The 56,498-nt window shown below is 71.0% G+C and carries 53 protein-coding genes and 2 pseudogenes (1 of these 55 running past the window's edge); 38 read left to right on the top strand and 17 right to left on the bottom strand.

What is annotated here, in order from left to right:
- Positions 1-465: 465 nt before the first annotated feature.
- Both ABZY11_RS11650 and ABZY11_RS11655 read right to left on the bottom strand, forming a co-directional pair.
- Entirely contained in the window at positions 466-1,164 is a 699-nt protein-coding gene (locus tag ABZY11_RS11650; RefSeq protein ID WP_356478956.1) for a DUF402 domain-containing protein, read from the bottom strand.
- Between the two features lie 247 nt (positions 1,165-1,411).
- Positions 1,412-2,836 (bottom strand): class II fumarate hydratase, encoded by a 1,425-nt coding sequence (locus ABZY11_RS11655; protein WP_356478957.1) that lies wholly within the window; start codon positions 2,834-2,836, stop codon positions 1,412-1,414.
- A gap of 106 nt (positions 2,837-2,942) precedes the next feature.
- On the opposite strand from ABZY11_RS11655, the gene ABZY11_RS11660 reads away from it, so the two are divergent.
- Positions 2,943-4,472: a ricin-type beta-trefoil lectin domain protein gene (locus ABZY11_RS11660; RefSeq protein ID WP_356478958.1), complete on the top strand. Its 1,530-nt coding sequence runs from the start codon at positions 2,943-2,945 to the stop codon at positions 4,470-4,472.
- A 60-nt stretch (positions 4,473-4,532) separates the two neighbouring features.
- Here ABZY11_RS11660 and ABZY11_RS11665 read toward each other — a convergent pair whose 3' ends face one another.
- A complete protein-coding gene (locus tag ABZY11_RS11665; RefSeq protein ID WP_356478959.1) occupies positions 4,533-5,834 on the bottom strand; it encodes a M18 family aminopeptidase in 1,302 nt (433 codons plus the stop codon).
- Positions 5,835-6,174: 340 nt separating this feature from the next.
- The gene (locus ABZY11_RS11670; RefSeq protein WP_356478960.1) at positions 6,175-7,548 is read right to left on the bottom strand and encodes an MFS transporter; all 1,374 of its coding nucleotides are present in this window, start codon (positions 7,546-7,548) and stop codon (positions 6,175-6,177) included.
- Between the two features lie 70 nt (positions 7,549-7,618).
- On the opposite strand from ABZY11_RS11670, the gene ABZY11_RS11675 reads away from it, so the two are divergent.
- Positions 7,619-8,605 carry a LuxR C-terminal-related transcriptional regulator gene (locus ABZY11_RS11675; RefSeq protein WP_356478961.1) on the top strand — a complete coding sequence of 329 codons (987 nt, stop codon included), beginning with the start codon at positions 7,619-7,621 and terminating at the stop codon, positions 8,603-8,605.
- 65 nt (positions 8,606-8,670) lie between these two features.
- On the opposite strand, the gene ABZY11_RS11680 is transcribed toward ABZY11_RS11675, so the two are convergent.
- On the bottom strand, positions 8,671-10,338 hold the full coding sequence (locus ABZY11_RS11680) for a fumarate hydratase (RefSeq protein WP_356478962.1): 1,668 nt from the start codon (positions 10,336-10,338) through the stop codon (positions 8,671-8,673).
- Positions 10,339-10,529: 191 nt separating this feature from the next.
- Here ABZY11_RS11680 and ABZY11_RS11685 point away from each other — a divergent pair, with 191 nt between their 5' ends.
- Both ABZY11_RS11685 and ABZY11_RS11690 read left to right on the top strand, forming a co-directional pair.
- A complete protein-coding gene (locus ABZY11_RS11685; protein WP_356478963.1) occupies positions 10,530-11,192 on the top strand; it encodes a DUF1707 domain-containing protein in 663 nt (220 codons plus the stop codon).
- Positions 11,193-11,446: 254 nt separating this feature from the next.
- On the top strand, positions 11,447-11,830 hold the full coding sequence (locus tag ABZY11_RS11690; RefSeq protein WP_356478964.1) for a WhiB family transcriptional regulator: 384 nt from the start codon (positions 11,447-11,449) through the stop codon (positions 11,828-11,830).
- A gap of 193 nt (positions 11,831-12,023) precedes the next feature.
- Here the strand turns inward: ABZY11_RS11690 and glpX are convergent, their stop codons facing one another.
- Positions 12,024-13,055, bottom strand: coding sequence for a class II fructose-bisphosphatase (gene glpX / locus ABZY11_RS11695; RefSeq protein WP_124716631.1), 1,032 nt, complete (start codon positions 13,053-13,055; stop codon positions 12,024-12,026).
- Between the two features lie 141 nt (positions 13,056-13,196).
- Between glpX and ABZY11_RS11700 the strand changes: the two genes are divergently transcribed.
- Positions 13,197-13,715, top strand: coding sequence for a DUF4245 domain-containing protein (locus ABZY11_RS11700; protein WP_356478965.1), 519 nt, complete (start codon positions 13,197-13,199; stop codon positions 13,713-13,715).
- Between the two features lie 108 nt (positions 13,716-13,823).
- Here ABZY11_RS11700 and ABZY11_RS11705 read toward each other — a convergent pair whose 3' ends face one another.
- From ABZY11_RS11705 to ABZY11_RS11720, 4 genes are all read right to left on the bottom strand, one after another.
- Positions 13,824-14,414: a malonic semialdehyde reductase gene (locus ABZY11_RS11705; protein WP_356478966.1), complete on the bottom strand. Its 591-nt coding sequence runs from the start codon at positions 14,412-14,414 to the stop codon at positions 13,824-13,826.
- A gap of 168 nt (positions 14,415-14,582) precedes the next feature.
- Entirely contained in the window at positions 14,583-14,843 is a 261-nt protein-coding gene (locus tag ABZY11_RS11710) for an exodeoxyribonuclease VII small subunit (protein WP_356478967.1), read from the bottom strand.
- 124 nt (positions 14,844-14,967) lie between these two features.
- Positions 14,968-16,179 (bottom strand): exodeoxyribonuclease VII large subunit, encoded by a 1,212-nt coding sequence (gene xseA, locus ABZY11_RS11715; RefSeq protein ID WP_356478968.1) that lies wholly within the window; start codon positions 16,177-16,179, stop codon positions 14,968-14,970.
- A gap of 73 nt (positions 16,180-16,252) precedes the next feature.
- Complete coding sequence (locus ABZY11_RS11720; RefSeq protein WP_356478969.1) at positions 16,253-17,638, bottom strand: APC family permease; 1,386 nt, start codon at positions 17,636-17,638, stop codon at positions 16,253-16,255.
- Positions 17,639-17,712: 74 nt separating this feature from the next.
- Here ABZY11_RS11720 and ABZY11_RS11725 point away from each other — a divergent pair, with 74 nt between their 5' ends.
- Together ABZY11_RS11725 and ppgK are read left to right on the top strand one after the other, a co-directional pair.
- Positions 17,713-18,702 (top strand): 4-hydroxy-3-methylbut-2-enyl diphosphate reductase, encoded by a 990-nt coding sequence (locus ABZY11_RS11725; protein ID WP_266414826.1) that lies wholly within the window; start codon positions 17,713-17,715, stop codon positions 18,700-18,702.
- 62 nt (positions 18,703-18,764) lie between these two features.
- Positions 18,765-19,502, top strand: a complete 738-nt coding sequence (gene ppgK, locus ABZY11_RS11730; protein ID WP_356478970.1) for a polyphosphate--glucose phosphotransferase — start codon at positions 18,765-18,767, stop codon at positions 19,500-19,502.
- A 17-nt stretch (positions 19,503-19,519) separates the two neighbouring features.
- On the opposite strand, the gene ABZY11_RS11735 is transcribed toward ppgK, so the two are convergent.
- The gene (locus ABZY11_RS11735; RefSeq protein WP_356479006.1) at positions 19,520-20,065 is read right to left on the bottom strand and encodes a DUF6542 domain-containing protein; all 546 of its coding nucleotides are present in this window, start codon (positions 20,063-20,065) and stop codon (positions 19,520-19,522) included.
- A gap of 274 nt (positions 20,066-20,339) precedes the next feature.
- On the opposite strand from ABZY11_RS11735, the gene ychF reads away from it, so the two are divergent.
- The 3 genes from ychF (at position 20,340) to ABZY11_RS11750 (ending at position 24,143) form a co-directional block, all read left to right on the top strand.
- Positions 20,340-21,428 carry a redox-regulated ATPase YchF gene (gene ychF / locus ABZY11_RS11740; RefSeq protein WP_356478971.1) on the top strand — a complete coding sequence of 363 codons (1,089 nt, stop codon included), beginning with the start codon at positions 20,340-20,342 and terminating at the stop codon, positions 21,426-21,428.
- A 259-nt stretch (positions 21,429-21,687) separates the two neighbouring features.
- Positions 21,688-22,512 carry a sugar nucleotide-binding protein gene (locus ABZY11_RS11745; RefSeq protein WP_356478972.1) on the top strand — a complete coding sequence of 275 codons (825 nt, stop codon included), beginning with the start codon at positions 21,688-21,690 and terminating at the stop codon, positions 22,510-22,512.
- A gap of 212 nt (positions 22,513-22,724) precedes the next feature.
- Complete coding sequence (locus tag ABZY11_RS11750; protein WP_356478973.1) at positions 22,725-24,143, top strand: DUF234 domain-containing protein; 1,419 nt, start codon at positions 22,725-22,727, stop codon at positions 24,141-24,143.
- Positions 24,144-24,183: 40 nt separating this feature from the next.
- Here the strand turns inward: ABZY11_RS11750 and ABZY11_RS11755 are convergent.
- Positions 24,184-24,258: pseudogene (locus ABZY11_RS11755) on the bottom strand (type II toxin-antitoxin system RelE/ParE family toxin); the annotation flags it as partial.
- Between the two features lie 189 nt (positions 24,259-24,447).
- Here ABZY11_RS11755 and ABZY11_RS11760 point away from each other — a divergent pair.
- Positions 24,448-25,185, top strand: a pseudogene (locus ABZY11_RS11760) (SpoIIE family protein phosphatase); the annotation flags it as partial.
- Positions 25,186-25,291: 106 nt separating this feature from the next.
- Here ABZY11_RS11760 and ABZY11_RS11765 read toward each other — a convergent pair.
- A complete protein-coding gene (locus ABZY11_RS11765; RefSeq protein ID WP_356479007.1) occupies positions 25,292-26,839 on the bottom strand; it encodes an SDR family oxidoreductase in 1,548 nt (515 codons plus the stop codon).
- Between the two features lie 386 nt (positions 26,840-27,225).
- Here ABZY11_RS11765 and ABZY11_RS11770 point away from each other — a divergent pair, with 386 nt between their 5' ends.
- Positions 27,226-28,074, top strand: coding sequence for a peptidoglycan recognition protein (locus ABZY11_RS11770; RefSeq protein ID WP_356478974.1), 849 nt, complete (start codon positions 27,226-27,228; stop codon positions 28,072-28,074).
- A gap of 119 nt (positions 28,075-28,193) precedes the next feature.
- Positions 28,194-28,694: a levansucrase gene (locus tag ABZY11_RS11775; RefSeq protein ID WP_326767561.1), complete on the top strand. Its 501-nt coding sequence runs from the start codon at positions 28,194-28,196 to the stop codon at positions 28,692-28,694.
- A gap of 79 nt (positions 28,695-28,773) precedes the next feature.
- On the opposite strand, the gene ABZY11_RS11780 is transcribed toward ABZY11_RS11775, so the two are convergent.
- Both ABZY11_RS11780 and ABZY11_RS11785 read right to left on the bottom strand, forming a co-directional pair.
- Positions 28,774-31,404: a glycosyl hydrolase family 65 protein gene (locus tag ABZY11_RS11780; protein ID WP_356478975.1), complete on the bottom strand. Its 2,631-nt coding sequence runs from the start codon at positions 31,402-31,404 to the stop codon at positions 28,774-28,776.
- 92 nt (positions 31,405-31,496) lie between these two features.
- A complete protein-coding gene (locus tag ABZY11_RS11785; RefSeq protein ID WP_356478976.1) occupies positions 31,497-32,594 on the bottom strand; it encodes a threonine synthase in 1,098 nt (365 codons plus the stop codon).
- A gap of 229 nt (positions 32,595-32,823) precedes the next feature.
- Between ABZY11_RS11785 and ABZY11_RS11790 the strand changes: the two genes are divergently transcribed.
- From ABZY11_RS11790 to ABZY11_RS11805, 4 genes are all read left to right on the top strand, one after another.
- A complete protein-coding gene (locus ABZY11_RS11790; RefSeq protein ID WP_356478977.1) occupies positions 32,824-34,407 on the top strand; it encodes a S8 family peptidase in 1,584 nt (527 codons plus the stop codon).
- A 285-nt stretch (positions 34,408-34,692) separates the two neighbouring features.
- Positions 34,693-35,445 (top strand): GntR family transcriptional regulator, encoded by a 753-nt coding sequence (locus ABZY11_RS11795; RefSeq protein ID WP_356478978.1) that lies wholly within the window; start codon positions 34,693-34,695, stop codon positions 35,443-35,445.
- A gap of 415 nt (positions 35,446-35,860) precedes the next feature.
- Positions 35,861-36,061 carry an SPOR domain-containing protein gene (locus ABZY11_RS11800; protein ID WP_356478979.1) on the top strand — a complete coding sequence of 67 codons (201 nt, stop codon included), beginning with the start codon at positions 35,861-35,863 and terminating at the stop codon, positions 36,059-36,061.
- Positions 36,062-36,452: 391 nt separating this feature from the next.
- On the top strand, positions 36,453-36,854 hold the full coding sequence (locus tag ABZY11_RS11805; RefSeq protein WP_356479008.1) for an NUDIX domain-containing protein: 402 nt from the start codon (positions 36,453-36,455) through the stop codon (positions 36,852-36,854).
- Positions 36,855-37,154: 300 nt separating this feature from the next.
- On the opposite strand, the gene ABZY11_RS11810 is transcribed toward ABZY11_RS11805, so the two are convergent.
- Positions 37,155-37,934 carry a 4'-phosphopantetheinyl transferase superfamily protein gene (locus ABZY11_RS11810; protein WP_356478980.1) on the bottom strand — a complete coding sequence of 260 codons (780 nt, stop codon included), beginning with the start codon at positions 37,932-37,934 and terminating at the stop codon, positions 37,155-37,157.
- Between the two features lie 425 nt (positions 37,935-38,359).
- Between ABZY11_RS11810 and ABZY11_RS11815 the strand changes: the two genes are divergently transcribed.
- The 5 genes from ABZY11_RS11815 to ABZY11_RS11835 all read left to right on the top strand — a co-directional run bounded on the left by ABZY11_RS11815 (position 38,360) and on the right by ABZY11_RS11835 (position 43,636).
- Positions 38,360-39,151, top strand: a complete 792-nt coding sequence (locus tag ABZY11_RS11815) for a hypothetical protein (RefSeq protein ID WP_356478981.1) — start codon at positions 38,360-38,362, stop codon at positions 39,149-39,151.
- Positions 39,152-39,206: 55 nt separating this feature from the next.
- The gene (locus tag ABZY11_RS11820; RefSeq protein WP_356478982.1) at positions 39,207-40,106 is read left to right on the top strand and encodes a LuxR family transcriptional regulator; all 900 of its coding nucleotides are present in this window, start codon (positions 39,207-39,209) and stop codon (positions 40,104-40,106) included.
- 160 nt (positions 40,107-40,266) lie between these two features.
- Complete coding sequence (locus tag ABZY11_RS11825) at positions 40,267-41,016, top strand: alpha/beta fold hydrolase (protein ID WP_356478983.1); 750 nt, start codon at positions 40,267-40,269, stop codon at positions 41,014-41,016.
- Between the two features lie 2 nt (positions 41,017-41,018).
- On the top strand, positions 41,019-41,786 hold the full coding sequence (locus ABZY11_RS11830; RefSeq protein WP_356479009.1) for an IclR family transcriptional regulator C-terminal domain-containing protein: 768 nt from the start codon (positions 41,019-41,021) through the stop codon (positions 41,784-41,786).
- 35 nt (positions 41,787-41,821) lie between these two features.
- Complete coding sequence (locus tag ABZY11_RS11835; protein WP_356478984.1) at positions 41,822-43,636, top strand: BTAD domain-containing putative transcriptional regulator; 1,815 nt, start codon at positions 41,822-41,824, stop codon at positions 43,634-43,636.
- A gap of 53 nt (positions 43,637-43,689) precedes the next feature.
- On the opposite strand, the gene ABZY11_RS11840 is transcribed toward ABZY11_RS11835, so the two are convergent.
- The gene (locus ABZY11_RS11840; RefSeq protein WP_356478985.1) at positions 43,690-43,974 is read right to left on the bottom strand and encodes a hypothetical protein; all 285 of its coding nucleotides are present in this window, start codon (positions 43,972-43,974) and stop codon (positions 43,690-43,692) included.
- 379 nt (positions 43,975-44,353) lie between these two features.
- Between ABZY11_RS11840 and ABZY11_RS11845 the strand changes: the two genes are divergently transcribed.
- The 16 genes from ABZY11_RS11845 to ABZY11_RS11920 form a co-directional block, all read left to right on the top strand.
- Positions 44,354-45,061, top strand: a complete 708-nt coding sequence (locus tag ABZY11_RS11845) for an IclR family transcriptional regulator C-terminal domain-containing protein (RefSeq protein ID WP_356479010.1) — start codon at positions 44,354-44,356, stop codon at positions 45,059-45,061.
- A gap of 328 nt (positions 45,062-45,389) precedes the next feature.
- Positions 45,390-46,349: a helix-turn-helix domain-containing protein gene (locus tag ABZY11_RS11850; protein WP_356478986.1), complete on the top strand. Its 960-nt coding sequence runs from the start codon at positions 45,390-45,392 to the stop codon at positions 46,347-46,349.
- A 178-nt stretch (positions 46,350-46,527) separates the two neighbouring features.
- Positions 46,528-47,526 (top strand): TauD/TfdA family dioxygenase, encoded by a 999-nt coding sequence (locus ABZY11_RS11855; protein ID WP_356478987.1) that lies wholly within the window; start codon positions 46,528-46,530, stop codon positions 47,524-47,526.
- A 128-nt stretch (positions 47,527-47,654) separates the two neighbouring features.
- Positions 47,655-47,906 carry an acyl carrier protein gene (locus ABZY11_RS11860; RefSeq protein ID WP_356478988.1) on the top strand — a complete coding sequence of 84 codons (252 nt, stop codon included), beginning with the start codon at positions 47,655-47,657 and terminating at the stop codon, positions 47,904-47,906.
- Between the two features lie 46 nt (positions 47,907-47,952).
- The gene (locus tag ABZY11_RS11865; RefSeq protein ID WP_356478989.1) at positions 47,953-49,200 is read left to right on the top strand and encodes a beta-ketoacyl-[acyl-carrier-protein] synthase family protein; all 1,248 of its coding nucleotides are present in this window, start codon (positions 47,953-47,955) and stop codon (positions 49,198-49,200) included.
- Complete coding sequence (locus ABZY11_RS11870; RefSeq protein ID WP_356478990.1) at positions 49,197-50,336, top strand: beta-ketoacyl synthase N-terminal-like domain-containing protein; 1,140 nt, start codon at positions 49,197-49,199, stop codon at positions 50,334-50,336. Before ABZY11_RS11865 ends, ABZY11_RS11870 begins: the two co-directional genes overlap by 4 nt.
- On the top strand, positions 50,333-51,286 hold the full coding sequence (locus ABZY11_RS11875; protein ID WP_356478991.1) for a beta-ketoacyl synthase N-terminal-like domain-containing protein: 954 nt from the start codon (positions 50,333-50,335) through the stop codon (positions 51,284-51,286). The genes ABZY11_RS11870 and ABZY11_RS11875 overlap by 4 nt, the downstream gene beginning before the upstream one ends.
- A complete protein-coding gene (locus ABZY11_RS11880) occupies positions 51,283-52,194 on the top strand; it encodes an alpha/beta hydrolase (RefSeq protein ID WP_356478992.1) in 912 nt (303 codons plus the stop codon). Before ABZY11_RS11875 ends, ABZY11_RS11880 begins: the two co-directional genes overlap by 4 nt.
- A complete protein-coding gene (locus ABZY11_RS11885) occupies positions 52,191-53,195 on the top strand; it encodes a hypothetical protein (RefSeq protein ID WP_356478993.1) in 1,005 nt (334 codons plus the stop codon). Before ABZY11_RS11880 ends, ABZY11_RS11885 begins: the two co-directional genes overlap by 4 nt.
- Complete coding sequence (locus ABZY11_RS11890) at positions 53,192-53,518, top strand: hypothetical protein (protein ID WP_356478994.1); 327 nt, start codon at positions 53,192-53,194, stop codon at positions 53,516-53,518. The genes ABZY11_RS11885 and ABZY11_RS11890 overlap by 4 nt, the downstream gene beginning before the upstream one ends.
- A 1-nt stretch (position 53,519) precedes the next feature.
- Positions 53,520-53,927 (top strand): hypothetical protein, encoded by a 408-nt coding sequence (locus ABZY11_RS11895; RefSeq protein WP_356478995.1) that lies wholly within the window; start codon positions 53,520-53,522, stop codon positions 53,925-53,927.
- A 2-nt stretch (positions 53,928-53,929) separates the two neighbouring features.
- On the top strand, positions 53,930-54,352 hold the full coding sequence (locus ABZY11_RS11900; RefSeq protein WP_356478996.1) for a hypothetical protein: 423 nt from the start codon (positions 53,930-53,932) through the stop codon (positions 54,350-54,352).
- 79 nt (positions 54,353-54,431) lie between these two features.
- Complete coding sequence (locus tag ABZY11_RS11905; RefSeq protein ID WP_356478997.1) at positions 54,432-55,505, top strand: beta-ketoacyl synthase N-terminal-like domain-containing protein; 1,074 nt, start codon at positions 54,432-54,434, stop codon at positions 55,503-55,505.
- 81 nt (positions 55,506-55,586) lie between these two features.
- Positions 55,587-55,847 carry an acyl carrier protein gene (locus ABZY11_RS11910; RefSeq protein ID WP_356478998.1) on the top strand — a complete coding sequence of 87 codons (261 nt, stop codon included), beginning with the start codon at positions 55,587-55,589 and terminating at the stop codon, positions 55,845-55,847.
- The gene (locus ABZY11_RS11915) at positions 55,844-56,308 is read left to right on the top strand and encodes a hypothetical protein (protein ID WP_356478999.1); all 465 of its coding nucleotides are present in this window, start codon (positions 55,844-55,846) and stop codon (positions 56,306-56,308) included. Before ABZY11_RS11910 ends, ABZY11_RS11915 begins: the two co-directional genes overlap by 4 nt.
- A protein-coding gene (locus ABZY11_RS11920; protein ID WP_356479000.1) for a beta-hydroxyacyl-ACP dehydratase crosses the window boundary here: on the top strand, positions 56,305-56,498 show its 5' portion. Its footprint extends 289 nt past the window's final position; the window shows 194 of its 483 coding nt (coding positions 1-194); the start codon lies at positions 56,305-56,307; the stop codon falls past the right edge of the window. Before ABZY11_RS11915 ends, ABZY11_RS11920 begins: the two co-directional genes overlap by 4 nt.

Raw genomic sequence — 56,498 nt, forward strand, 5'->3', positions numbered from 1 at the left:
GCCGGCGCGGCGTCCTGCTGCCGCGGCCGGGTGCGTTCCTGCGACCGGGCGGCGAGAGGCTGCCGGCCTTCGTGGGAGGTGGGGTGCTCCGTCACGCGTGGGGTTCCGTCCGTCCGGGCCGGTTGTATGAGGCAATCACCTCGTGGGGCGTTACTGTGCCCCGGCAAGAGCGGCGATAACAACGGCTGTCACCGGATGCCCCGGAATGAGGGGCTGAAACCGGATGCCTGCGGGGTGGGTCGGTGACAACGTTTCCGGCGACGGGGCGGCCAACAGCGAGCACGTCTCCACCCCCTCGTAGTGGTTCATACGATTCATACGACTGATGCGGCTCATACAGCTCATGCAGTGCGCGGTGCTCGTGCGGTGACTTGTGGTCAGGTCGGGTGCCGCGCCTCCTGGTTGGAGCGGAGCGGCACCCGGAGGACGATCCTACGTTTGTCCCCCTGGGGTGCATCAAGGGTCTCACGACGGCATATGCGAGGGGGTGCGGTCCCAGTCATCCGGAAGCGCGGGAACGCGCCATTGTGGATCGGGCCGCCAGTTCTCCCAGCCGTCCCGGAACGGAGCGCCCCACTCCTGGATCAGATCGACGGCCGCACGGCCCGCCTCCCGGACCCGTTGCGCGGTCCGCGGGGCCATCAGACCGGCCCGTTGCGCCATGGCGAATTCGTCCTCGTCGCGCCAGACCCAGCTGCGGTCCGGGTAGACGGAGATGTCGAGAAAGTGATCCTCGGAATCGACGCCGCCCTGCCAGCGGGTGTGCGGTTCCTCCAGATTCACGTACCAGCTGCGGAACTGCCAGACCGGCTCCCAGAACAGCCAGACCGACCACGGGTCGCCGGGCCGGGCGAGCTTCAGCACGCCGTTTCCCAGCCAGGGGGAGCGGGCGGTGGTGCGCGGGGCGGTGTAGCGGGTGGCGAGCGGTTCGGCGTGCACGTCCTTGCCGTTCGCCAGTACCGGCTTCACGCACTCGGTGCCGGGCGCCACCCACACCGCGAGCAGCTCGTCGGTGTCCTGGACGACGGTGACGGGGCGGCAGATGTGGAACGGGTCCGCGGCGCGCTCCGGCGCCCCTGACCCGGCCGGCGCGCCGTTGCGGCGGTAGCGCCACAGGATCTGATCACCCGGCGCCCAGTGCTCGATGTCTCCGGTACCTGCCATGGACGGATCTTAGAGCGTCCGGCAGTAGGCCTCGCGGCGTCGCGGGGCTGGGGCACGCGCCTCGCGGCGTTGTCGTCAATCACCATGTTCCCCGAGCTCTCGGCTTCGCTCGAGCAGGGGAGGCCCCATTCGCCATGCCTCAGTCCTCCGCCTTGCGATGCACGCACCCCAGCCCCGCTCCTTCACCCGCGCTGCCTACTGCCGGACGTTCTTGGAGGCGGTTGGGGCGCCGGGGCAGCGGCGCTGGTCACGGGCGGGTCATGCGCAACACGTCGAGCGCCTCGTCGAGCTGTTCCAGGGTGAGGTCGCCGCGCTCGACGTACCCCGAGTCCAGCACCACCTCGCGAATGGTCCGGCGTTGCGCGAGGGACTTCTTGGCGACCTTCGCCGCCTCCTCGTAGCCGATGTACTTGTTCAGCGGGGTGACGACGGACGGCGAGGACTCGGCGTACTCCCTGGCCCGCTCGACGTCGGCCGTGATCCCGTCGACCGTGCGGTCCGCGAGCAGCCGGGAGACGTTCGCCAGCAGCCGTACCGACTCCAGCAGATTCTTCGCGATGACCGGAAGCATCACATTCAGCTCGAAGTTGCCCGCGGCGCCCGCCGTCGCGACCGTCGCGTCGTTCCCCGTCACCTGGGCGGCGACCATCAGCACCGCCTCGGGAATGACCGGGTTCACCTTGCCCGGCATGATCGACGAGCCCGGCTGAAGGTCGGGGAGGCTGATCTCGGCCAGCCCGGTGCGCGGCCCGGACGCCATCCAGCGCAGGTCGTTGGAGATCTTGGTGAGCGAGACGGCGATGGTGCGGAGCTGGCCCGAGGTCTCCACGAGCCCGTCCCGCGCGCCCTGCGCCTCGAAGTGGTCCCGGGCCTCCGTCAGCGGCAGCCCGGTGGCGCGGGCGACCTCGGCGATGACGGCGGCGGAGAAGCCGGGCGGGGTGTTGATGCCGGTGCCGACGGCCGTGCCGCCCAGAGGCAGCTCGGCGAGGCGGGGGAGGGAGGCGCGCAGCCGCTCGATGCCGTACCTGATCTGGGCCGCGTAGCCGCCGAACTCCTGGCCGAGGGTGACGGGTGTGGCGTCCATCAGATGCGTACGCCCCGACTTCACGACCGTCGCGAACTCGGCGGACTTGCGCTCCAGGGCGGTCGCCAGATGATCCAGCGCCGGGATCAGGTCGCCGGTGACGGCCGCCGTCGCGGCGATGTGGATGGAGGACGGGAAGACGTCGTTGGACGACTGCGAGGCGTTGACATGGTCGTTGGGATGGACCTCGCGGCCGAGGCGCTCGGTGGCGAGGGTGGCCACCACCTCGTTGGTGTTCATGTTGGACGAGGTGCCCGACCCGGTCTGGAAGACGTCGACCGGGAAGTGCTCGTCCCAGCGCCCCTCGGCGACCTCGGCGGCGGCCTCCTCGATGGCCGCGGCGATGTCCGGGTCGAGCACCTTCAGCTCGGCGTTCACCTTGGCGGCGGCGGCCTTGATCCTGGCCAGGGCCTCGATGTGGGCCCGCTCCAGGCGCTGCCCGGAGACCGGGAAGTTCTCCACCGCGCGCTGCGTCTGGGCCCGCCACTTGGCGGCCGCGGGCACCCTCACCTCGCCCATCGAATCGTGCTCGACGCGGAAATCCGTACCACCCGCGGGGGCCTGTGCACCGGCCTGTGAGTCGTTCATCTCGTTCAACCTCCTGAAAAAGTTGAGCACTTGTCTCGTTCTGTCTATTCCCAAGTTGCCTACCGACCAGTAAATACCGGGGGTAACCACAACCCGGGGAGGCGCAATGAGGCGCACCAGGCACAGACTTCGCTGTACGGTCGCGGCCGCCGCGGCCTTGGCGGCGGCATTCGGCGGCATGGCCGCGGCTGCCGGACCGGCGGGCGCGGCAGACCGGTCCGGTTCCAGCACTACCGCATCCACCCCCCTGTCACCCGAACTGGAGGCCGTCCGCGCCGCCGAAGCCACCCGGCTGTACGGCGACCCGGCCGAGCGCCCGCTCGCCGAGCGCAAGACCGGGCTGATCTCGCTCGGCGACAGCGAGATCTCCGGCGAGGGCGTCGGCACGTACGAGGCCGGCACCAACGGCCCCGACAACTGGTGCCACCGCTCGCCCGAATCCGCCATCCACCGCACCGGCATCCCGGCGGACGTCACGTACAACGTCTCCTGCTCCGGCGCGTACACCGGCAACATCGTGATCGGCGGCTCGAAGCAGTACGCCGACGAACTCGTGCAGAGCGACAACCTCGCCATCAAGGCCCGCAACACCCGCATCAAGATGATCGTGCTGGTCGCCGGCGCCAATGACGACCTCCAGTTCGGCCCGGTCATGACGGACTGCGTCACCCGCTGGGTGCTCTCCCAGGGCACCTGCCAGCCGAAGTACGAGGGCGGCTGGCAGGCCCGCGTCGACGGACTCGTCCCCAAGGTCGAGAAGACGGTGCGCGACCTGAAGACCGTCATGTCCGACGCCGGGTACGGCAACGGCGACTACAAGCTCGTGGTCATGGGCTATCCGAGCCCCATCGGCCCGGACTTCTACGACAACCCGAACTTCCCCGGGAAGCTTCCCGGCGGCTGCGCCGGATACGACTCCGACGCGGCCTGGGGCCGCAACGTCGCCGTTCCCGCCTTCGAACGCGGCATGCGCAAGGTCGCCGCGGACACCGGGGCCGTCTACCTCGACAACTCCCGGCTCTTCCACGGCCACGAGGTCTGCAGCGAGTCCACCTGGGCCCGCGGTCTCTACATCGACCTCTCGCACTTCCCGCCGGACTCCAACTCCCTCCGGCAGTCCTACCACCCGAACGCGAGCGGCCACGGGGCCTTCGCGTCCTGCCTGACCCAGATCTACAACTCGAACCTGCGCGAGGCGAGCTGCGCCGACCCGGCGAGCACCGGAAAGCCGGTCCTGCAGGCCGGGGCGTGGGACGACGCCTTCAAGCCCCTGAAGAACGAGGCGACGGGCACCTGTGTGGACGCCCCCGGCTCGGTGACCCGCAATGACACGAAGGTCGGCGGCTGGGACTGCCACGGCGGCCGCAACCAGGGCTGGTGGTACGACGCCGGCACCAGGACCCTCCGCACGGAGCTGAGCCACGACCGGTGCCTGGACGTGCCGGGCGCCGACTACAAGGCGGGCGCCACGGTCATCCTGTACAACTGCTCGGGCGCGGCCAACCAGCAGTTCGTGAAGCAGTCGGGCACCCTGCGCCCGGCGGCCTCGACCGGGCTGTGCCTGACGCTGGCGGCGGCGAAGGACCCGCTGAAACTGCAGAGCTGCGACGGCGGCGCGCAGCAGCGGTTCGCGTAGCAGTGCGCGGAGGGGTGGGGCGACCCTGGCCGCCCCACCCCTCCGGGCTGTTCGGCGCGGTCAGCCGGACGTCATGAACGCGCCCAGCGCGGCGGCCAGATGACCGGGGTCCTCGGCCCCGCACAGCTCGCGCGACGAGTGCATGGAAAGCCCCGGCACCCCCACGTCGACCGTCGGCACACCCAGCCGGGCCGCGGTGAGCGGGCCGATCGACGTACCGCACGGCATCGCGTTGTTGGAGACGAACGGCTGCCACGGCACGCCCGCCCGCTCGCACGCCGCCGCGAACACCGCCATACCGGTGCTGTCGGTGGCGTACCGCTGGTTGACGTTGACCTTGAGGGTCGGGCCGTCGTTCGGCAGCGGACGGTGCTCCGGGTCGTGCCGCTCCGCGTAGTTGGGGTGCACCGCGTGGGCCATGTCGGCGGAGACGCAGAAGGCACCGGACAGGGCACGCGACCAGTCCTCCGGACTGCCGCCGCGCGCGGTGACCGAGCGGCTCAGGACCCGTTCCAGCAGCGGACCCTGCGCACCCGTCTCCGAACCGCTGCCGACCTCCTCGTGGTCGAAGGCGGCCAGGACGGGGATGTACGCGGGCTCGTCGGCCGCGGTCGCCGCACCCGTCAGGGCCGTGACGCCCGCGTGCACGGACACCAGGTTGTCCAGCCGCGCCGACACCACGAACTCCTGGTCCGCGCCCAGGTATCCGGGCGGCTGGACGTCATGGAGCATCAGGTCCCAGCCGAGCACCTCGTCCGGCTCCACCTCGGCGGCCGCCGCGACCCGGCGCAGCAGCGCACCCTCCTCGCGCGCTCCGAGCGCCCAGACCGGGGCGAGATGGCGCTGCCGGTCGAGCGCGAGCGCCTCGTTGACCGTACGGTCCAGATGGATGGCCAACTGGGGCACCCGCAACAGGGGTTCGTCGATCCGGACGAGCCGGGACCCGACTCCGCCGCCCGGGGCGCGCAGCGCGAGCCGCCCGGAGATGCCCAGATCGCGGTCGAGCCAGGTGTTCAGCGGAACGCCGCCGTAGATCTCCACACCGATCTGTCGCCAGCCCGCGGAGGCGGTGTCGGGAGCGGGCTTGATCCGAAGATTCGGGGAGTCGGTGTGCGCGCCGACGATCCGGAAGGGGGTGTGCGCCGGGGCCCCCTCGGGGACGTACCAGGCGATCAGCGCACCACCGCGGGCGACGAAGCTGCCGCCGGTCGTGCCCGTCCAGTCGTCCGTGCCCCGCAGTTCACGGAAGCCGGCCTTCTCCAGGCGCTCGGCGGCACTGGCCACCGCGTGGTACGGGGAAGGGCTGGAGCTGATGAAGGACAGCAGGTCGTCGGTGTGGCTGCGGTGGGGAAGCGGCGTCATTCGGCGTCCGCCTTTCCAATGTTCGACGGTGAGGGTGGAGGAACCCGCGCCCGGCCGCTGGGTGCGGTGCGGTGCGGGCGGTGTTCGAGGCGGGGGGTGGCGTCTGGCCTCCGGTCACCCGGGCGATCCAGGAACGTGCGACAACCCACCAAAGCGGCCCGGTACGGCGCAAGTCCGTGGCGCGGCCCGCTGCGTGAAAGCGGCGGTGCCGGACCGGCCGCACCGGTCGCGGGCCCCGGGGTGGGCGGGGGCGGGCCGGGAATGTGCGGGACGGCGCGGACGGCCTCCGGCCCCTCGCCGGTCGTCCCAAGATTGGCTGAATAACGTCGTACGGGTTTGGTCACCGCACCGGCCCGACGCGATCGGTGCCGGAGTGCGGAGCGGGCACACCGGCCCGCCCGCGTGTCCCGGACACCCTGATCAGGAACACCACGGCGACCACGACGGCCGCCCCGTGCGACCAGGCGACGACGGTCAGCGGGCTGTATCGGTCGAGTGCCGCCGCGACCAGGATCATGCCGACGCCGAACCCGAGGTTCTCCAGGGTCGCGGAGAGCCCGAAGGCATGACCGCGCAGACCGGCGGGGAGCGTCTGCAGATGGGAGGTGTACGAGACCTCCGTGAGCCCGTCGGCCGCCCCGGCCGCCAGCGCGATCACGGCGGTCGCCGCCGAGGGGAACCCGGCGAACGCCAGGATGAACGCCCCGGACATCAGACAGGTGCCGTACCCGAAGCCCGGCGCCCCCACCGTCCGCCCGGTGTGTTTGACGTACCGCTGGATCACCTGTTGCGCGGCGACGTTCCCCAGCGCCCACAGACACCAGAACGCGCTGACGAACACGGCAGGGTGCGAGGCGTCGAGTCCGGCGGAGTGGACCGGCAGCGCGGCGTTGTGGGAGGACGAACCGAAGGCGTCCACACTCCGCAGCACCACCATCAGACCGAGACCCGGCGCGGCGGCCGACGCGAGGAACGCGCCCGGCCGCCGCCACCGCCCCGGCTTCCCCCGGCCGCCGGCCCTCCCCTTCCCCGTGCCCCCGCCGGAATGCCCCTCCGATTCCGGCCGGGCGTCCTTTCCCCTGCCGCCGCCCGGGATCGGCAGCAGCGCCACCGTCACGGCACAGACCACGAAGGTGGCCATGTCCACCACGAAAGCGGCGGTGTAACCGACGAGTGAGACCACCACGCCCGCAGACGCGAAACCGGCCACCATCGCCAGTGAACGCCCTGTGATGGAGAGGGAGTTCGCCCAGGACCGCCGGTCGTCGCCGACCATCTCGGGAATGGAACTCCGCAGCGCCACCATGAAAAGCGTTCCGCAGCCGCCGACCACCACGGAAACGGCCATCAACGCGGCGAATCGCAGCCCCTCGGGCGCGAAGACCAGCAGCAGCATCACCGCCGCCTGCGCCACATTCGTCCACAGCATGAGGCTCTTGGCGGTGAACCGGACGAGGAGACCACCGGCGGTCAGTCCGGCGACAAAGCCGGACCCCAGGCGCACGGCCATGAACAGGCCCATCGCGAGCGCCCTGCCCGTCGTCTCGTAGACGAACAGATTGAGCGCCACCATGTTCAGGAAGGTGCCGTACGAGGACAGGGCGTATCCGGCGACGAGGAATCGATAACGGCGCTCCCCGTGCGCCGGGCCGTCCGGACCGCCGTCCGGTGTGCGGTCCGGCCGGTCGTCCGTCTCATCGATGTCGTGCGTCACCGGCCCATACTCACCGAGCCTTCGCGCTCGCCCATGACCGCGCGAACGCACGAATGTAATCTGCATGCTTGTGAAGGACGATCATTCCGGCCCACAGGCGTGCGATTGCCGCGAATCGTCACCGGACCGCGTCTGCGATCCGGCCCTCGCGGCCTATCGGCGCGCGCTCACGGACGGAAGCCTTCCGGCGGACGAGGTGCCCGGCTGCCTGACCGCCCTGCATCTGATGGTGGAGGACCGCGCCGCACCGGGCCGCCTCATCCCGGTACCGCCCGAGACCGCATCGTTCGACGTGCTCGGGCCCATCGAGGCGGCGATCGCCCGGCAGCGCCGCACACTGCGTTCGGCCCGCGCCGCCCTGACCGTGTTCGAGGGCCTGTACGCCGACGCGCACCGGCTCGAACCGCCCGCCCTCACCCGGCTCTCCGGCGAGGCCGTCATCGGCAAGGCGCTCGAAGCGGGCGTCGCGGGCTGTCGCGCGGAGGTCCGCACCGCCCACCCGGGCGGCGGCCGTCCCGTCCATGCGCTGGAGGAGTCGCTGCCCAGGGACGTGCGCAACCTGCGGCGGGGCATCCGGCAACGGACCATCTACCAGCACACGGTCCGCTCGGACCGTACGACGCTCGCCTACATAGAGCGGGTGACGACCGAGGGCGCCGAGGTCAGAACGCTCGCCGAGGTCGCCGACCGGATCATCGTCTTCGACCGGAGCCTCGCGTTCATCCCGTTCTCCGACGAACCGCACAGCGCCCTGCGCATCCAGCACCCGTCCCTGGTCCGCTTCCTGGCCCGGCACTTCGACGAGGCCTGGGCCCGCTCGGTCCCGGTCCGCCCGGAACGGGTGCCGCTGCGCACCCCGGTCGTCGTCTCCGATCTGCAACGGACCATCCTGCAGGCGGTCGTGGGCGGCGAGACGGACGAGTCGATCGCCCGGCGGCTCGGCATGAGCCGCCGCAGTGTCGCGGAGCACGTGCGCAGGGTCTCCGGGCAGCTGGGCAGCAACAGCCGGGCCCAACTCGGCTATCTGATCGCGACATCGGGCCTGCTGGAGGCGTGAGAAAGGCCCCGCGGGGACGTGACGGCCGATGAGATGCGGCCGGGACGCCCCCGCGGGGCGGCGCGTCAGGCGAGACCCGGACCCCGCACCGGAATGCTGGTGAACGTCGGTGCCGGGGCGGGCTCGGTGAAGAAGTCGTTGCCCTTGTCGTCGACGACGATGAACGCGGGGAAGTCCTCGACCTCGATCTTCCAGACCGCTTCCATGCCGAGCTCCTCGTACTCGACGACCTCGACCTTCTTGATGCAGTCCTGCGCGAGCCGGGCCGCCGGGCCGCCGATCGAGCCGAGGTAGAAACCGCCGTGCGCGTCGCACGCGTCGGTGACCTGCTTGGACCGGTTGCCCTTGGCGAGCATCACCTTGGAGCCGCCCGCCGCCTGGAACTGCGCGACATAGCTGTCCATGCGGCCGGCCGTCGTCGGGCCGAAGGAGCCGGAGGCGTACCCCTCGGGCGTCTTCGCCGGGCCCGCGTAGTAGACCGGGTGGTCCTTCAGGTACTGCGGCATCTCCTCACCCGCGTCCAGCCGCTCCTTGATCTTGGCGTGCGCGATGTCGCGGGCCACTACCAGGGGGCCGGTCAGCGAGAGCCGGGTCTTGACCGGGTACTTGGTCAGCTCGGCGAGGACGTCGTCCATCGGCCGGTTGAGGTCGATCTTCACGACGTCCCCCGCCTCGTCGAGGTGCTCGTCCGTGGTGTCCGGCAGGAAGCGGGCCGGGTCCTTCTCCAGCTGCTCCAGGAAGACACCCTCGGCAGTGATCTTCGCGGTGGCCTGGCGGTCCGCCGAGCAGGACACGGCGATCGCCACGGGCAGCGAGGCGCCGTGCCGGGGGAGGCGCACCACGCGCACGTCGTGGCAGAAGTACTTGCCGCCGAACTGGGCGCCGATGCCGATCTTCTGCGTCAGCTCGAAGACCTTCTCCTCCAGCTCCTTGTCCCGGAAGCCGTGGCCGGTGGGGGAGCCCTCGGCGGGCAGCTCGTCCAGGTAGTGCGCGGAGGCGTACTTGGCGGTCTTGAGCGCGAACTCGGCCGACGTGCCGCCGACGACGATCGCCAGGTGGTACGGCGGGCAGGCGGCCGTGCCCAGCGAACGGATCTTCTCCTCCAGGAACTTCATCATGGAGGCCTCGTTCAGTACGGCCTTCGTCTCCTGGAAGAGGAACGACTTGTTGGCCGAGCCGCCGCCCTTCGCCATGAAGAGGAACTTGTACGCGCCGCCGTCGGTGGCGTACAGCTCGATCTGGGCGGGGAGGTTCGAGCCGGTGTTCTTCTCCTCCCACATGGTGAGCGGAGCCATCTGCGAATAGCGGAGGTTGAGCTTGGTGTAGGCGTCGAAGATGCCGTGCGACAGCGCCTCCTCGTCACCGCCCTCGGTGAGGACGTTCTGCCCGCGCTTGCCCATCACGATCGCGGTGCCGGTGTCCTGACACATCGGCAGCACGCCCGCCGCGGCGATGTTCGCGTTCTTCAGCAGGTCGAGCGCGACGAACTTGTCGTTGGACGACGCCTCGGGGTCGTCCACGATCCGCCGCAGCTGCGCCAGGTGGGTGGGGCGCAGATAGTGCGAGATGTCGTGCATGGCCTCGGCGGCCAGGGTGCGCAGCGCCTCCGGAGCGATCTTGAGGAACGTACGACCGTCGGCCTCGAAGGTGGAGACACCCTCGGAGGTCACCAGACGGTACGGCGTGGTGTCCTCTCCCAGCGGGAGCAGATCGGAGTACGCAAACTCTGGCATTACGGCCATTCCTCACTCGGCAGACAGCGGCTGACCTCCCTTGGGCAGCGCATCCACCAGGGTAGAACGCCGCACCGGGGCCGAAGCTGTGAGGTAAGGCTCAGTTCGGCGCCCCGGGGGCCGGGGGTGCGACACGTCGGAGGCGCGGCAAGGGGTAGTCGCGATCTATCGCGTTTGGGTACGCTGGGCCGGTGGACCTCGAAAAGCAGCCCCAGCAGCCAGTGGCCCCGGTGGAGCCGGCCGGTATCCGCGCCTCCGACGCGGACCGCGACCGGATCGCGGACATCCTGCGGGAAGCCATGGCCGAGGGCCGGCTCACTGCCGATGAGCACGCCGAGCGGGTAGACGCGGTCTACCGCGCCAAGACCGTCGGTGAGCTGGAACCACTGGTACGGGACCTGCCCGCCCCGGCGGGTGCCGCCCGCCCGGCCGCCGCACCCGGCGCCCACGGTCACGAGAGCCCCACGGGCCCCGCCGACAACCTGGTGGCGATCTTCAGCAGCTCGACCCGCAAGGGCCGCTGGCGGGTCAGCAGCCGTACGAACGCCTTCGCGCTCTTCGGCAGCGTGGAGGTCGATCTGACCGAGGCGCTTTTCGGTCAGAGACTCACGGTCATCAACGCGACTTCCATCTTCGGGAGTGTGGACGTCAGGGTCCCCGAGAACATCTCGCTGCGCGGCAGCGGCACGGGTGTCTTCGGTAATTTCGAAGTCGCCACACTGGAATCCGCTGACCCCGAAGCACCGGTGGTCGTCGTCAATGGCTATTCCGTGTTCGGCAGCGTCGAGGCGAAGCCCAAGCGCGGCAAGTTCATCGCGGATCTCCAGGACCGGCTGCGCAAATACCTCGGATAGGACCCGGAAAGGGCCCGGAAAGGGCATGGACGGGGCTCGGGCGGGGCGTGCTCCGTCGTCATGTCCCGGGCTCCGGTGAACTCCTCCGAAAGTCCTCCGAACTCCTTCGAACTCCTTCGAAAACAAGCCAAATTCCTGGTCGACCGCTGTTTCGCAGCCCGGAACCGAGTGCCACTCAGTGCATAGGCGCGCGCACAGCGGGTAGGGAGTGCTGCATCGTCTCTCGCTCGCGAAGCCGTCGTCAGGAGTAGACCGTGCTGCAACTGCCGCATCAGCCCCTGCAGGTCGCCGCCGTCCCTCCCCAGCGCACTCCCGCGCGGGAGGACCAGGCCGGTCCCTGGCATTCGGAGGCGGTGTGCCGCCGGGACGAAGCCGGGCTGTTCTTCGCCCCGTCGAAGGAGCCGACTGCTGCCAGACTCGCGCGCGAGGAGTCCGCGAAGCGGGTCTGCGCGCGCTGCCCCGTGATGATCGAGTGCCAGGAGCACGCGCTCATACAACCGGAGCCGTACGGAGTGTGGGGCGGTCTCACCGCCGCGGAACGCCGTGTGGTGCTCGCCCGTCGCAGACGGCGCGAGATGGAACGCAAGGCCTCGTCCGCTTCCTCCGGGGCGACGGGCCGCATCGCCGCGGCGGGCTGACCGGCCACCGGTCGGCCCGGCCCGGTCCGGCCCGGTCCGGCCCGCGCCCGTACGGCCCCGCATACGCGAAGAGGCGCCCCCACCGCACATGGGGGGCGCCTCTTCGCGTTCTGCTTCCGGAGGACACGCCGGGGCCCGGCTTCCGGGCTTGCGGGCTCCGGGATTTTGGGTTCCGGAGGCTCCGGGGCGGGACCTACTTCGCGCGGTCGAAGTCGATCGCGCTGTACGCCCGCAGCTTCGAGAGCCGGTGCGTGGAGTCGATCTTCCGGATGGTGCCGGACTTGGAGCGCATGACGATCGACTCGGTGGTCGCGGTCTCCGCGCGGTACCGCACGCCGCGCATCAGCTCACCGTCCGTGATGCCGGTCGCGACGAAGAACACGTTGTCGCCGCTGACCAGGTCGTCGGTGGACAGCACCCGGTCCAGGTCGTGCCCGGCGTCCAGGGCGCGCTGCCGTTCGGCCTCGTCCTTGGGCCAGAGCTTGCCCTGGATGACACCGCCGAGGCACTTTATGGCGCAGGCCGAGATGATGCCTTCGGGGGTGCCGCCGATGCCCATCAGCAGGTCGACGCCGGTCCCTTCGCGGGCGGCCATGATGGAGCCGGCCACGTCGCCGTCGGAGATGAACTTGATCCGGGCACCGGTCTCGCGGATCTCCTTGACGATGCCCTCGTGGCGCGGGCGGTCGAGGACGACGACGGTGACGTCCTCGGGGGCGGAGTTCTTCGCCTTCGCGACACGGCGGATGTTCACCGAAACGGGGGCGTTGATGTCGACGAAGTCGGCGGCTTCGGGGCCGGTGACCAGCTTGTCCATGTAGAAGACGGCCGACGGGTCGAACATGGCGCCGCGGTCCGCGGCGGCCAGTACGGCGATCGCGTTCGGCATGCCCTTGGCGTTCAGGGTCGTGCCGTCGATCGGGTCCACGGCGATGTCGACCTCGGGGCCGGTGCCGTCGCCGACGCGCTCGCCGTTGAACAGCATGGGGGCTTCGTCCTTCTCGCCCTCACCGATGACGACGACGCCGTTCATCGAGACGGTGGAGACGAGGGTCCGCATGGCCTTCACGGCGGCACCGTCGGCGCCGATCTTGTCGCCGCGGCCCACCCAGCGCCCCGCCGCCATGGCGGCGGCCTCGGTGACCCGGACCAGCTCCAGGGCGAGGTTGCGGTCGGGGGCCTCGGGGGAGACCTCGAGCTGAGACGGCAGATGATGCTCGGACATCGGAGCGCACCTTTCTGTACGGCGACGACCGGAAGAGGGTGCTGCGACTCTATCGTCAGGTCGACAAAATGAGCAGACCGGGTCACTTATGAGCGGCTGCCCCCGGTTCGGGCCCATCGGGCCTAATGCGACCATGGACCCGTGGCTAGCAAGCGAGGCAAGCAGACGGTGCGGGACATGTTCCTGTCGATGGCGGTCGTCTCCGCTGCGGCAGGGGTTGTTTACATCTTCGTTCCGCACGACGAGAACGCCAACCCGGTCAAGGCGGTCGACTACCGGGTGGAGCTCCTGACGGCCCGGCGCGCGGCGCCGTACCCCGTGGCCGCCCCGGACGGGCTGACCGAGAAGTGGAAGCCGACCTCGGTCAGCTACGACCGCGAGGCGGGCGACAGCTGGCACCTGGGCTTCCTCGACCCGGAGGGCAAGTACGTCGCGGTGGAGCAGTCCACGTCCCCGGCGAAGAAGTACGTCACCGAGGTCAGCCGGGACGCCAGGAACACCGGGCGTACGCAGCAGGTCGCGGGCGAGGCGTGGCAGCACTGGGAGGGCCCGAAGTACGACGCCCTCGTGCGCCACGACAAGGGCTCGACCACGGTGGTCACGGGTTCCGCCTCGACGGAGCGGCTGGCGGAGATGGCCGCCGCACTCAAGTCGTCCTGACACCGCCCGCCGGGACGCACCGGCGATTCCGGCCGGGCTCCGCAGCCATACGGAAAGGGCCCTGGAGCACTCGGTGCTCCAGGGCCTTCCTCGTATGCGCGGCGACGGTCAGACGGTCGTGACGACCTCGTCGTAGGCGAGGCGCGGCAGACGCGGGAACCAGGCGTCCTCGCCCGGCTTGCCGATGTTGACGACCATCAGCACGTTGTGGTCGCCGTCCAGGAACTCCTTCTCGATGCCCGCGGCGTCATAGCCGGTCATCGGGCCCGCGGCCAGGCCGGCGGCGCGGACGCCGATGATGAAGTACGCGGCCTGCAGCGCGCCGTTCAGCGCGGCGGTCGACTCGCGGACCGGGCGCTCGGAGAAGAACGTGTCCTTGGCCTGCGGGAAGTGCGGCATCAGGGCCGGGAGCTCCTCGTGGAACTCGTTGTCGGTGGCCAGGATCGCGACCAGCGGGGCGGTCGTGGTCTTCGGCCGGTTGCCCTCGGCCATGTGCTTGACGAGGCGCGCGCGGGCGTCGTCGGAGCGGACCAGGATGACGCGCAGCGGCGACTGGTTGAACGCGGTGGGTCCGTACTTGACCAGGTCGTAGATTGCCTGGACCTGCTCCTCGGTCACCGGCTCATCGGTGAAGGTGTTGGCGGTGCGGGCCTCACGGAAGAGGAGGTCCTGGGCGGCGGGGTCAAGAGCGAGGGACATCGTGCGTAATACCTTCCGGACGTGCGCGTGGATCGAGCAACGCGGACCACGGTAACGGAGAGGTAGGTTAATCTTCAACTAAAAGTGACCGGGGTGATCCGTTCCACAACGGCCTCGGCCGCAGCGGTCTCAGTCGCAGCGGTCTCAGCTACAACAGCCTCAGCGGTCTCAGCCGTTGTCGGCTGTCGTGCCGCCGCTCTCCTGGTCGCCCGGTCCCGCCAGAGCCGCGTCCAGCCGGGCTCGCGCGCCCTCCAGCCAGTGCCGGCACACCTTCGCCAGCTCCTCGCCCCGCTCCCAGAGCGCGAGGGACTCCTCCAGCGTCGTACCGCCCGCCTCCAGGCGGCGTACCACCTCGATCAGCTCGTCGCGGGCCTGCTCGTAGCCGAGCGTGCCCGTGGCACCGGCCGCCGTAGTCGCGTCGTCCGTCATGCGCCCCACCCTACGTTCCGGCCCACCTGGGGCCTGTGATCTCGTCCGTCCCTGCCGTGACCTCGGCGACCTCGACCGGCCATGCCTTCGCCCGGCCCGTCCGCCCCGCCGCCGCCGGGGGCGGTCACTCGCTCACCCGCACGGCGAACTCGCCCCCCGAAACCCGCGCCCGGAGCACCTCGCCCGGCGCCCCCGCGTCCGCGGGAGCCCGTACGACATGGCCGTCGGCCCGCTGGAGCACCGCGTAGCCGCGCTCCAGCGTCGCCGCCGGCGACAGCGCGACCACCCGCGCCCGGGTGTGGGCGAGCTCCGAGTCCGCCCGGTCCAGCAGATGTCCCAGCACTCGCCGGCTCCGCCCGACCAGCGCGTCGATCTCGGCGGCGCGCTCGTCCACCATCCGCTGGGGATGCTCCATCGACGGCCGGCCCAGGGCGTGCGCCAGCCCCCGCTCCTCGCGGTCCAGCAGTCCCCGTACCGTCCGCAGCGCACGGTCGCGCAGCTGCCCCACCCGGTCCAGCTCCTCGCCCACGTCCGGCACGATCTTCTTCGCCGCGTCGGTCGGCGTGGAGGCGCGCAGGTCCGCGACCAGGTCGAGCAGCGGGGAGTCCGGCTCATGGCCGATCGCCGACACCACCGGCGTACGGCACGCGGCCACCGTCCGGATCAGCTGCTCGTCCGAGAACGGCAGCAGGTCCTCCACGCTGCCGCCGCCCCGCGCCACGACGATCACGTCGACGTCCGGCAGGTCGTCCAGCTCCTTCACCGCCTGGACCACCTGATTCACCGCGTGCACACCCTGCACCGCCGCGTTGCGCACCTCGAAGCGCACCGCGGGCCACCGCCGCCGGGCGTTCTCCAGCACATCGCGCTCGGCCGCCGAAGCCCGCCCGCAGACCAGGCCGATCAGCTGCGGCAGGAACGGCAGCGGCTTCTTCCGGTCGAGCGCGAACAGCCCCTCCGAGGCCAGCGACTTCTTCAGCTGTTCCAGGCGGACCAGCAGCTCACCGATGCCGACCGGCCGTATCTCCGTGGCCCGCAGGGACAGCTGGCCGCGGGGCGCGTACCACTCGGGCTTGGCGAGGACTACCACCCGCGCCCCCTCCGTCACCACATCCGCGATCCGGTCGAAGACCTGCCGGAAGCACGTCACGCTCACCGAGATGTCCTGCGAAGGGTCGCGCAGCGTCAGGAACACCACCCCGGCCCCCGGCCGACGCGACAGCTGGGTGATCTGTCCCTCGACCCAGACCGCCCCGAGCCGGTCGATCCAGCCGCCGATGAGCCGCGACACATCACCTACGGGCAGCGGAGCTTCCGCGGACGTTTGGAGAGCCATGCGAGCGAGCGTATCCGCACCCACCGACAATCGGGCGGCCCCGACAACAGCCGCTCCGGCTCGCCCCGCAGCTTCAAGCCGTCCGTCGCCCCCACTGCAACGCCAGCACCACCAGCCCCACCCCGAACCAGCACACCCCCACCACCTGGGCGCTCTCGGTCGCCTCCACGATCACCGCGATCAGCGCTCCCGCGCCCACCACCGGCACCAGCACATGCCGCCACCAGCTCGGCGGCCCCTCCATCCGGCGTACGGCGAACCAGCCGACCACCGACGCGTGCAGCAGCACGAAGGCCGTCAGCGCGCCGATGTCGACGACCGACACCAGATGGTCGAGCCCGTCGGCCCGCCGGGCCGCCCACACCGCGGCGATCAGCGTCACCGCCGCGGCCAGCAGAATCGCCGTCCGCGGCACCCCGGACCGTGGGTCGACCCTGGCGAGCACCGAGGGCAGCCGCCGTTCCCTGGCCATCGCGAAGAGCAGCCGTCCCGCGGCGGCCTGCCCGGCCAGTGCCGCGAAGGCCGCCCCGATCGCCTTGCTGACCGCCACCAGATCGTGCAGCCAGCTCCCGACCGCCGAGTCCACCGTGTCGTAGAACGCCGACCCCTGCGCGGCCGGATCGGCGGCCAGTTCCGCCGACGTCATCGGTTCGAGCAACGCCGCCAGATACGCCTGCGCCACGAACAGCGCACCCGCGAGCACCAGACAGAACAGCAGCGCCCGCGCCACCTTCGCCGAGCCCCCGGTCACCTCCTCCGCGAACGAGGCGATCGCGTCGAAGCCCAGATACGACAGCACGGCCACCGACACCGCCCCCAGCACCGCCGACGTGGAGAAGCCGGAATCACCGGTGAGCGGAGTCAGCCAGCCGCGCTGTGCCCCGTCCCGTACGAGCACCACCACCGCCGACACCAGGAACACCAGCAGCACCACGATCTCCATCGCGAGCACCGCGAAGCCGACCCGGGCGGCGGCCCGCACGCCCCACAGGTTGAGCAGCGTGGTGACGACGACGGCGAGCGCCGTCCACACCCACCGCGACACCGACGGCACCAGCGAATTCAGCGCGATCCCGGAGAAGAGATAGGCGACCGCCGGGATCAGCAGATAGTCGAGCATCGCCATCCACCCGGCGATGAACCCCGCCCCCTCCCCGAGCCCCTTGCGCGCGTACGCGAAGACCGAACCCGCCAGCGGGGCGACCCGGACCATCTGGGCGTAGCTGAACGCCGTGAACGCCATCACCACGGTGGCCGCGACATAGACCAGCGCGACGGCGCCGTCGGACTTCGCGTCGAGCGTGCCGAATACACCGACGGGCGCCATCGGCGCGATGAACAGGAGCCCGTAGACCACCAGATCCCGGAAGCCGAGCGTCCGCCGCAGCCTGCCGCCCTCCTGATGCGCCCCCGTCGGCTCCACGCCCCCGCCCCCGCCGCCGCTGCCGGTGTCCGACATGAGCCCTCCCTCGATCGCGTACGGATCAGTCTCGCCACCCGGCCGATCTTCCGCGCGTTCGACTCGGCCTTACGATGGGGCGCATGACTGCTACGACACCTCGCCGCGTCCTGCTCGCCGCTCCCCGTGGCTACTGCGCGGGCGTGGACCGTGCCGTGATCGCCGTGGAGAAAGCCCTGGAGCAGTACGGCTCCCCGGTGTACGTGCGCCACGAGATCGTTCACAACAAATACGTCGTACAGACCCTGGAGAAGAAGGGCGCGATCTTCGTCGAGGAGACGGCGGAGGTCCCCGAGGGCTCGATCGTGATGTTCTCCGCACACGGCGTCGCGCCGACCGTGCACGAGGAGGCGGCCGAGCGGAAGCTCGCCACGATCGACGCGACCTGCCCCCTGGTCACCAAGGTCCACAAGGAAGCCGTCCGCTTCGCGCAGGACGACTTCGACATCCTCCTGATCGGTCACGAGGGCCACGAGGAGGTCATCGGCACCTCCGGCGAGGCCCCCGACCACATCACGCTGGTCGACGGCCCCGAGGACGTCGCCGGTGTCGAGGTGCGCGACCCGTCGAAGGTCGTCTGGCTCTCCCAGACCACGCTCTCCGTCGACGAGACGATGGAGACGGTCGGCGCGCTCAAGGAGAAGTTCCCGCTCCTGATCTCGCCGCCCAGCGACGACATCTGCTACGCCACGCAGAACCGCCAGATCGCGGTGAAGCAGATGGGCGCGGACGCCGACCTCGTGATCGTCGTCGGCTCCAAGAACTCCTCCAACTCGGTCCGCCTGGTCGAGGTCGCCCTCGGCGCCGGGGCGAACGACGCCCATCTGGTCGACTTCGCCGAAGAGATCGACGAGGCCTGGCTGGAGGGTGTCTCCACGGTCGGCGTCACCTCCGGGGCTTCGGTTCCCGAGGTGCTGGTCGACGGCGTCCTGGCATGGCTGTCAGAGCGCGGTTTCGAGGACGTGGAGATCGTGAAGGCGGCCGAGGAGTCCATCACCTTCTCGCTGCCCAAGGAGCTCCGCCGCGATCTGCGTGCCGAGGCCGCCGCACTCTCGGAGAAGTAGCCCTGCGGTCATTGGCACGTTCCGGGAAGTGGGCCGGGCCGCCTGCCCGTACCGTGGGCCGTATGCAGATCTTCGGCGTGGACATCGGCGGATCCGGGATCAAGGGTGCTCCCGTGGACCTGGACCGCGGAGACCTGGCGCAGGAGCGCCACAAAGTACTGACACCGCACCCGGCCACGCCCAAGGACGTGGTCGAGTGCGTGGCCGAGGTCGTCGGCCACTTCGACTGGTCGGGCCCGGTGGGCGTCACCTTCCCGGGCGTCGTCACCGGCGGTGTCACCCGTACCGCGGCCAATGTCGACAAGGGCTGGATCGACGCGGACGCGCGCGGACTGCTCGGTGACCGGCTCGGCCTCCCCGTCACCGTGCTCAACGACGCGGACGCGGCCGGCGTCGCGGAGATGACGTTCGGCGCGGGCCGGGGCCGCAAGGGGACCGTGATCGTGCTGACGCTCGGTACGGGGATCGGCAGCGCCCTCTTCGTCGACGGCCGGCTCGTCCCCAACACCGAGCTGGGCCACCTGGAGCTGAACGGCCACGACGCGGAGAAGCACGCCTCCACCAAGGCCAAGGAGGACGAGGGCCTGAGCTGGCACCACTGGGCGCACCGGGTGCAGAAGTACCTGGCCCATGTGGAGATGCTGTTCTCGCCCGAGCTCTTCATCATCGGCGGCGGGGTCAGCCGCAAGGCCGACAAGTTCCTGCCCCTGATCGAGCACGTACGGGCCGAGATGGTGCCGGCGGAGCTTCAGAACAACGCGGGCATCGTGGGCGCGGCGATGGCGGCCGCGGGCCGCTGAGGCGCCTGCCTACCCGGTCACCGCCGTGGGCGGCGCGGTCCCTGCGAGGAGGGGCGTGCCGTCTGCGCGGCGAGCAGCATGCGGCGCTGCCGCTGACGCATCAGCCGTACCTTCCGTACGGTCGCGATGAGCCCGGCGATGAGCGTTCCGCCGTACAGCCACCCGGCGTGCACGGCGAGCGCGGTGACGACCGCCATGGTCTGGCCGCCGAAGCCGCCCGTGCCACCGGCGATCGGGATGACCCCGATGGCGAACGCGATCGGCACGATGATCGGCGCGGTCACCAGGTCCGCGGGCCGCACCCACAGCGCGGTCAGTGCGCAGACCGGCAGGAACAGCACCCCGAACACCACCGACGAACCGTCGAGCACCAGCAGGTCGAGGCAGGCGATCACGAACATGACGGCGGCGGCGAAGAGCCCGGCCCCGATGCCGGTCAGCCGGGGGTTCGGCAGCCTGCGCAGCGCGAGGACGACGGGCGGCACCGGACGGGAGCGGCCCTCCGGCGCGCTCACCACCCGGTAGACGGTCGCGGTCTCCTCGATGGTGCCCTGCGGGGACAGCGGGGCCTGGCGAGACTGCCTGCGCTGCGGGGGACGTGTCCTGTGCTGCTCCACCGGGACAACGTAGGTCGCCGGGCAGGAGGAAACAGGTGCGGGACACGCCCTTTGGGCGACCTAGGGGATGAGTTCGATGCCACACGGCCGAACGGGAACCGGATCGGCACCCGACCGGACCCGTGGGGACAGGGTTGCCCCCGCCCGTAAACTGGAGAATCGGCCCACCCGGGCCCCCAGCGTTCCCGCTCACCTCTTCACTCCTCAGGAAGTCGCCAACGTGTCGCTCACGATCGGAATCGTCGGCCTGCCGAATGTCGGCAAGTCGACCCTGTTCAACGCCCTGACCAAGAACGACGTGCTGGCGGCCAACTACCCGTTCGCCACGATCGAGCCGAATGTCGGCGTCGTAGGCGTCCCGGACGCCCGCCTGAACACGCTGGCCGAGATCTTCGGCTCCCAGCGGCTGCTCCCCGCGACGGTCGACTTCGTCGACATCGCCGGCATCGTCCGCGGCGCCTCGGAGGGTGAGGGCCTGGGCAACAAGTTCCTCGCGAACATCCGCGAGTCCGACGCGATCTGCCAGGTCATCCGCGCCTTCAAGGACGAGAACGTCGTCCACGTCGACGGCAAGGTCTCGCCCAAGGACGACATCGAGACGATCAACACCGAGCTGATCCTCGCCGACCTCCAGTCCGTCGAGAAGGCCGTCCCGCGCCTCACCAAGGAGTCCCGCCTCCAGAAGGAGAAGGTCGCGGTCCTCGCCGCGGTCGAGGAGGCCCAGAAGATCCTCGAGTCCGGACAGACCCTCTTCGCCTCGGGCATCACCGCGGGCACCGAGAAGGGCAAGCTCCTCCACGAGCTCCACCTCCTGACCACCAAGCCCTTCCTCTACGTCTTCAACGTCGACGAGGACGAGCTGGTCGACGAGGACTTCAAGAACGAGCAGCGCGCCCTGGTCGCCCCCGCCGAGGCGATCTTCCTCAACGCCAAGATCGAGTCCGAGCTGATCGAGCTCGACGACGACGAGGCCCTGGAGCTCCTCCAGTCCATGGGCCAGGAAGAGCCCGGCCTGTCCACCCTCGGCCGCGTCGGCTTCGACACCCTGGGCCTGCAGACCTACCTCACGGCGGGCCCGAAGGAAGCCCGCGCCTGGACGATCAAGAAGGGCGCCACGGCCCCCGAGGCGGCCGGTGTGATCCACACCGACTTCCAGAAGGGCTTCATCAAGGCGGAGATCGTCTCCTTCGAGGACCTGGTCGAAACCGGCTCGGTCGCCGAGGCCCGCGCCAAGGGCAAGGCCCGCATGGAGGGCAAGGACTACGTGATGCAGGACGGGGACGTGGTGGAGTTCCGCTTCAACGTGTGAGCGGGTGAATTAACACCACGTTGGCGGTCTGGCAAACATGCGTGTCAGATGGGGCTGGCTCTTCCGGGGGCCGGCCCCTTGCTGTTTCCCGTGCTGGGACGGTGCTGAGAAACCTGACCCCTTGCCACCTGTCATCACCCCTGCTCATTCCTGCCGTGCTGGGATCGTGCCGTCTTCTGCAGGGCCGAATCAGCCCGTCCTCGCGCGGGGCTCTCGATTCGCCCCCAGGCCGCGGCAGCGTGCCTTAGCGTGTTGCGGCATGACGGTGCTGATCATCGGAGGCAGTGGGTTCCTGGGGACGGAGCTGCTGCGCAAGGCGCGCACGAAGGGCTGGGACACGGCTGCGACGTTCCACTCCTGCCTCGGCGACCCCGCAGCCGCCGCCTGGCACCAGCTGGACATCCGCGACCCCGTACGCGTGGAGGCGGTGCTGACGGCGGTCGCACCGCGTGCGGTGATCGACGTGACCAGCGGCGGGGCGGACTGGAAAGTCACCGCCGATGGCTCCATCCACATCGGCATGGCCGCCGCGAAGCTCGGCATCCGCCTGGTGCACGTCTCCAGCGACGCCGTCTTCTCCGGCAGCCGGGTCCACTACGACGAGACCTGCGCCCCAGACCCGATCACCCCGTACGGGGCGGCGAAGGCCGCCGCCGAGACGGCTGTGCGGCTCCTGTGTCCGGACGCGGCCGTCGCCCGCACCTCTCTGATCATCGGGAACGCCCAGTCCGAACACGAACGCCTGGTGCACGCGCTGATCGCCGGAACACGGGAAGGCGTTCTCTTCACCGACGACGTGCGCTGCCCCGTGCACGTCGAGGACCTGGCCGCCGCCTTGTGGGAACTCACGCGCTCCGATGCGGCCGGCCTCTTCCACCTCGCTGGCCCCGACGCTCTCAGCCGCTACGACCTCGGCGTGCACATCGCCCAGCGCGACGGCCTCGACACTTCCCGTCTGCCATCTGGCCGCCGGGCGGACACACGCCTGCCGGGGCCACTCGACGTGCGTCTCGACAGCCACGCCACTCAGCATCGACTGAGCACCAGGCTCCGCGGTGTCCGGGAGTTCCTCGGCGAGGGGTAGGAGAAGCACGGAACCGGTTGCCTCTGGGCTTCCTCCTGGCGGGCACCGTGATGCCGGCCTTGGCCCCTGCTTGGCACGACCGGCCCGGTGCCGCACGGTCCGAGGGACGCGGGTTCACGACTCGTGACTGTGAGCGACAGTCGGCGAAGACGTCGTACTAACGTCGATGTTGGTAACATCGACGTTAGTGTCATGCGTGGAGGTCGGCAGACGTGGTGGATTTTGTAGGCCGTCGGCAGGAGCTGGCGGCGTTGGAGCGAGAGCTGCAGAAGGTGGCGGCAGGGGTCGGCGGGGAGCGGCCCGGTCGGTGCGTGATGTTGCGTGGGCGGCGCCGGGTGGGCAAGTCGCGACTGGTCGAGCGGTTTGCGGAGCGCTCCGGAGCCCCTTTCTTGTTCTTCGCTGCGATTGGCGCGTCCCCCAGGGATGATCTGGCACGGCTGGCCCGGGACGCCCAGGCATCGACGCTGCCGTTGGCGGGGCTGGTGGCCGCCGCGCGGCCGGAGAGCTGGGATGCCGCGTTCGATGTGCTGGCCGCGGCGCTGCCTGCCGACCGGGCGAGCGTTCTGATCATCGACGAAGTGCCGTACCTGATGGATACCGACGGCGCCTTTGAAGGGATGCTGCAACGGGCCTGGGACCGGGTGCTGGAGACCAAGCCGGTGCTGCTGGTCCTCATCGGCTCCGATCTGTCGATGATGGAGGCTCTCAACAGCTACGGGCGCCCCTTCCATCAGCGCGGCCGGGAGATGGTGCTCGGGCCGCTGAACCCTGCCGAGGTGGGGCGGATGCTCGGGCTGGAACCGGCGGAAGCCTTCGACGCCGCGCTGGTCACCGGCGGGCTGCCGCTGATCTGCGCGGAGTGGCCGCGAGGTGCAGGGCTGTGGGACTTCCTCGGCGAGGCGCTGAGTGATCCGGTCTCGGCTCTGCTGGTGTCGGCCGAGCGCTCGCTGGCTGCCGAATTCCCCCCGCAGGCTCAGGCGCGTACGGTGCTGGCGGCTATCGGCAGTGGCGAGCGGACCTTCACCAACATCGCGCGTGCGGCCGGCGGGATCGGGGCCACGCCCCTGCAGCGAGCGCTGGAGCTGCTCACGGGCAAGCGGATCGTCGCTGCGGAGCTGCCCGTCTCGCTGCGTCCGTCGAAGGATCGCCGCTACCGGGTGTCAGATCCCTACCTGCGGTTTTGGCTGCACCTGCTCGGCCCGTCCATGGAGGAGATCGAGCGGGGCCGGGGTGATCTGACCTTGGCGCGCATCCGGGAGAACTGGACCAGTTGGCGCGGCCGAGCCGTCGAGCCCGTTGTCCGCGAGGCCCTGGCGCGGATACTGCCCGATGACAGGCTGCCCGCGGCCCCCGCAGTGGGCGGCTACTGGACCCGTACCAACGACGTCGAGATCGATGTCGTCGGGGCGGACCGCGCACCCATTGCCAAGGAACTGCTCTTCGTCGGCTCCATCAAGTGGCTGGAGCAGTCGCCCTTCGACCGGCACGACCTGGCAGCTCTCCATCGACACCGGGCCGCCCTCACCGACGAACCCGTTCCAGTCGTCGCGGTCTCGCGCAACGGAGTCGACTGTCCGGGGCTCGACGCCACCTACGGCCCCGGCGATTTGCTGACCGCCTGGCCGCTGTGAGTGGCGGACAGTGGGCATCAAGTGTGCAGGCCTGAGGGGCCAACTCTCCGTTGTCGATCGTGTGGACGACTCTGTAGTCACCGACTCGCAGGCGTCGGCGGTCCGGCTGTGAGACGGAGGGCGGACAACGCCTCGCTCGACGCGGTGCGCCGTATCGCGGACCGCTCGACCCGGTCGTCGGCATCGCCGTCCTGTTCGCGGGCGGGGCCCGGGCCCCGCCCGGTTCACCATCCGGCGGGGCGCGGACCTCCCACGGCCGGGCTGCCTACGGTACGGGGCGTGCACGATCTGCCCCGGAGGTCCCGTGGTCCGCAAGCATCGGAAGAAGTTGGCTCGTCCCGTCGAGGCCATCGAACCACCGAGCGAAGTCGAAGTAGTGATCGCCGTGGTCTCGGTGACGGTTCTGGTGTCGGCCCTGGGGGCCCTGTCGCAGTCCCCGGTGTGGCTTCTCGGGCTCCTCGTGTTCCTGCCGGGGGCGGCGTCGGCACTGTGCACCGTGCGTCAGACGCAGTTCGTGTTCGCCTGGACCGCGCTCGTGGTCATCGTCGCCATGTTCCTCCGGCCCGATGACGAGGGGCCGTGGCTCGACAGGATCCTCATGGTGCTGCTCGTCCTCGTCCTGGGGGCAGTCTCCGTGTACGCGTGCCACCGCCGTATCAGCCGCGAGCAGGAGATGCTGCGGCTGCGCTCCACCGCTGCCGCGATACAGCGCCACATCCTGCGCCCGCTGCCCATGCTCACCGACGACGTCCTGGTCGACGGCGTGTACGAGCCCGTGCAGGAGGACCGGCTCGTCGGCGGCGACATCTACGACGTCGTCGTCTCTCCCTGGGGAACCCGGGTGCTGATCGGCGACGTCCAGGGCAAGGGCCTGCCCGCGGTCGGCGCCGCTTTCGCCGTCATCGGTGCCTTCCGCGCGACGGCCCACCGAGAGCCCACCCTGACCGCGCTCGTCGATGCGATGGACGCCTCTGTCGTACAGCACAACTCCTACGCCGCGCAGACCGGCGACGACGAACGGTTCGTCACCGCGCTCATCGTCAACGACGATGTGGCGATCCTGTCCGTGCGACGGTCACCGTACCGCTGAGCGCGTCACCGGCCACACCGCACGACCGACCACGACCGGGAGGCGGTGCCGATGGGCGCTACCGGCCGGCCTGCCGCCCGTGACGGGGCCTTCGGGCGCGGTCGGCGTGCGACGAGGCTCCGCGCGCGCTCATCCCCTTCGCGGCGGCCTGGGTGATGTTGCGGGCCATGCCGCCGAAGACCACGGCGTGGAAAGGGGAGACCGACCACCAGTAGGCGTGGCCCAGCAGACCGCGTGGGTGGAACAGTGCTCGTTGCCGGTAGCGGGTACGGCCCTCGGAGTCCGACTCGGCGTACATCTCCAGCCACGCGAGGCCCGGCAGCCGCATCTCCGCGCGCAGCCGCAACAGCCGTCCGGGCTCGATCTCCTCCACCCGCCAGAAGTCCAGGGAGTCCCCGACCCGAAGGTGCTCGGCGTCGCGTCGTCCGCGGCGGAGTCCGACACCACCGACGAACCGGTCCAGCCATCCCCTGACCGCCCAGGCGAGCGGAAAGGAGTACCAGCCGTTGTCGCCGCCGATCCCCTCGATCACCTTCCACAGGGCCACTCGGGACGCATCGACCGACAGCTGCCGTTCGTCCTGGTAGAGGCTGCCTCCGGCCCAGTCCGGGTCCGTGGGCAGCGGATCGCTGGGCGCCCCCGGTACGGAGGCGGACGACCAGCGGGTGGCGACCTGGGCCTCACGCACCCGCCGCAGTGCCAGGGCCAGCGCCTCGTCGAAGGGCAACGGCAGGCCCGGAGGCTCGGGCACGTACCGCGCGATGTCGTGCTCCTGGCAGACCAGCTCGTGACGCAGTGACTCCGTCAGCGGCCGGGCCAGAGAAGTGGGCACCGGGGTCACGAGGCCGACCCAGTGGCTGGACAGCCCCGGTGTGAGCACCGGAACCGGCACGATGAGCCGCCGACGCAGTCCGGCGACGGCGGCGTAACGGAACATCATCTCCCGGTACGTGAGGATGTCGGGCCCTCCGATGTCGAACGCCCGGTCCACGTCGTGCGGCATGGCGGCCGAGCCGACGAGACAGCGAAGGACATCGCGTACCCCGATGGGCTGGGTCCGGGTGTGCACCCAGCTGGGGGTGACCATGACCGGCAGCCGCTCGGTCAGATAGCGCAGCATCTCGAAGGAGGCCGATCCCGAGCCGATGACGACCGCTGCCCGCAGCACGGTGGCGGGCACCGGCGATTCGAGGAAGATCCGACCGACCTCGGCCCGGGAGCGAAGATGCGGGGAGAGCGATTCCTCGGGCACGTTCGGTGGAGTGAGCCCGCCCAGGTAGACGATCCGGCGCACGCCGGCGGAGTGTGCCTGCTCGGCGAAGATCCGGGCCGCGCGGCGATCGGTGTCCTCGAACGCGGAGCCGGTACCGAGGGCATGCACCAGGTAGTACGCGACATCGATCCCGCGCATGGCCGCGGCGACCGAGTCCGCGTCCGTCACGTCGCCCTGTACCGTCTCGGCGTCCCCCGCCCAGGGGTGGTCACGGAGTTTGCCGGGGGAGCGGGCCAGACACCGCACCCGGTGACCCGCTCGGAGTAGTTCGGGCACCAGACGCCCGCCGATGTACCCGGACGCCCCGGTGACCAGGCAGTGCGACCGTTCCATGTCCCCGTCCTCCGGCCCGTTCGTGTCCACGATGGTTCCTCCAAGCGCTTGCCCCGACTGCTCCTCCGTGGCCCGATCATGGCCTCGGCAGCGTGACCCCGCACGTCACGGCGGGCCGCCCCGGGCCTGATCCCGGGTTCAACGGCGCAGGACGGGGAGCCGGTTCACCGTTTCACTCCGATGCGGGCAGGGGGCTCACCCGCTTGCTCCGGGCGGCAGTTGGAGGGTCCGTGGTGGTGCTCGCCTGTCTGCACTAACCCGGCGCGCGCGGGGAACCCGGCGCCGCAAAGCTGTGGGCATACGCGCTCCCGCCGGCATCCCGGCGAAAGACAAAGAAGGTTTTCCCTGTGCGTCTGTACCGAATAGCGCTCTGGGCGACGGTTCCCATGGCGCTTCCCCTCCTGGCGGCACCCGCCGGAGTGACGGCGGCCCGGGCCGCCCGCGGCACGGCTCCGGAAGGGCCGCTTTCCGTGTGGCGGCCCGGCGTGGCCGCACAGCCGGCGGTCGACACCGGGCGGCCGTTCCCGGCACTCGGCGCGGCGTCGATGGCGCTGCCCCACATGGTGCCCCGGCCCGCCATCGTGTCGCGTGCGCAGTGGCGGGCCGACGAGACCAAGCGTGACCGCCATGCCCACTACGCGGGAGGGGTCGGCGCGGTCTTCATCCATCACACCGACACCCCCAACGGCTACGACTGCGCGGACGTCCCCCGTACGCTGCGCAATCTGTATACGGGCCAGACCCGTGACCGGAGTTGGGGAGACCTCGGCTACAACTTCCTCGTCGACAAGTGCGGCACCATCTACGAAGGCCGCGCCGGCGGTGCCGACCGGCCCGTCATCGGCTCCCACACCATCGGGTTCAACCAGGGCACCACGGGGATCGCGGCCATCGGCACCTTCGGGCCGGGGACGGCGGTACCGGCGGCCATGGAACACGCGATCGCGGCACTCGCGGCCTGGAAGCTCGGCCTGGGCGGCGTCGACCCCACCGGCAAGGTGCGGCTCACGTCGACGAACGACAAGAGCCGCTACGCCAAGGGCACTTCGGCCGCCTTCGACGCCATCTCCGGCCACAGCGACGGCTTCGCCACCAACTGCCCGGGAGAGGCGCTGTTCGCGCGGCTCCCCGCGATCCGGAAGCTCGCCGCAGGCCTCCAGGGCAAGCCCCCACGAGCACTCTTGGGCACCCGCCTCACCGCGAACCCGGGGAACGTCCATCGCGGCAGTCATTGACGGTCCGCCGGAGGCGGGCGCGCGCCCGGGTACGGTGCGCAGATGTCCGTCGCCCGGCGCGCAGCATGTCCGGCGCCCCGTATTTCATGAACCGGGGCGGTCCGTGGACAATCGCGGCCATGAGCGAAGAGTCGATACGGAACTACCTGGCCTCGGTCGAGAGCCGACTGGCGGCCGATGCCTGCGCCCCGCGCTGGGAGGACTGGTCCGGAGTCCCGGTCCTCGTCGGGCGGCGGGCCGACTTCCGGATGCTGTGGGCGGCCACCAATCTGCATCTGTTCACCGTGGCCGCCGCCGTGCCGGAGGTCACCGTGCCCGTCATCGACACGTTCACCACGCAGGTGCTCGCGTACGCCAAGAAGAACAAGGGCGGTCTGCCCGTCGGGATGCAGACCGGTGTCGCGGCCTTCCCCGTTCTCGTCAGTGATCGGATCGATCCGGCCGCGATGGCGTGGGCGGAGGAGAAGCAGCGCAACCAGTTCGCCTGCTTCGCGCGCCCGGTCGTGGTCGACAGCGCGCAGGGCTACGTGGGCATGTACCGCGGGAAGCCGGCGCTGGGGCGGGCCTATGCCTCGCATCTGATCGAGAAGGGTGCCCGATACTTCCAGCCGCAGGGCTGAGGCGCCGCGCCCGCGCCCACGCTCGCGGTCGGTGATCTGCACGCCCCGCACGCCCTGCACGCCCTGTACGGCTGGACGGTTACGGCTGGGTGATCCTCAACTCCTTTATGCCCGCGGGCTTCTGCGCGTCCTCCGACTCGACCGTCAGCCGTACCAGCCGGGCAACCGCGCCCGTCAGGTACGGCTGCCAGCGCGTGCCGTCGGGCGAGGTCTCCAGGTGGTACGAGGACGGTCGCACGTCCGTCCACTCCGGTTCGGCCGACGTCACCGCGCCCGTACGGCCCAGGTCCACCGTCAGCGCGCCCGTCGCGCCGTCCGGGGACCAGGCGGTGGCCGGGCTGCCGTCCACCGCGGCGACCGCGTACAGGCCGGGGGCCTCCGAGGTCGCCGTCGCCGGGCGGCAGCGGGCCGCGTCCGTGGTCGGGGTGAGGTCCGGGCGGCGGGTGGGGAGAGTGAGCGTGCGGGTGAGCAGGCGGGGGCCGGCGGGGGAGTGGACGGTGAAGGGGGCGCCGGAGGCCAGCCGGACCGTCGTCGTCCGGGGGCCGATCGCGAGGTCGTACGTACGGCCCCGGTAGCGCAGCCCCGTCAGTGTGACGCCGCTGCCCAGTTGCGGCGGCAGCATCGGATCGAGCCGCACACCGTCCTCCCGCAGCCGCAGACCCGTCAGGCCGTGCGTGAAGACCTGGAGGAAACCGCCCTTCCCGGTGAGGAAGTCCTCGGCGGGGAAGCCCGACAACGGGTCCTGGGCACCCGCCTTCGCGCCCCGCGCCTCGCTGAACAGCGCGTACGGGCCGCGCATGAACGGGCGGACGGCGCGCTGGAGATAGGTGTACGTTGCGCAGCCGGGCTCCCCGATCGCGGCCGCGTCGACCGCGTGGACCGAGTCGGTCATGGCCGGGCCGTCCGGGTCGGTGCGCTCCGCGTAGTAGTCGAGCGTGGACGCGGCGGCGCCCGGCTCCATCGGCCACTCCAGCGGATGGATCAGCAGTACCGTGTCGGCCTGCTTGATCGTCGAGCCGTTGTAGCCCGCGTACTGGAGGAAGAGCTTGCGCTCCGGGTCGTACGGGATGCGCAGGCCGTCCGCGACCCGTGCCCATTCGGCCGGTGCGGGGTGTCCCAGCAGTCGCGCCGCGCGGGTGGCGTTGCGCAGGGTGGTGGCCGCGACCGCGTTGGTGAAGACCCCGTCGGTGACCCCGTTGCTGTACTCGTCGGGGCCCGCGACCTCCTTCACCGAGTAGCTGCCGTCGTCGTTGGCGGTGGCCCGCGAGACCCAGAACTCGGCGATCCCCTCAAGCAGCGGCCAGCCGCGGCCGGCCAGCCAGTCGTGGTCCCCGGTCGCCAGGTAGTACTGCCATACGGCCAGCGAGACATCGCCCTGGAGGTGGTTCTGGGTGACGCAGTGCGGGGGGTTCCAGCTCTGGCACTCGGACCACAGATCCCCCCTGCTCGCGCTCGTCCACGGGTAGAACAGGCCCCGGAAACCCAGCTTCCGGGCGTTGGCGCGGGCGGCTTCGCGGGTGCGGTAGCGGTACTCGACGATGGCGCGGGCCAGCTCGGGGCGGGTGGCGAGCAGCCCGGGGTACATCCAGGTCTCGGCGTCCCAGAACACCATGCCGGCGTAGTTGTCACTGGTCAGACCGGCCGGTGCGATGCTGTCGCGGGACCCGGACCGGGTGGCGGCCAGCAGCCCGTACTGTGCCGCCCGCAGCCACTTCTGGAGGTCGGGACTGTCCGGTACGGAGATGTCGGCCGCCCAGGCCCGCTGCCAGGCCTCGGTGTTCGCGGCGAGGACCCCGGACCAGCCGCGCCGGGCCGCGCGCCGGGCGGCTTCGCGGGCGGCGGCGCGCGGGGCGGGGGAGGTGAGCGCGGTGTCGATGCCGACGTACTTCTCGAAGGTGTACGTACGCCCGTCGCGCACCCGGTGCGTGCTCCGTGGCGCGACCGGCGTCGCCCCGGCCCCGGGCCTCCCGGAGCGCAGGGTCTGGACGATCGCGCCCGTGGTCCCGGTGCCCCGGGTGCGGAACGTACCGTCGTCCGCCAGGGTGATCCGGCGTGCGCCCCTCGGGTCGAGACGGCCGGTGACGGTCGCGGTGCCGTTCCAGCGAGGTGTCATGCGCAGGCGTACGGCGCCCGTGTGCACATCGGACCGGTCGGCGAGCACCTCGTACGTCAGGTCCGTCGCGCGTCCGTCGGCCGTGGTCCACCGCAGCGACGTACGCACCAGCCCGCAGCGCAGGAAGAGCGTCTGACGGTAGTGCGAGATCCGGCCGGGGGGTGTGTCGGAGCCGTAGGTCTCGTCGCCGACGCGTACGTCGAGGTTCGTCCAGCTGGGCAGCGCGGCGGCCACCTCCCGGCCTCCGGCGAGATCCTTGTCGCGCCCGAACAGACCGGAGACGAACGCGCCGTCGTAGCGCGGGGTGAACAGCGGCCAGCCGGTCTTCTCGCCCGACGCGGCGTATCCGGCGCCCGCGGCGGGCACCCGGTGGCCCAGGTATCCGTTGCCGGTATAGGGGTCGTAGCCGGCCGCCTCGCCGAACCGGGTGGACGTCAGCGCCCAGGCGGGATCGGCGTCCCGGCCACAGGCGGTGGCCGCGGCGGAAGGACGCGCCGCCGCGTACGAGACGGGGGCCGGAGGCGCGATCAGGGCGCCCGCGACCAGCGATGTCAGGGACGCCAGGGACGTGAGGAGACGGATGCGCGAGAGGCTCACCGTACGAAGGTAGGGAAGCGCGCGCCGCGTGGCGGTGCGCGGCGCGCGGGGTGAACGGCTGATGCGGCAGCGGGCGCCGGTGGCCCCTTTCGTCAGCCCGCGAGGCCGGTCTTGAGACCCGCGCCGCACAGCGGGACGACGACGCTCCGGTCCGTCCAGCCGCCGACCGCGGCCCAGCAGGCGACGCCCGTCGTCTCCACGTAGAAGCCGCGGGCGGCCAGATCCAGCTGCGCGGCACGGATCTGATCCTCGGTCACGGTGAGGAAGGTGCCGCCCGAATCCCGGACCGCGGCGAGGATGGCTTGGGCACGCGGCGGGCGGGGGATGGCGATGCCCTCGGCGAGAGTGGGGGCGGCGTGTCCGGCCGGGTCGTCGAGCAGTCCGTCGGCGTCCGCGCGGAAGGCGGCGGCCAGCGGCGAGACGGCCTCGGCCTGAACGGCGATCAGCGCCGGACGCCGGTCGATCAGCCCCCGGGCGTGCAGCTCGGCGGTGGCCAGGGCCGCGCCGAGGAGAAGGGTGCCGTTGCCGACCGGTACGGCGATGGCGTCCGGGAGACGGCCGCCGAGGTCCTCCCACAGCTCGTACACATACGTCTTCGTGCCGTGCAGGAAGTACGGGTTGAAGACATGCGAGGCATAGAACGTGCCGGGGGTGTCGGCGGCGGTACGGGCCGCGGCCGCGGTGGCCTCGCGGTCACCGGGGACGATTTCCAGCCGGGCGCCGTGGGCCCGGATCTGCTCGGTCTTCTTCGGGGAGGTGCCCTCGGGGACGTACACCGTGCACGGGAGCGAGGCACGGGCGCAGTACGCGGCGACGGCCGTGCCGGCGTTGCCGCTGCTGTCCGCGACGACGCGCTCGGGCGACAGCCGGCGGGCCAGCTCGGCGAGCATCACCGCGCCGCGGTCCTTGAAGGAGAGCGTCGGCATCAGGAAGTCGAGCTTGGCCGAGACCGTGCCGGTGAGCGGGACGAGCGGGGTGCGGCCCTCGCCGAGCGTGGTCGTGGGTGCGGAGAGGGGCAGCACCTCCTCGTAACGCCACAGTGAATTGACGCGCCCCGCCAGGGAGTTGAGCGAGAGCGTGCCGACGGTTTCGAAGTCGAGGTCCCAGGGGCCGCGGCAGACCGGGCAGCACCAGGTGAGAGCGTTGGTTTCGGCACGGGTGCCGTCCTGCGGGCAGATGTATGCGGGCATGCCTGTCAGCATGTCAGGCGCGTGGCGGCCCCATGGCGAAGGTATTGCGGAGCCCACCGCACCCTTGTGTGATTCCCATGAATCGGTCAATCTTTCGCTGTCGGCAGGCCGCGGGCAGTGCGGAACCCGCAGCGGTTGATTGTCATGCCCATGCGATTTCTGCTCCGTTCCGTCCCCGCTTCACGCGGAACCCCCCACCAGCGCACCGCAATCGAGGAGGACCCCTCACATGTCAGTGATGCGTCACACCCCCCACACGCGTCGAAGACTCGCCGCGGCGAGTGTCATAGCCGGTGCCGCCCTCGCACTCTCCACCGCGGCCGTGCTCCCCGCCTCCGCGTCGGGGACGGCGACGGAAGGCCGGATCCAGAACGCGGGCGCCCCGGGCACCATCAGCGGCAGCTACATCGTCACGCTCGACGACTCGGCGGCCGACGCCGGCTCCGCGCAGGGCAAGGCGCTCGCCAAGGAGTACGGCGCCAAGATCAAGAAGACCTACCGTGCTGCCCTCAACGGCTACGCGGTCGAGCTCTCCGAGGCGCAGGCGAAGAAGTTCGCCGCGGACCCGGCCGTCGAGTCCGTCGTGCAGAACCGGACCTTCCGGGTCACCGGCACCCAGCCCTCGCCGCCCTCCTGGGGCCTCGACCGGATCGACCAGAAGTCCCTCCCGCTGAACCAGAGTTACACCTACCCCGACAACGGGGGCGAGGGTGTCACCGCGTACATCATCGACACCGGTGTGCGGATCACCCACAGCGACTTCGGCGGCCGGGCCTCGTACGGCTACGACGCCATCGACAACGACAACACCGCGCAGGACGGCTACGGCCACGGCACGCATGTGGCGGGCACGGTCGCGGGTTCGGCGTACGGCGTGGCCAAGAAGGCGAAGATCGTCGCCGTCCGGGTCCTCGACAACAGCGGCTCCGGCACGACCGCGCAGGTCGTCGCGGGCATCGACTGGGTGACGGCGAACGCCGTCAAGCCCGCGGTGGCCAACATGAGCCTGGGCGGCGGGGCGGACTCGGTGCTCGACGCCGCCGTACGCAAGTCCATCGCGTCCGGCATCACCTACGCCGTCGCCGCGGGCAACGAGTCGACCGACGCCTCCACGAAGTCCCCGGCACGGGTCACCGAGGCCATCACGGTCGGCTCCACCACCAGCACCGACGCCCGCTCCAGCTTCTCCAACTACGGCAGCGTGCTGGACATCTTCGGCCCCGGCTCGTCGATCACCTCGGCCTGGAACTCCAGCGACAGCGCCACCAGCACGATCTCCGGTACGTCGATGGCGACCCCGCACGTCGCCGGTGCCGCCGCCCTCTACCTGGCCGGCCACCCGAGCGACAGCCCGGCACAGGTCTCCGCCGGACTGGTCGCCGCGGCCAGCACCGGAGTGGTGACCAACCCCGGTACGGGCTCACCGAACCGGCTGCTGAACGTCGGCAGCGGCTCCACCACGCCGCCGGGCAAGAAGTTCGAGAGCACGACGAGCTACACCATCAGCGACAACGCCACCGTCGAGTCGCCGATCACCGTCACCGGTGTCACCGGCAACGCGCCGGCCACGCTGAGCGTGCCCGTGAACATCACGCACACCTACATCGGCGACCTGAGGATCGACCTGGTCGCGCCCGACGGTTCGGTCTACAACCTGAAGGCCTACGGGAGCGGTGGCAGCGCCGACAACGTGAACACCACCTACACGGTGAACGCCTCGTCGGAGGTTGCCAACGGCACCTGGAAGCTGCGGGTCGGCGACAACGCCGCGGCGGACACCGGCAGGATCAACTCATGGGGTCTGCAGTTCTGATGACGAGGCGTCCGTGACGCTTCGAACATGTGGGGCGGCTGCTTCGGCGGTCGCCCCACTCCCGCGTGAAGACGCCTCACTCCCGCGTGAAGCCGATCGCGGTTGCGGTGAACCGGAGGAGGGGAGGACGCCTGAGGAGAGCCGGGATCCCTCTGGTGGTCGAGGGCCGGGTATGCATGGGGGCCTGTCGAATCACCACTTCGAGTGAATCTTTGGCCTGTGCTTGCGGTTCACAACCGACGGTTGTCAGGCTGTTGCAGACTGTCAATCTGTTGGGAGTGACCTGTGACTTTCGGTGAGCAGCCCGCGTATCTGCGCGTTGCAAGCGATCTGAGAGAGAAGATCGTCAACGGTTCGCTGCCGCCGCATACGCGCCTGCCTTCGCAGGCCCGTATCCGCGAGGAGTACGGAGTGTCGGACACCGTCGCGCTGGAGGCGCGAAAGGTGCTGATGGCCGAGGGTCTGGTGGAAGGGCGCTCCGGTTCCGGCACCTATGTCCGCGAGCGCCCCGTCCCGCGGCGGATCGCCCGCTCCGGCTACCGGTCCGCGGCCGGTGCGAGTCCGTTCCGCCAGGAACAGACGGCGGAGGGGGTGCACGGGACGTGGGAGTCCCGCAGCGAGCAGGAGGGGGCGAGCGTCGAGATCGCCGGGCGCCTGGGCATCGAGCCGGGCGACCGGGTGATGCGGACGAGGTACACCTTCCGCGAGGCCGGGGAGCCGATGATGCTCTCCACCTCCTGGGAGCCGCTCGCCGTGACGGGGCGTACGCCGGTGATGCTGCCGGAGGAGGGCCCGTTGGGCGGCTGTGGGGTGGTCGAGCGGATGGCCGCGATCGATGTCGTCGTGGACAACGTGGCCGAGCAGGTCGGCGCGCGCCCGGGGCTGGCGGAGGAGCTCCTGGCGCTCGGCGGCGTGCCGGGGCATGTGGTGATGGTGATCGAGCGGACGTACTACGCGTCGGGCCGCCCGGTCGAGACCGCGGACGTGGTGGTGCCCGCCGATCGCTTCCGGGTCGCCTACCACCTTCCGGTCAGGTGACCGGCCCGCGAAGGGCGTCGTCGTCCGGCGTCGCCGACGACGATCCGGCGCCCGGTCGGATCCCGTAACGGGCGGGCGATCGGCGGCCGCAGTGAATTGTCATGTCCCGCTCCTTCCCTCCGGTCCTCACCCGCACATCGGAAGGCGAACGCGAAGCCGCCCACAACGGACACGAAGCCGTCCATGACGGACCAGCCATGCGAAGCCCGGCCGGCGCACCGGCCGGGCTTCGCATGGTCACGGGCGCAGAGGGGGCGCATCCGGCCGGATGCGCCCCCTCTTGTCGGTCGGATCGGTGTCTCTTTGTGCAATTCCGTATGCGTTGAGTGAAGGTCAGGCGTACGCTCGGGCATATGCGTACTGCGGTTTCCTGGGGATCTTTAGAAACGTGCACGTCGTTCGAGGGAGGGGCGCGATGCTGGGGAGGGACACGATGAGCGACAACGGCGCCGTGCTCCAGTGGCTGGTGATACGGCAGGACGACAACGGCAATCGCTATCGCGTCGGCAGGTATGCCACGCAGGGCGAGGCCCAGAAGATTGCCGACAAGCTCGATGAGCACGGACACAAGCAGCTCTACTGGGTGGAGCGGGTCGAGCCGAGCGCCCGGCCTTAAGGGTCTGTCCGGCAGATCATGGCCGGGGCCGCGACGCCTGGCACGGCACCTCGCGGCGTTGCCGGAACGTCCGAACAGCTCCTTCCCCGAGCTCTCAACTCCGTTCGAGCAGGGGAGACCCCACCTAAGACGCTCCGGCGCCCTGCGATGCACCGCACCGGACGCCGCGCCCTGTCCGACCCTGATCCGCCGGACAGGCCCTGGGGCGACTGCGAGGAGTGCGGCGGGCGGTGGTCGCGCTCCGGCGCGTGCCCGCGCGTGCGCTCGCCGCGCCGGTCGCCCGAGTCGCCCGCCCGAGCCGGTCCTGCGGTTCCGAGGGCGTTCCGGCAGGCGGCCTCCGCCCCGCTAAGGTCCTGTCCGACCGGGTTTGCACATGAACGAAGGCGGAGTGATGTCGGTCCTGATCGACACGGTGGCATGGGTGCGGGTGGAGAACGGCAGGATTCTCTGCGCGCGACCGCGGGGGAAGGACGTCTTCTACATCCCCGGCGGCAAGCGGGAGGGCCGGGAGACCGACCTGCAGACCCTGCTGCGCGAGGTCGAGGAGGAGCTGGCCGTGGCCATCCTCCCGGCGACGGTGTCCCACATGGGCACGTACGAGGCACAGGCGCACGGCCATCCGGACGGGGTGGTCGTGCGCATGAGCTGTTACGCCGGTGAGTACCGCGGGACGCTGACGGTCAGCAGCGAGATAGAAGAGATGGCGTGGTTCTCCTACGCCGACCGGCCGCTCGTCCCGCCGGTCGACCAGCTGCTCTTCGACGACCTCAAGGCCGCGGGCGCACTGGTCTGAGCCGCTGCCTGCGCCCTCGCCGTCCCGAGCCTGCGCCCGCGCCGTCCCCGCGCCGGCTCCGCACCCCCGGCCGCATATCAATTGCGTGATCCGTATTACCCGCCGGTTTAGTCGGGCGCCACGGGAATCGCATTGATTCCGTACGCCGGCGCTTTACGCGCTCGCGCCGCGCATGAAGTGTCAGGCAAATCACGCCGACGGGCGGCGGCGATCTTCCGCAGGGTGACGGTTAGTCGTCCGTTCGTGGAACGCGGCATTGCGGAACCTCGCATTGTGATCGACGAACGACGACGGGGCGTCTCATTGGTCGAGACCTGCCGATTGGTCGAGACCTAGGGAATTTGAAATCGAAACTGCCGGTGGGTGGTGCAGACTCACGGACATGGAGACGTCGGAAGGGAGCGCCACGGTTGCAACCCATTTTCCGGGCGTGGCGAGGTCGCTCACGGTCCATGATCCAGGGGTGCCCGGAACGCCGGCGAGCACCGTCGCGGAGCCGGTGCTGCCGGGGTGGGTCTCGACGGCGGTCAGGTCCGTCGTGATGCCGGTCCCGACGGCCTTGAGCACGGCCTCCTTCCGGGTCCAGCAGCGCAGGAAGGCCCGGTGGCGCGCGCTGCCCGGAGGAAAGGCGCGTACGTGCCGCTGCTCGGCCGGGGTGAGGGCGATCGCCCCCAACTCCTCGGTGTCCATGTCCCGTACGCCCTCCACGTCGACCCCGATCGGGGTCCGGGCGATCGCGAGCAGGCAGCAGCCCTCGGAGTGCGAGACGCTGATCCGGAAGGGGCTCGTGGGACGGAGGATGGCTGGTGGGCCGTGCCGGTGGTCGCCGCATCCGGGGCAGGGGCTGCGCCCGAATTCCACTTCGAACGGACTGACTTGAAGTAGCCGGGCCAGTGCGCGCCGTGCGCCGGCACGGCTGCCGGCGAACTGGGCCGCCTGGCGCGGATGGCCCATGCGGTTCAGGCGCTCGCGCTCCCCGGTGTCGAGCAGTGCGAGATCGGCCGGATCGGGGCTTTCGCTCGCAATCGGCCACCAGTGGACAAGTGCTTCGGTCGTGCTGGGGGTGAGGAGCGCGTTCACGGGTGGAGCGTAGGCCGCGCCCCGATGCCGGGGAGTGCGATGGCCTCTATGGGACAGCCTTCACTCCGCTCCGTAGCCGGACGACTTCGTACGGCAGCGTAACTGGACGGTGGGTCTCGCGGATGCGGGCCCTGGATGCAGCTTGCTGACACTTTCGGCGTGAGGGGCCGGTGGGCCGTGCGGGCAGGGGGGATGGTGCGGACCCTTCCGATCCGCTTGAGGGGGGTTGCCGTTGACTGCTTCACACCCGGCGATCTAATGTCTGGTCAAGTTGATCGTGGCGTATATGTGTTGCTCGGGTTTGCATTAATTGGCTTCCGAATCAACCCGATTTGGGTTGAGGCGGCTTCCTTGGCGCGGGTGAAATCCGACGTGGTCAATTGACATCCCGGGACAGCGGCGCAATTGGGGGACGGGTGGCCGAAATGAGTTCGGTGGCGGATGCTCCGGGAGATCTGGACCGCACGGATTATGTGGAGCGAGCGCTCCTGCAGGCACGCGCGCTGATCGAGTCCTCGGTGTCCTTGCACCGGCAGAGACCCGGCGGGGCCTCGCTGGTGGTGCGGGCCGACGACAGGTCGATCGCCGAGGCGGTCAGGCAGTTGATGACAGGGGCGCGCTACTCGGCCCATGTGGCGGTGACGGGGGACCGGACACACTCGGCCGCCGTGTGTTCCGCGCTCGCGGACTCCGTCCGGGGCAAGTCGGCGGGGGACCGGGGCAGTCGGGCGAGGCTTGCCGTGCGGCTGCTGGCCGCGGGCGGCGCACTGCGCATCTCCTCCGAGTTCTGCGACGCGTTCGGCGGGACGAACTTCGAAGTACGGGTGACGAAGGGCGAGCTGCGCGAGGCGTTAATCGTCGACGGCCGGACCGCCCTGGTGCAGTCGGGCGCCGAGGGAAGTGCCGGGCACGCCGCGATCATCACCGATCCGGCGGCCGTCGGCGCACTCGATCTGCTCTTCGCCGGGACATGGACGAGCGCCCGCCCCCTCGCCGACGAGCTCCGGCTGGACCGGAGCCTGCGCACCGTTCTCGCGCGCCGGATCCTGGAGAAGCTGCGCGAGGGGCACACCGACGATGTCGCCGCACGCGAGATCGATGTGTCTCTGCGCACGTACCGACGGCACGTCGCGGAGATCATGCGTGAACTCGGCGCGAACTCCCGCTTCCAGGCGGGTGTACGCGCTGTGGAACTGGGGTTGCTGGAACGGTGCTGAAGCGTCGCACCGCGCAGTGACTCCGGATTGCTGAATTCATCGGGGGGCAACGGGGATGAGCAGGACATCAGAGACGGGGCCGGAGTCGGCCAGAGGCGGAGCGAGAGGGCGGACGCGGGAGCGGACGGAGACGGGCAGGGAACCCGACATACCCCGGCCCCGGGCCGGCGAGGTGCGACCGGCCGGGGCCGCGAACGAACCGCACGCCGATGCCATCGAACGGGCCCTGCTGGAAGTGCGGGCCATGATCGAGACGACGGTCGAGCAGCACCGGGACCGCGTCTCGTGGGACCAGCTGATCACCGTCGTGGACGACAACAAGGAAGCGGTGATCGCGGAGGCGCGCAAGCTGGTGCGCCAGGCGCGTACTGGCATCGATGTCGTGCTCGCCGCGGGGCCGAGCTGCGGCGCCGAGTCCAAGCGCGCCCTGCACGAACTGATCCGCGCGGTGCCGGACGCGATCCGGATCCGGCTGCTGTGCACCCCCGCCATGATCGACGAGGAGTTCGTCCGGGCCCAGCGCGAGCGGGAACAGCCCGCCGAGGTGCGGGTGGCGCGGGTCCCGCCCCTGCAAGGACTCATCGTCGACGCCACGGTCGCGCTGGTCTCGGCCGAGTCGCCCACCGGACGCCGGGCCTCGCTCATCCGCGTACCCGATGTGATCCGTACGCTCAACACCCTCTACGAGGGGGTGTGGCGCAATGCCGTACCCGCCGACGGGCACATCGCCTTCGGGGATCACTCGCGTGCCGAACTCGCGCGGCAGATCCTGGGAGCGCTGCGGGCCGGGGTGACCGATGAGGTGGCGGCCCGTGAACTCACGGTCTCCGTGCGCACCTACCGACGGTACGTCGCCGAGATCATGACGCTGCTCGGTGCCAGTTCCCGCTTCCAGGCCGGGGTGCGGGCGGCGGAGCTGGGACTGCTGGGGTCCATGGACCCGCCCGGCACGTAGCACCCGCCCCGCACGCCCCACAGGGCGGGGTGCGGCGCTGGCAGCTTCCTGTAGTTCCCGTTGTCGGGGGTGTGACCCGACGTTAGAACAGGCTTGTTGACTCGGATCCGCCTGAGGCCGCGGACCGTTTGATGTACCGCCGACGCGAGGTGCGAAGAGGATGAAGGCCGGCATCGACAGCGGATGGTTCCGCAGATACGGAGCGGGGGGTGCGCGCAGGCGGGTGCTGATCCTGCCGCACGCGGGCGGCTCCGCCGCGTACTTCCACCGCTGGGGACGGGAGTTCGGCGAGGACACCGAGGTGCTCGTGGCCCGGTACCCCGGGCGCCATGTCCGGATCGACGAGCCGTTCGTGCTCCGGATGGACGAGCTCGCCGACGCGGTCACCGAGGCCCTGCTGCCCTTCCTGGACCTGCCGCTGACGCTCTTCGGCCACAGCATGGGCGCCTCAGTGGCGTACGAGGTGGCGCTCCGCCTCGAAGCACGGCACTCGGTGCGCCTCGACGGGCTTCATGTGTCGAGCCGCAAGGCCCCGCACCGGCTCACCCCGCGCGCGCTGCACCGGGAGGACGACGACGCGCTGATCGCGGAGGTCCGGCGGCTCGGCGGTACGGACGGGGTCCCGCTGGACGATCCGGCGCTGCGCGCGCTCGTGCTGCCCGCGATCCGCGCCGACTTCACGATCGTGGGCACCTACGGACCGCGCACCGCCGTCCCGGTCGGCTGCCCGGTCCACGGGTACGTCGGCGACCAGGACCCCTCGCTCACCGAGACCGACATGACGGCCTGGGCCGATGTCGCGCCCCTGGGCTACACACAACAGGTGTTCCGAGGCGGCCACTTCTATCTCGTCGAAGAGCGCGACGCACTGATCCGCGCTCTCGGCGGCGCTCCGGCCGGTGTGCGATGACCATGCCCGTCTCCGCTTCGTCATCCGCCCCGTCCACCCGGTCCGCGCCGTCCTTCGGTCTCGGCCACGACAGCGGGGTCGCCGTTCTCGACAAGGCGTCGCTGCTGCTGAGCGTCCTGGAGGACGGACCGGCCTCGGTGTCGCGGATCGTGCGCGTCACCGGACTGACCCGTCCCACCGCGCACCGGCTGGCACTGGCGCTGCAACGGCTCCGGCTGGTCACCCGTGACGCGAGGGGCCGCTTCCTCCTGGGACCCCGGCTGAGCGAGATGGCGGTCGTGGAGCACGGCGACCGCATGCTGGCCCTGGCCGGAACCGTACTGACCGGGCTGCGCGACCGGACCGGGGCCAGCGCCCGGCTCTACCGCCGGTGCGAGGACCGCCTGCTGTGCGTGGCCGGTGCGGAGACCTCGCCGAACGTGGCGGAGACGGTGCCGGTGGGCACGGCCTTCCCGATGCGTTCCGGTCCGGTGGCCCAGGTGCTCCTCGCCTGGGAGGAGCCGGACGTGCTGTGCCGGGGGCTGGTGGGCGCCCGGTTCACCGCCACCGTGCTCGCGGGCGTACGCCGCCGGGGCTGGGCGCAGAGCACCGGGGAGCGGAGCAGCGGCTCGGCCGCCCTGGCCGCTCCGGTACGGGGTCCGGGCGGGCGGGTCGTCGCCGCACTCTGCCTGTCCGGACCGGTCGGGCTGCTGACCGAGGAGCCGGCCCGGGAGTTCGGCAGCGCGGTCATCGACGCGGCGCTGCGCCTCGGCGAGGCGTCGGACACGTGACCGCTGCCTCCCGCGCGCGGGCGGCGGTCTGCTGAATGACGCACGGACAAAACCCCGGATCCGACCTGGAGTTCAGGATCCTGGGCCCCACCGAGATGTGGGCCGCGGGGGTGCGGATCCCGCTGACCGCCGCGAAACAGCGCACCGTCCTGGCCGCCCTTCTCATCTCGCCCGGCCGGTTCGTCTCCGACGCGTGGCTCAGCGAACTCCTGTGGGACTCCGCGCCGCCCGCGACCGGAACGGCCCAGCTCTACACGTACATCTCACGGCTGCGCCGGATCTGCGGACCCGAGCTGCGGCTGGTGCGCAAGCACCGGGGCTATCACCTGCTGCTGGGCGCCGCGTGGTTCGACTGGGAGGTCTTCCAGCAACTCGCCGAACAAGGGCGGGACGACCTGCTGAACGGCCGGTACGCGGAGGCCGCCGGCTGCCTGGAGACGGCACTGGACCTGTGGAACGGGCCCGCCCTGTCGGATGTGACCGAGTTCCTGGCCCGTGCGGAGCTCCCCGCCCTGGAGGAGTCCCGGCTGACCGTGGTCGAGAACCGCATCGAGGCCGACCTCGCACTGGGGCGGCACAGCCGTGCCCTGCCCGAGCTGACCCGGCTGGTGGCGGAGCACCCCGCCAGGGAATCGCTGCGCGGGCACCTGATGACCGCCCTGTACCGCTGCGACCGGCAGATGGACGCGCTGCGGGTGTACGAGCAGGGCCGCCGGGTTCTCCAGCAGGAGCTGGGGGTGGCCCCCGGGCCGGCGCTGCGTGAGCTCCACCGGGCGGTGCTGCTGGAGGAGCTGGCCGCTCCCGTCGCCGCCGAGCGGCTGACGGCCGGTGACGGTGCGGCACCGAGCCCCTGGACCGGTCTGGTGCCGGCCATGCTGCCCACGGACACCACCGACTTCGTCGGGCGGGAGAGCGAACTGGCCGAAGTGCTCGGGGGGTTGCGTGGCTCCGGCGGCGCCACCCGAGGCGTCGCGCTGGTCGGCGCGGCCGGGTCCGGCAAGACCGCACTGGCCGTACGGGCCGGGCACGCGTGCCGGGACGACTTCCGGCAGGGCCAGCTCTACATCGACCTGCGCCGGGAGGACGGCCGCCCCAAGAACCCGCTGGATGTGCTCGGTTCCTTTCTGCGCGCGCTGATCCCGGTCCGGGGCCGGCTGCCCGAGACGCTGGACGAGCGGGCCCAGCTGTACCGCAGTGTGCTGTCGCGGCGCCGGGTCCTGGTCGTGCTCGACAACGCGGCGGACGACCGTCAGGTGCGCCCCCTGCTGGCCAGCGGCGAGGGCTGCCGCATGCTGATCACCAGCCGCTGCCCGCTGGCCTCGCTGGAGGGCATCCGGGCGGTGCCGGTCGGCCGGCTCGACGACGAGGCGGCCCGGCAGCTGATCGTGTCGGTCGTCGGGCACGCCCGGCCCGAAGCCGAACCCGAGGCGACCCGTCGGCTGGTGGAACTGTGCGACGGCCTGCCGCTGGCCCTGCGGATCTGCGCGGCGCGGCTGGCGGCGCGACCGCAGTGGCCGGTGGCCCGGCTGGTGGACCGGCTGGACCTGGGGCAGGGCCGGCTGGACGAGTGGTCCGAGGGAAGCCTCGACCTGCGCACCGCGCTCCGTACGAGCGTCCTCCAGCTCGAACCGACGCTGCGCCCGGTGCTGCGCGCGCTGGCCCGCGCGAAATCCGGCCCCTTCACCGCGGCCGAGGCGGCGGAACTGCTGCGATGGTCCGAGGAGCGGACGCAGGCGGCGCTGGACGCGCTGGCGGAGGTGTGGCTGCTGGAGGTCGACACCGCGCACGGGGTGGGCACGGCGTCGTACGCGTACCGGTGCTCGCCGCTGGTACGGCTGCTCGCCCGGTGAGCCTCGCGCCGCCCCGGTGCGCTGTCGTGAACGGTGCACCGGGGCGGACGGCGCTACTGCTGGAACGCGCCCCGGACGTCGCCCTCGGGGAGTGCGGTGCTGTGCATGCCGTCGATGAACGCGGCCAGCAGACTGGCCCAGCGCATGCCCTGGTCGTCGGCGAGGGAGAGGTCACCCAGGCTGCTGGCGCGTTCCGCGAGCCATGGCTCCAGGAAGGCGGTGTTCACCGCCCGCGCGTACATCTGCGCATCGGTCCAGTCCGGCTCCTCCCGCCGCGGCCGGGCCGGATATTCCCCCTCCGTCACCATCACCTGGTCCGGTGCCGCTTCATGGCTCATGGTCCCCTCCTTCTCGGGCCGGTTCCCCCGCAAGGTCGTGGCACAGGATCCGGGAGACATCTATGCCTTATCTATATCCCTGGCCCGGGAAGCACATGGAGTCGTCATTCACCGAACGCCTGGCAGCTTCCTGAAGGAGGCATTGCCGTCCACCGCCCCGAAGGATTCCATGGTTGTCAGGTGCAGCGCTTTTCCTCTCGAAGTCGAAGCCTCACTGACCGGCGGCCAACCCCCCTTGAAAGCCGCCGGGGCGTGGGGGTCCGGAGCCTTTCGACGGTCCCGGACCTCCGGCCGAACTCTTCCGATGAGCTCGTGCGAAGAGCTCTTTCGATGTCCGGAGAAAGGGGTTTCGGGAATGACCGCCTCAGCTCCCGAACGGATGCGTCTGGTGAGCGGTGTCGGGGTGCTGGACAAGGCCTCGCTGCTGCTGGAGGTGATGGAGGTGGGGCCGGCCTCCCTGACGGAGCTGGTGGACCGCACCGGTCTGAAGCGCCCGACGGTGCACCGTCTGGCGACCGCCCTGGAGCGGCTGCGGCTGGTCACCCGCGACCGGCGCGGCCGGTTCGTACTGGGCCCGCGGCTCGGCGACATGGCGGAGGAGGCGGGCCGGGACCGGCTCGTCGCCGCGGCGGGGCCGGTCCTGACCGCGCTGCGCGACCGCACCGGGGCCGACGCCCGGCTCTACCGGCGCCACGGTGACCTGCGGGTCTGTGTGGCCGCGGTGGAGGGATGCGGTCCGCGCGAGGAGGTCCCGCTGGGGGCCGCCCTGCCGATGAAGTCCGGGGCCGCGGCCCAGGTGCTGGTGGCCTGGGAGACCCCGGAGAACCTCTACCTGAGCCTGCGCGGGGCCCGCTTCACGGCGGCCACGCTCACCTGCGTACGCCGGCAGGGCTGGGCGCAGACCGTCGGTACGCACGACTGGGAGACCGCCTCGGTGGCCGTTCCGGTGAGGGGTCCGGGCAACCGGGTGGTGGCCGCGGTGTGTGTCTCGGGGCCGGTGTCCCGGCTGACCCGGAGCCCCGGCCGGCAGCACGGTGCGGCGGTCGTCGACGCCGCGGTGCAGCTAGGTGCGGGACTGGTGCGCTGACCGCCCCGTCCGTGGCAGCTTCCTGTAGCCGCCATTGCACCGGCCCGGCGGCACCGGATAGACATGGAACGTGAATTCGAACCGGCACGCCATTGTCGGCGAATTATGTTGAGGCCTACCCACTGCGGATCGTTCCGAAACGGGTGAGGTTCCGTCTCCCGCATTCTCTGAACGACCGAGAAAGCGGCGCGCCTCGAATCAGCGGTGACGTCATCTTCCGTTCGCTGTCGAGGTCTTGTGCAAGCGATTTCGCACACCCTTGGGGAGGGTCCGGTCGTGTGCGGGCTTTCGCCTATGCGGTTTCATGATTTCACGGGGGCAGGCAGGAATGGAACGAGAGCGGGCCATAGGACTCGACCGGCAGACCGAGTTCGTCTACCGGATGCTGCTGCGACGTCGCAGATGGCGCATGGCGGAACTGTGCGGCGTGCTCGATGTCACCGAGGAGTGGCTGGGTCGCATCGTCGACGGACTGCGGGAGGAAGGACTCGTCGCCGCCTCGGCCGACGACGAACTGGCCCTGCGGGCCGTGGAGCCGTGCCTCGCGCTGCCGGCACTCGCGAACCGGCGGTTCCAGGACGCACAGGGCTCCGGACTGCCCGGGGCGGTGGCGGTGGAACGGCTGATCGCGCTGCACGAGCGGGCCGCGGACCGGATCGCCGAGCCGGTCGAGACCGGCAGTGTGGACGAGGCGTCGGGGCTCGTGGAGCGGCTGGCCACCACGGTGCGCCGCGAGGTGGTCATGCTGGTGCCCGAACACTGCCCCGGCTCCTTCGAGTTCTCCCGCCATGTGGCCCAGGCGGTGCTGCGCCGCGACGCCGTGCTCCGGCAGGTGTGGGGTGCGTCGTTCCTGCATCTGCCCGCCGCCGTCGAGCACGCGCGGTGGCTCGGCGCGCAGGGGGCCGCGCCCTGCACCCTGCCGCATGTGCCCACCCGCGCGGTCGTCATCGATGGCGTGGTGGGGGTCCTCTTCGACGAGAGCGGCGGCGCCCGCGTGCTGCGCGGCGGCACCGCGCTCGACTCCCTGAAGAAGCTTGCCGACCGCCTGTGGGACAGCAGCATGGAGGTCCGCCAGGCGATGTCCCCCGTTCCCGCGCCGCCGACCCGGCCACGCCGTGAACAGATCCTGCGGCTGCTCGCCGACGGACTCACCGACGACGCGATCGCCCGCCGGATCGGGGTCAGCGTGCGCACCGTACGCAACGACGTCGCGTCCACCATGCTCGGCCTCGACGCGCGCAGCCGGTTCCAGGCCGGCGTCCGCGCCGCCCAGATGGGACTGCTCTGACCGCCCACCGACGGCCGCGCGTCCCACTGCCCCGCCATGTCCCTCCCGATTCTTGCCAGTTGCTGCAACGGAATCTCCGGAGCACCCGGTGCTTTGCCACTCTGATGGCGGCGCCGGACCGGCTCACCGCGGCGCGGCTCCCATTTCCCGAGCTACCTCCCGGAGGCGAGGAGTTTTCATGTCCGTCGACGTCGGAAACGTGTTGGACCGAAAGACCGGCATCGTGCTCACCGAGGAAGAGAGGACCGAGCTCGAAATAGTCGCCTCCCATGTCAGCGGAATCCAGCCGCGGGCGGTGGACGACCGGTTCTGGATCGATTCGGCCCGGGACCTCTCGGCACTTCTGCCGATCAGGCTGCGCCAGACGCTGCGCCGGTTCGTACGCGATCCCGGAGCCGACGCCATGCTGTTGCTGCGCAATCTTCCGGTGGATCCCGAATCCCTGCCGGACACGCCCAGCACCCCCGGCTCCGTGCAGCGTTCGAGTACGCTGCCCGCCTCCGTGCTCGCCCTCATCTCGCTTCAGCTCGGTGAGCTGATGGCCTTCCAGGAGGAGAAGTCCGGGGCCCTGGTGCAGGACGTGGTGCCGGTGCCCGGCATGGAGGAGTTCCAGGGCAACGCGGGCGCGACCCAGCTGACGATGCATGTGGAGAACGCCTTCCACCCGCTGCGGCCCGACCTCGTCGGCCTGATGTGCCTGCGCAACGACCACGACAACATCGCCGGTCTGCGGGTCGCGTCCATCCGCAACGCACTGCCGCTGCTCTCCGAGAAGACCCGCAGGCTGCTCCACGAGCCGCGGTTCGTCACCGCGCCGCCGGCCTCGTTCGGCGACCTCCAGTCGCTGCCCGAGCCGCACGGAATCCTCAGCGGCGACCCGCAGGACCCCGACGTGAAGGTCGACTTCACCAGCACCGAAGCCCTGGATCCGGACGCGGCGCGGGCGATGGCGGAGCTCGGCGAGGTGTTCGTCGAGGTGCGCCGGACCGTCGTGCTGGAGCCCGGCGACCTCGCGTACGTCGACAACCGGCTCGCGCTGCACGGCCGGACCGCGTTCAGCCCGCGCTACGACGGCCGGGACCGCTGGCTCCAGCGCGCCTTCGTCCAGCTGGACCTGCGCCGATCCCGGCCGCGCCGGGCCGGCGACGGCCAGGTGCAGTCCAGCGCCGCGGCCTGAGGGCGCAGCCGTCCGCCCCGGGGCGTTGCAGCAAGGTGCACCGGAGCTGCCCAAGTGCCCTGCGGTGCACAAGGGTTGGCGTCGCCGGAACTCCGGAAAACCATCACACCCGAATAAGGAGAACGAAGATGACCACGGTCGCCAATGAGCGTCAAGAGAAGATCAAGGACATCGTCTGCGACATTCTTGAGATCGAGCCCGAGGACGTCACGGAGACCAGCCTCTTCAAGGAGGACCACGACGCCGACTCGCTGCGTGCCATCGAGATCCTCGCGTCGCTGGAGAAGGAATTCCACATCGAGATCGACCAGGCCGACCTGGGCCGGATGGTCAATCTCAAGAGTGTCTACCAGATCGTTTCCGACATAGCCGGCTGGTAATCCGAACCACACACCACGGACCATCGAGACTGGTTGGGGAGATTTCATGACGTCGTTCTCCACGGACGACCCGGACGATGCGCAGAGAGTGGTCCTGAGCGGTTTCGGGGTGTTCTCCAGCATCGGGATCGGGGCGGACGCGTTCGCCGAGGGACTGCGGGCCGGGCGCAGCGGTGCCAAGCCCATCACGAGCTTCGACACCACCGGCTTCGCCTACGCCAACGGCTGCGAGGTCAGTGACTTCGACCCCGGCCGGTGGATCCGTAATCAGGAGCTCGAACAGCTCGGCCGGGCCGCCCGGTTCTCGGTGGCCGCCGCCAGGATGGCCACCGAGGATGCCGGGTTCGCCCCCGAGGAACTGCGCACCAAGCGCGGGCTCATCTCGATCGGCACCACCGACGGGGAGTCCCGCGACCTCGACAGTCTGGTGGAGACCGAGATCCGGACCGGACCCGAGGACATGGACCCCGCGGTCGCCCGGCGGGTCAGGGCCGGCCGGCTCTCCACGGCCATCGCCCATGAACTCGGCCTCACCGATGTGGAGGCCGTCACCATTCCCACCGCGTGCGCGGCCGGCAACTACGCCATCGGATACGGCTACGACGCGGTGCGCGCCGGCGAGGTGGACTTCGCGCTGTGCGGTGGGGCCGACGCCCTGTGCCGCAAGACGTTCGCGGGCTTCTACCGGCTGGGCACCATCGCCCCCGAGCGCTGCCAGCCCTTCGACGCCGACCGCAAGGGCATCCTCACCGGCGAGGGCGCGGGCGTGCTGGTGCTCGAAAGCCTGAAGTCGGCGCGGGCCCGCGGCGCCCGGATCTACGCCGAGGTGCTCGGATACGGACTCAACTGCGACGCCTACCACCAGGTGGCCCCCAACGGGGCGAGCGTCGGCAGGGCCATGAAGCTCGCCCTCGACGACGCCGGGGTCAAACCGGAACAGGTCGACCTCATCTCGGCGCACGGCACCGGCACGAAGGCCAACGACGTCACCGAGGCCCAGGCCATCCGCGAGGTCTTCGGCGAGGCCCCCCGGACCATCTCGATCAAGTCGATGATCGGCCACACCATGGGCGCCGCCAGCGCCCTGTCCGCGATCGCCTGCTCACTCGCGATCGTCCACGGCTTCATCCCGCCGACCATCAACCACGTACGCACCGACCCCGAGTGCGACGTCGACTGCGTGCCCAACGAGGCGGTGGAGGCCGACCTGCGCATCGTGCTCAACAACGGCCTGGCGTTCGGCGGGAACAACGCGGTCGTCGCCCTCGGGAAATACCAGGAGCGGGTCCGATGAGCTGGCTGGTCAGTGGAGTGGGCGCGGTCGCCGGAGTGGGCCGCGACCCCAGGGAACTCTTCGACGGCCTCTGCGACGGCCGCAGCGCCCACGCCGAGCTGCGCGGCTTCGACCGTTCGCGGTACGCCGCCCGGTACGCGTACGAGATCGACGACCGGCCGGTGCCAGGCGCCGATGTGCCGGGACGGGCCACCAAATGGCTGCTGGAAGCGGTCGGGCAGGCCGCCCGGGACGCGGGCCTCGGCGAGGACCTCTCGGGGGTGCCGGTCCTCGTCGGCACGGGGTTGCGCGAGCTGCGCTCCGTCGAGCTGTGGTGGCGCGACGGCACGCCGATGGACGCGGGCCGGCTGCACTTCGGCCACGCCCTGCGGGAACGGTTCGGCACCACGGACACGTACACCTTCGCCAACGCCTGCTCGGCCTCGCTGTACGCGCTGGCGATGGGCACCGACCTGCTCGAACTGGGCGAGGCCGACACGGTGATCGCCGCCGGGGTGGATGTGCTCACCGAGAGCATGTACGGGCTCGTGGAGCGAGTCCATCCCACCCCGCCGGACCGGGTCAGGCCCTTCGACCGCGACCGCACCGGCGCGGTCATGGGCGACGGCGCCGCCGCCGTCGTGCTGCGCCGCGACGGGGTGCGGCGGCCGGGCAGGGTGCACGGGCGGCTGCGTGCGGTCGGGCTCAACTGCGACGCGCACCACGCCACCGCGCCGGACCACGCCGGGATCGCCTCGGCGATCCGGCAGGCGCACGACGTGGCCGGGATGAAGCCCAAGGACATCGACCTGGTGATGCTGCACGGCACCGGAACGCTGCTCAACGACGAGGCCGAGGCCACCGCGGTGGCCGAGGTGTTCGGCGCGCACGTCGGCAATCCGCTGATGACCGCGATCAAGTCGATGACCGGCCACACCTCGGGCGCGTCCGGGCTGATCGGCCTGATCACGGCGATGCGCGCGCTGGAGGAGGGCCGGGTGCCGCCCACGCTCGGGCTCTCCCGGCCGGTCGAGGAGGCCGCGGAATTCCGGTTCGTCACCGGTGAGGCAGCCGTCGGCGAACTGTCGGTGGCCCAGATCAATGCGTTCGGCTTCGGCGGCATCAACGCCGTCGCGGTCGTGGAGGCGGTCCGTTGAGCACGCTGGTGACCGGAATCGGCATCGCAGTCGCAGGTGTCGAGAACCCCGGCGATCTGCTGAGGCCCGGACAACCCGGGAGCGCCCCCGTCGAGCCGAGGGAACGGCTCGGCCGCAAGGGACTGCGCTACAAGGACCGGGCCACCCAGCTGAGTTACTGCGCGGCCCGCGACGCGCTGGAGGAGGCGCGGCTGCTCGACGACGAGGGGCGGGCCCTGCGGGGCGACCGGATCGCCGTCGTGGCCAGCTCCAACTACGGGAACCTGGACACGATCTGCCGGACCGTCGAGACGATCGCGGCCGAGACCGCGTCCGCCACCAGTCCGATGGACCTGCCCAACGCCTCCAGCAATGTGCTGGCCTCCTCGGTGGCGATCCGGTTCGGCCTCACCGGACCCAACCTCATGCTGTGCAACGGTGAGACCTCGGGCACCGACGCGGTGCGCTGGGCGCTCGCCCTGCTCGCCTCGGGCCGCGCCGACCAGGTGCTCGTCCTCGGGGCCGAACCGGACACCGCCGCGGCCCGGAGACTGACCGGGCGCGACACCGCCTTCGACGGCGCGGCCGCGCTGCTCCTGGAGACCCGGCGGACCGCGGCGGCCCGGGGAGCACGGGCACGGGCCGGTATCGGCGGCCACGCCCGGGGCGCCGCACTCTCCGACTGCCTGGCCGGACTGGGCAGCCACGACGCGCGCACCCCGGCGGCCTGGCAGGCGCCGGACGCCACCGGGCCCGAGGCACCGGACGGTGCCGGTGTGCTCGACGGCGTACGGGACCTGGGGCTCGCGCGGCAGTGGCGTGGCGCGTCGGGGGCGCTGGGCGTGCTCCAGTGCGCCGCGTCGGCGGGCTGGTTCGCCGCGGGCGGTGCGAGCCCGGTGTACGCCGTGACCGGCGGCGGCGCCGGACCGGCCGCCGGGCTGGTCCTGGTCGGTCCCGGGGAGGCGGGGTGAGCGGGGGAGAGGCCACGGCCACCCTGTCCGCGCACCCACCTGGGCCCGGGGCCACCGCCGTCGGCGGCCCCGGCCGGCCGGTGATCCTCCACCGGCACCCGGTGGACGGGCCCGTGCGCGGCCGGATGCTGCTGCTGCACGGCCTCGGCAACAGCGCGACCGTGTGGGACGGCTTCCTGGCACACCGCGCGCCGGGATACGAGGTGTGGTCGGCGGACCTGCCCTGGCGCGGTGCTGGGGTGGACGACTGGCACCACGCGCCGGACGCCTCCCCGTGGCTGGCCGAGGCGCTCTCCGGAGTGCCGGGCGGGGCGGGCGTGGTCGTCGCGCACTCCTTCTCCGCGATCCAGCTGCTGTCCCTGCTCGACCGTGAACTGGCCACCGGACGCGACCCGTTCGCCCGCTACGGCATCCGCGGCCTGGTACTCGTCGCGCCGTTCTACCGGCGCACGCCCGAGGAGTTCACCTGGGGCGCCATGACGCGCTACCTGGACGACTTCGAACGGATCATGGAGGAGGGCATCCGGGTCCACTCCGGTGGCCGGCTGGACCCGGAGATCCAGCTGTCGATGGCCCGCCGGGTGTGCGACCGGGTCGGTCCGTACGGCTGGATGCGGTTCGTGGACAGCTACCTGCGCACCCCGTGGCTGCGGGCCGAACGGATCGACGTACCCACCGTGATCGTCTGCGGGGAGCACGACTTCGCGGTGGATCCGGCCGAGGGCCTGAGCCTGGCCGCCGAGCTCCCCGACGCACACACGCACATCCTCGCGGACTGCGGGCACTTCCTGATGGCCGAGAGGCCCGAGGAGTTCTCCGCCCTGGTCGGCGATTTCGTCAGCACACTGTCCGCCAGGGCCCGACGGCACCGGCCCGGCGACCGAGCGTTTGGAGAGCCGGGCCGATGAGCGACGTGACCGAGACCCAGGTCAAGACCCTGTTGCAGACCCCGACCCGGGTGCAGCTGCGCCCGCGGTTCGAGGGCTCCAACATCTGTACCTGGATCGGCTTCAAGCACGACAACTACCTGGTCGAGGAAGCCGTCCTGGAGCACTTCAGGACCGCGGGCCTGTCCGCGCGCAGGCTGTACGAGGAGCTGGGCCTCGGCCTGGACTTCGTGGAGATGGACGTCCGGATCCTCAGCTCGCTGCACCTGGACGACCTGGTGACCGCCGACGTGCTGCCGATCACCAAGGAAGGCGCCGGCGAGCTGGCCTTCCGCGTCACGCTGAACGTCGACCGCGACGGCACCTCGGTGAAAGCGGTGGCCGGGAAGGCGAAGGTGGTGCTGCGGGTCGACACCACGTTCCCGCCCGAGCCGGTGCCCGCCGCCCTGGCCCCGTTCTCCGCGACGCGCCTCGGCACGTCCGAGCCCGGCGCCGAGGCCGCCGAGGCCCCGACGACGGAGCTCTCGGCCGGTCACGGCACCACGGGCCCCGACCCGGTGCTGGAGCAACTCACCGCCGGTGAGAACGCGTTCGGCTGGAAGTGGCGGATCCCGTACCCGTACTGCCACTTCACCGAGCGGCTCCAGATGTCCGGCTACCTGCGGCAGATGGAAGAGGTCGTGGACCTCTTCCTGGCCGACCGGGGCCTGTCGATCAAGACGCTCCTCGACGACCGCAAGTGGATCCCGGCCTGCTCGCACTCCCGCATCCGGATCCTCGACGAGGCCCTCATGGAGGAGGACCTGTACGTCGTCTACACGGTGGAGGAGGTCTTCAAGGACTTCCTCTACCGGTCCCGCTTCGACACATACGTCGTGCGCGACGGCCGGCTGGTGCAGACGGCCACCGGACATGTCACGCACGGATACGCGGTCATCGACAGCCGCACGGACTGGCACCTGGTGAACTTCGACGGGCACGTGCTGCGGGCCCTGCGCGGCGAACCGGCACCGGACGCATGAACCGGCACCTCCTCATCGAGACGCAGGGGCCGTGGGCCGGCCGGGAGTGCGCGTCGTTCGTGCGCGACGCCGCGGCCCTGGCCGACGGCGGCCACCGCACCCAGCTGTTCCTCCTCCAGGAAGGGGTGCTGGGCGCCGTGCCCGGTGTGCTGCCGGAGCTCGACAGCTACCTCGCGGCCGACGGCGACCTGTTGGTCGACCGGTACTCGGCCGCCCAACGCGGGCTGAAGCAGGAGCAGTTGGTGGCCGGGTCCCGACTGGTGGACATGGACGAGATCGCCGGGAGCGTGCTCGACGCGGCGGTGAAGGTGGTGTGGCACTGACATGGGCAAGGGCATACCGCGTACCGACGTACTGGTCACCCTGATGGGCTCACCGCACGGCTCCGACCTGTTCACCAGCGTGCTGCGGCTCGTTGAGGAGCTGTTGCGGCAGGGTGCCGCCGTCCAGGTGTGGGCATGCGGTTACGCGACGATGCTCACCCAGGAGGGCCTCGGCGAGTCCAAGCCGCGCAATCTCGCGGACTGGTCCGGCGACTACCCGTCGACCGTCTCCGTGATCCGCGGACTGCTCGCGGCGAACCCGGGCCGGCTGCACTGGTACGGCTGCCGGTTCTGCAGCGACGAGCGCGGCGCCGTCGCCCATGTCCCCGAGGTCCGGCTCCGGGCGCCGTCCGCCTTCGCCGAGAACGTCGCGGCGGCGGACAAGACCCTGTTCGTGGGGGTGCTCTGACCATGACGGCAGAACACAACACCACCACCGGCACGGACAACGGCCGGGTCCTCGGCATCGTCGAACGGGCCTACCGAGGCGCGGTGGAGAAGCAGTTCTTCGACGTGCTCTACATGGCGGTGGAGCTCCACCGCCAGCTGGGCGGCATGGACATCCTGCTGCGCGGGCCCGCCGTGACCTGCGCGCTGGCGGCGGCCGAGGTCGGCCCCCTGAGGTTCGGCGGCCGGGTGCTGGACTCCCTCACCGACCCGCGCCGCGATCTGCGGGTGCTGCTGGACGCCGGGGTGCGGGTCCTCGTGCAGAAGGAGGACCTGACGGCGCTCGGGTTCGACCCCGGCGACCTGCTGGACCCGGCCGTCCGTCCGGTGTCCGCCGCGGAGGTGGTCCGGCGCTGGCCGGAGTACCGGACGGTGAGCTTCCTGTGACCGCAGCCGACACCCGCCCGCACCGCGACCGCTCCGGCTCCTGCCTCCGCGGTCGCCCCAGCCAAGGAATGGACCCCTCATGACCAAGACTGTGATCTCCGCGTGGTCGGCCGTCTCGCCGTTCGGCATGGGCCGCGACGCGTTCGTGGGCGGATTCCACGACGGCCGGTCCACGGTCGCCCCGGTCGACCGCGAGCAGTGGCGGACGCCCGACGACGAGGTCTGCCTCGTCCCCGGCTTCACCCCGGCCGGTGCGCTGGGCAAGAAGGGCACCCGCGCCATGGACCGGGCCACCGGCCTCGCGGTCTCGGCGGTCGGCCGGCTGATCGACGAGTCGCCCGGCGACCCCGCCACCATCTCCGGCGAGGAAGTGGCACTGGTGCTCGGCACCACATCGGGCAGCGTGCAGAGCATGATGGACTTCACCCGCGGCGGCCTCGTCTCGGAGAAGCCCTACTTCGTCGACCCGGCGCGCTTCCCCAACGCGGTGATGAACTGTGCCGCCGGGCAGTGCGCCATCCGGCACCAGCTCAAGGGCCCCAACGCCACCATCGCCGGCGGGCGGGTCTCCGGCCTGCACGCCCTGAAGTACTCCCAGCGGCTGCTGAACGCCCGCCGCGCCCGCACCGTGCTGTGCGGCGCCGTCGAGGAGTACGCCGACGCCCGTGCCTGGCTGGACCGGCACGCGCGCGGCGAGGACGAGACCGGCACGGTCCACGGCGAGGGCTGCGTGATGCTCCGGATCGAACCCGAGGAATCGGCCCAGGGCACCCCGCTGGCCACCGTGCAGGCCGTCGAGGTGGGCGTGTTCGCGGGCGGCGGCGAGAACGCGGCCCCCGTGCTCGACAGCTGCGTACGCCGTGCGCTGGAGCGGTCCGGGACCGACCCGGCCGACGTATGGACCGTCGCCCCGAGCGGCGCCCGGGGTGCGCTCGGCGACGCCGAACAGTCCGTGCTGGACGCCCTTTTCGACCCGGCGGTGGTGAACCGGGTGTCGCGGCTGATCGGCGACACCGCGGGAGCGGCGGCCATGTTCCAGATGGCCGGAGTGCTGGCCGTCGCCGAACGCGCCGGGGCGGCCGGCCGGACCGCGGTCGTCACCGCGGTGGACCGGGACGGCGAAGCGGGGTGCGCGGTGCTGCGGCTCCGCTAGGGCTTTCTCCGCCGTCCGGAACGTACGGGCGGCGCAGTCCGGAACGTACAGACAACTCAGAACGAGAGAGGGACGACCCCCATGACATCCGCTGTGCAGACACTGGACCTCGAACAGCTCCGAGCGCTCATCGCAGAGGTGCTGGACGTCGAGGTCGCGGACATCGGCGACGACACCGACTTCATCGACGACCTGGAGATCGACTCCCTGATGGCCCTGGAGGTCGTCGTGGTGCTGGAGAAGCGCTACCAGGTCAAACTGCGCGAGGAGGAGCTGAAGCAGGTCACCTGCCTGCGGGCGGCGCACGGCCTGATCGAGCAGAAGCTGCGGACCCCGCAGTGACCGTCACCCGAACCGTGGCCGGGCCCGCCGCCTCGGCCGTGGCCACGGCCCCGGCCGAGGCGTCCCCGGTCACGGCCGGCATCCGTGTCGTACGTCCTCGGGCGGCCGTGGACGGGGGCCACCCGACGGCGGCCACCGTCTGCCGCATCGACCCCGCGGAGCAGATCTTCGCGGGTCACTACCCCGGATTCCCCATCTTTCCCGGGGTCTGCGTCATCGAGTGCGTACGCCGCAGCGCCCTGGCCACCGCACCCGGCCCGGTCACGCTGACCGCGGTGGAGTCGGCCCGCTTCCGCGGGCCGGTACTGCCCGGCGACGAGCTGTCCATGGACCTGGTCTGGAAGCCCGACGGGCCCGACGACCAGGACGCGCGGTACTGGCGGGTCACGGCGACCGCCCGCACCGCCCGGGGCGACGCCGCGTCGATCCGGCTGCGCTTCCGGTCAGGGGGCCGGCCGTGATCGGAACCGCCGAACTGCGCCGGCTGCTCCCGCACCGCTTCCCGATGCTGCTGGTGGACCGGGTCGACGAACTGGTGCCCGGCGAGCGGCTGGTCGCCCACAAGGCCGTCACCTGCAACGAGCCCTGCTACGCCGCGCTCCCGCAGGAGACGGAGCCGGACGGATACCGGTTCCCGGAGGTGCTGCTCAC

Origin of the sequence: Streptomyces sp. NPDC006510 (assembly GCF_040611955.1) — a bacterium.
In the GTDB taxonomy this organism is placed as follows: domain Bacteria; phylum Actinomycetota; class Actinomycetes; order Streptomycetales; family Streptomycetaceae; genus Streptomyces.

Coding starts and splice junctions, on each gene's coding strand:
- ABZY11_RS11650 (WP_356478956.1), bottom strand. CDS start 1,164: ATGGCAGGTACCGGAGACATCGAGCACTGGGCGCCGGGTGATCAGATC.
- ABZY11_RS11655 (WP_356478957.1), bottom strand. CDS start 2,836: ATGAACGACTCACAGGCCGGTGCACAGGCCCCCGCGGGTGGTACGGAT.
- ABZY11_RS11660 (WP_356478958.1), top strand. CDS start 2,943: ATGAGGCGCACCAGGCACAGACTTCGCTGTACGGTCGCGGCCGCCGCG.
- ABZY11_RS11665 (WP_356478959.1), bottom strand. CDS start 5,834: ATGACGCCGCTTCCCCACCGCAGCCACACCGACGACCTGCTGTCCTTC.
- ABZY11_RS11680 (WP_356478962.1), bottom strand. CDS start 10,338: ATGCCAGAGTTTGCGTACTCCGATCTGCTCCCGCTGGGAGAGGACACC.
- glpX (WP_124716631.1), bottom strand. CDS start 13,055: ATGTCCGAGCATCATCTGCCGTCTCAGCTCGAGGTCTCCCCCGAGGCC.
- ABZY11_RS11705 (WP_356478966.1), bottom strand. CDS start 14,414: ATGTCCCTCGCTCTTGACCCCGCCGCCCAGGACCTCCTCTTCCGTGAG.
- ABZY11_RS11710 (WP_356478967.1), bottom strand. CDS start 14,843: ATGACGGACGACGCGACTACGGCGGCCGGTGCCACGGGCACGCTCGGC.
- xseA (WP_356478968.1), bottom strand. CDS start 16,179: ATGGCTCTCCAAACGTCCGCGGAAGCTCCGCTGCCCGTAGGTGATGTG.
- ABZY11_RS11720 (WP_356478969.1), bottom strand. CDS start 17,638: ATGTCGGACACCGGCAGCGGCGGCGGGGGCGGGGGCGTGGAGCCGACG.
- ABZY11_RS11725 (WP_266414826.1), top strand. CDS start 17,713: ATGGGGCGCATGACTGCTACGACACCTCGCCGCGTCCTGCTCGCCGCT.
- ppgK (WP_356478970.1), top strand. CDS start 18,765: ATGCAGATCTTCGGCGTGGACATCGGCGGATCCGGGATCAAGGGTGCT.
- ABZY11_RS11745 (WP_356478972.1), top strand. CDS start 21,688: ATGACGGTGCTGATCATCGGAGGCAGTGGGTTCCTGGGGACGGAGCTG.
- ABZY11_RS11765 (WP_356479007.1), bottom strand. CDS start 26,839: ATGGAACGGTCGCACTGCCTGGTCACCGGGGCGTCCGGGTACATCGGC.
- ABZY11_RS11770 (WP_356478974.1), top strand. CDS start 27,226: ATGGCGCTTCCCCTCCTGGCGGCACCCGCCGGAGTGACGGCGGCCCGG.
- ABZY11_RS11775 (WP_326767561.1), top strand. CDS start 28,194: ATGAGCGAAGAGTCGATACGGAACTACCTGGCCTCGGTCGAGAGCCGA.
- ABZY11_RS11785 (WP_356478976.1), bottom strand. CDS start 32,594: ATGCCCGCATACATCTGCCCGCAGGACGGCACCCGTGCCGAAACCAAC.
- ABZY11_RS11790 (WP_356478977.1), top strand. CDS start 32,824: ATGTCAGTGATGCGTCACACCCCCCACACGCGTCGAAGACTCGCCGCG.
- ABZY11_RS11800 (WP_356478979.1), top strand. CDS start 35,861: ATGCTGGGGAGGGACACGATGAGCGACAACGGCGCCGTGCTCCAGTGG.
- ABZY11_RS11805 (WP_356479008.1), top strand. CDS start 36,453: ATGTCGGTCCTGATCGACACGGTGGCATGGGTGCGGGTGGAGAACGGC.
- ABZY11_RS11815 (WP_356478981.1), top strand. CDS start 38,360: ATGAGTTCGGTGGCGGATGCTCCGGGAGATCTGGACCGCACGGATTAT.
- ABZY11_RS11820 (WP_356478982.1), top strand. CDS start 39,207: ATGAGCAGGACATCAGAGACGGGGCCGGAGTCGGCCAGAGGCGGAGCG.
- ABZY11_RS11825 (WP_356478983.1), top strand. CDS start 40,267: ATGAAGGCCGGCATCGACAGCGGATGGTTCCGCAGATACGGAGCGGGG.
- ABZY11_RS11830 (WP_356479009.1), top strand. CDS start 41,019: ATGCCCGTCTCCGCTTCGTCATCCGCCCCGTCCACCCGGTCCGCGCCG.
- ABZY11_RS11835 (WP_356478984.1), top strand. CDS start 41,822: ATGACGCACGGACAAAACCCCGGATCCGACCTGGAGTTCAGGATCCTG.
- ABZY11_RS11840 (WP_356478985.1), bottom strand. CDS start 43,974: ATGAGCCATGAAGCGGCACCGGACCAGGTGATGGTGACGGAGGGGGAA.
- ABZY11_RS11845 (WP_356479010.1), top strand. CDS start 44,354: ATGCGTCTGGTGAGCGGTGTCGGGGTGCTGGACAAGGCCTCGCTGCTG.
- ABZY11_RS11850 (WP_356478986.1), top strand. CDS start 45,390: ATGGAACGAGAGCGGGCCATAGGACTCGACCGGCAGACCGAGTTCGTC.
- ABZY11_RS11855 (WP_356478987.1), top strand. CDS start 46,528: ATGTCCGTCGACGTCGGAAACGTGTTGGACCGAAAGACCGGCATCGTG.
- ABZY11_RS11860 (WP_356478988.1), top strand. CDS start 47,655: ATGACCACGGTCGCCAATGAGCGTCAAGAGAAGATCAAGGACATCGTC.
- ABZY11_RS11865 (WP_356478989.1), top strand. CDS start 47,953: ATGACGTCGTTCTCCACGGACGACCCGGACGATGCGCAGAGAGTGGTC.
- ABZY11_RS11870 (WP_356478990.1), top strand. CDS start 49,197: ATGAGCTGGCTGGTCAGTGGAGTGGGCGCGGTCGCCGGAGTGGGCCGC.
- ABZY11_RS11885 (WP_356478993.1), top strand. CDS start 52,191: ATGAGCGACGTGACCGAGACCCAGGTCAAGACCCTGTTGCAGACCCCG.
- ABZY11_RS11890 (WP_356478994.1), top strand. CDS start 53,192: ATGAACCGGCACCTCCTCATCGAGACGCAGGGGCCGTGGGCCGGCCGG.
- ABZY11_RS11895 (WP_356478995.1), top strand. CDS start 53,520: ATGGGCAAGGGCATACCGCGTACCGACGTACTGGTCACCCTGATGGGC.
- ABZY11_RS11900 (WP_356478996.1), top strand. CDS start 53,930: ATGACGGCAGAACACAACACCACCACCGGCACGGACAACGGCCGGGTC.
- ABZY11_RS11905 (WP_356478997.1), top strand. CDS start 54,432: ATGACCAAGACTGTGATCTCCGCGTGGTCGGCCGTCTCGCCGTTCGGC.
- ABZY11_RS11910 (WP_356478998.1), top strand. CDS start 55,587: ATGACATCCGCTGTGCAGACACTGGACCTCGAACAGCTCCGAGCGCTC.